The sequence below is a fragment of the Coprococcus aceti genome (assembly GCF_025567285.1).
Lineage (GTDB): Bacteria > Bacillota > Clostridia > Lachnospirales > Lachnospiraceae > Coprococcus > Coprococcus aceti.
The window spans coordinates 65,354-123,024 of the sequence record NZ_JAOQJT010000007.1 but is presented as its reverse complement, the minus strand read 5'-3'; the positions used below and the strand labels follow the sequence as shown (position 1 = coordinate 123,024).

Sequence of the window (57,671 nt, the reverse complement as noted above, 5' to 3'; positions counted from 1 at the left end):
CCCACCGTTCCAAGATTTATCCCGAACAGAGGAATCTCCACATGGCTGGCACTGGATGCCACATTGAGGAGTGTTCCATCCCCTCCAAGAACAAGTATACAGTCAAAGCTCTCAAGCTCATCCGTAACATGCTGCTTGTCACATGCACTGAAGCTGTAGCAGTCCATGGCTTTACACGCACCATTTTGCGATTCAATATACGCTGTGAGCTCCGACGTTATACGATTATCCTCATCCTTATCCGGGTTATATACTATATAAAAATTCTTCATATCGTATCCTCTATGACTTGTTCAGTTCGTTGTGGGACTCCTCCACCAGAGCCTTTATGTCGAATTCCTCATCCGTCTTCGACTCGTCCTTTGATATGTGGAGCAGATATTCTATGTTGCCCTCAGGTCCTTTTATAGGTGAATAGCTGAGGTGCAGTGTGCGGAATCCTATACTTCTGGCATAACCGACTATCATCTCCACAACCTCAATATGGGTTGAAAGCTCTCTGACAACGCCCTTCTTGCCAACCTTCTCTCTTCCCGCCTCGAACTGCGGCTTGATAAGGCACACGATCTCTCCACTATCCGTAAGCAGCTCCTTTACCGCTGGAAGCACCTTTGTAAGAGATATAAATGACACATCTATCGAAGCAAATTCAATCTTATCGTCAATATCCTCAGGTGTGACATATCGTATATTTGTTTTCTCCATACAGACAACTCTCTCGTCATTTCTGAGCTTCCATGCAAGCTGTCCATGACCCACGTCAACGGAATACACCTTCACCGCACCATTCTGCAGCATACAGTCGGTAAAACCACCAGTGGAAGCACCTACATCCATGCACACCTTACCCGCAAGTTCCACGCCGAAATGATCCATAGCCTTCTCAAGCTTCAGGCCTCCACGGCTCACGTATTTGAGGGTGTTGCCCCTGACCTCTATCTTAGCAGTCTCGTCAAATGTCGTGCCGGCCTTATCCTCTTTGTTATTGTCAACATACACTATTCCTGACATGATGATGGCTTTCGCCTTCTCTCGTGAATCTGCCAGTCCCTGTTCTACAAGGAGAACATCAAGTCTCTTCTTCATCTGTCTTCCTCTTATTCTGTACAATCTGTCGATATTATATGTTTTATCCTGTCATACAGCGAATCCGCGTCAAGCTTCAGCATCCTCCTGAGCTCCTCCACGCTTCCATGCTGTACAAATGTATCCTCAATGGCACACACTGTCACATCCACATCAAGATGTCTGTCCATGACATACTCCTCGACCAGAGATCCGTATCCGCCATGCTTTATCTCTTCTTCAATAACCACTATATGTTTATGATCCCTGCTGAGCTCATCTATCATATCAGTATCTATCGGCTTCAGGAATCTTGCATTGACAAATGTGACATTTGTTCCATCGGCCAGCAGTCTGTCATACACCTTCTCGGCCTCCTGGACCATGTTTCCAACAGCCACTATGGCAAGCTTCTGTCCCCTGTGGATCATCTCGCTCCTGCCATACTCAATATCCACATTGTATTCCTTAAGTCCGTAATAAGCCTCTCCTCTGGAATACTTGAGCGCAACCGGACCATCGTAAGCAACAGCCCACTCCATCGCTCTGGTGAGCTCATATCTGTTCTTCGGCGCAATGATGGTCATGTTCGGAATATGTGACAGAAACGCAGTGTCAAATATGCCCTGATGTGTATCGCCATCTGCACCGACAAGCCCTGACCTGTCAATGGCAAATATGACATGCAGCTTCTGCAGGCACACATCGTGTAAGATCTGATCATATGCCCTCTGCAAAAATGACGAGTATATCGCAACCACAGGCACCAGTCCCGACGTAGCAAGTCCCGCGGCAAACGTCACCGCATGTTCCTCCGCAATGCCCACGTCAAAAGCCCTGTCCGGGAACTCCGCGGCAAATGCCGCCACTCCTGTTCCCTTGCCCATGGCAGCCGTTATGGCTGTTATCCTTGGATCAGCCTTACCAAGCTCCACCAGCTTTCTGGCAAACACTCCTGTGTTTGTCATGACCTTCCTGTCCTTCATGACCTTTCCTGTCTGTATATCAAACGGATCAATGCCGTGGAAATAGCTCGGGTGTCTCTCGGCATGGGTATAACCCTTGCCCTTCACAGTCTTCACATGCACAAGGATCGGTCTGTTGAGCTTAAGCGCTTTGCGGAAAGTGGCCTCCATCACATCTATATCGTGTCCGTCTATAGGTCCTATATATGTGACACCCAGCTCCTCGAAGAACATACCCGGCACAAATATCTGCTTGATGGAATCCTTTGACTTCTTCAGCCCTCTGGCAAGATGCTCTCCAGCCACAGGAATCTTCATGAGGATCTTCTCCACGTTACCCTTAAAATCATTGTACTGCTGCCCAACACGTATCTTGCTGAGATATGTGGACATGCCGCCAACATTCCGATCGATGGACATATTGTTATCGTTCAGCACAACAAGGCAACCGGTCTTGATATCCGCCATATTATTCATGGCCTCATATACCATACCACCTGTGAAGGAGCCATCTCCGATCACTGCGGCAATCTTCTCATTTGTACCCTTGATACTTCTGGCGCACGCCATTCCGAGCGCAGCAGAAATGGATGTTGAGCTGTGTCCTGTATTGAACGCATCGCACGGGCTCTCACTGGTCTTCGGGAAACCGCTCATTCCTCCAAACTGTCTGAGAGTGCCCATCTCATTCTTCCTGCCCGTCAGTATCTTGTGGACATAGGACTGATGTCCCACATCCCATATAAGCTTATCCTCAGGGAAATCCAGAACCCTGTGAAGTGCCATTGTAAGTTCCACGCATCCAAGATTCGGAGCCAAATGTCCACCGGTCTCGCTCACATGCGACACCAGAAATTCTCTGATCTCATCCGCCAGCTCCGGCAGATCTTCCCTGTCTATATCCTTTATATCGTTTGGTTTATTTATTCTATCCAGTATATTCATATGCACACCACGAGAGGAGTCCTATTTATCCCTGTTTATCAGCCAGATGACCAATTCCTTCAGAAACTCATTGTCCCCGCCTATCTCTTCCAATTCTCTTACTGCTCTCTCCGACAGCTCAGTCACATAACGTCTGGATTCATCAATTCCATGTATCGTGACATATGTAACCTTGCCATTCTCCTCATCACTCAGCGTCGGCTTTCCAAGGAGCGCACTGTCTCCACAGACATCCAGAATATCGTCCTGGATCTGGAATGCCATGCCGACGTCCGATGCTATCTTGTGTACCGCCGCAACCTTAGCCTCGTCTGCCCCCGCAAGTATCGCGCCTATCATCATGGATGCCTCTATGAGGGCTCCGGTCTTGTTCTCATACACATATTCAAGCTGCTCCTTTGAGAGCTCCTTGCCGGTCATCTCCACATCGACGACCTGACCGCCTATCATGCCGTTTATACCCGGCTTCTGCGCAAGCACACACATCGCAGACGCCACAGCATGTATATCCTCACCCATGCCAAATGCCTTACATGCGGTCTCATATGCATAATTGAGCAGCGCATCCCCCGCAAGAATGGCCATCGCCTCGCCAAATACCACATGGGATGTCTTTCTTCCGCGCCTGTAATCGTCATTGTCCAGAGCCGGAAGATCGTCATGTATGAGTGAATATGTATGTATCATCTCTATCGCAGCCATGAACGGCTTTATAACCTCTGATTTGCCACCGAACAGCCTGTATGTCTCCTCCATGAGCATTGGACGAAGCCTCTTTCCACCCGCCTCTACCGAGTACGCCATGGCCTCACACACTGTCCTGTTAAATCCGTCTGCAGGTGGCAGATAGCTCTCAACTATATCGTTGATCCTTACCGCCTTCTCCGCTATAAGTTTATCTATCATGCTTCCTCCTGACCCGAAAGTGTTATCATCTCTTTCTCAACATCGCACAGGTAATTCCTGCATCTGTTTATGAGCTGGACGCCCTCAGAATAAAGCTCCATGGACTCCTTGAGCCCCGTATCAGTATTCTCAAGCGCAGCCGCTATCTCATCAAGTCTGGCAAGAGCCTCCTCTATGGACACATCCTGAAGAGTGTCCGCTGTATCCATATTCTGTGTATCTTCTGCCATATCTATTCCTCCTGCCCGGTCACGTCAGCCACGACCGCCTGTATTCTTCCATCATGAAGAGTTATCTCTATATCATCCCCAGGTGTGATCCCTACCACAGATCTGACAGGCTCACCATCCGATGAAATATATCCAAATCCATTTATGAGCTTAGCTGTAGGCGAAAGGCCATGTATTCTCTCCGTCATGACCGCAAGGGCATTCCTTGTCATGTCGTACTTTCTGACCATCGCGCTCTTCATCCTATCATGAAGTCTGTCGCAGCGCATAGATCTGTCCTCTATCTTATCCGCCATCAGCTCATTTATCTGTTTCTCTATTCTGTCAAGCTGCTGCCTCTGACTGTCCATTCTTCCGGATGGACTTAAGAGTCTGAGCTGCCTGTCATATCCATCCAGACTCCTCGCAAGTCTGTCTATCCTGCCGGATATCAGCATGGTGAGCTGTTCAAGTCTCCTGTCAAATCCGGCAACTGTCTCTGCCACCACCGGAAGCGCATGCATGACAGCCGTGGACGGATTGGATTCTCTCCTGTCCGCAACCATGTCCGCAACTGTGGTGTCTATCTCATGCCCCGTAGCCGATATGATAGGTGTCTCCGCATTGAATATGGCCCATGCCACCTGCTCCTCATTGAACGCCCACAGATCCTCCTTGGAACCTCCGCCTCTTCCGACGATGATGAGGTCGAGCCCCATGGAATCAAGTATCTCGATTCCTCTGGATATATCCGCCGCCGCATACTGTCCCTGCACGGTCGCAGGATAACAATAGAGCTGGGCATACGGATCCCTCCGTTTTGCCACTGCACGGATATCGCTTATCGCAGCCTTTGCCCCCGCCGTCACTATACCAATACGCCTCGGATAGGCGGGAATAGGCTTCTTGTATTCCTGCGAAAACAGCCCCATGCCGTCCAGTCTGGCTATGAGTCTCTCCAGCTTGGCATTCACCTCGCCGTCACCCACACGCACCAGCCTGTCTACATAGAGCTGATACTTTCCGTCTCTCACGAAGACATCAATATGACCAAATGCATGAACCTTGTCTCCGTTCTTCGGAGCAAACTTGAGTCCATATACCTGTTTTCCCGCAAACATAACAGCCGCCAGAACTCCGCTGGGATCCTTGAGACTGAAATACATATGACCTCTCTTGTCTGTTCCGAGTCCTGTGATCTCTCCCTCAACTCCCAGACTGCCAAGCCACGGCTCGCCGCTGACCAACTCCTGTATCCTCTCATTGAGTTCCTTGACTGTATATATGTTATTCTGCTGTGGCATCTGCGCCACTCTCCTTCTTGTCCTTATCACCGGATACAAGCTTTGCAAGAAGTGCATTCACGAACTTGCTCGCCGATGCATCACAATACTTCTTTGCCAGCTCAACCGCCTCATTGATGGCGACCTTCTCCGGTATGCTCTCATCGTACTTCACTTCATAGACACCAAGCCTTAATATAGCCAGCTCCTCCTTGCCTATACGAGGAAGCTTCCAGCCTTCTGATATCTGTGAAATGATCTCATCTATCTCTGCTTTCTTAGAGATGATATTCTTAACCTTGGTGGTTATATAATCTCTGTCCTCATTGCTGACTATTCCGTACAGAAGCGGATCGTCCTCCTCATCTCCCGGCATCTCAGGGTCAAATGCAAAATCAAGCTGATCCTGCATGCCCTCAGCGTCATTGAACTCCAGTGTAAATACTATCTTGAATATCCTGTCTCTTATATCTCTTCTAGTCATATCTTCCTCTCCACTATATAAAGCTTTATCTGTATCCTATCTGCCATCTCCAACACGTACACCGGCTATCCTTATGTTGACTTCCTCAACGCTCAGTCCTGTCATGGTCTCTATAGCCTGCTTGACCTTATCCTGAACCTGACCTGATACTGATGGTATGCTGTACTCGTACAGAACCTCTATCGCAATATCAACCTTTACCTTGCCAGGAAGAAGCTCTACCTTAACGCCCTTTGCAGGGTTCTTCTTTCCGAACTTTGAGGCAAGCTCATTTGGAAGGTTGCCTGTAAGTCTGTATACACCTTCAACCTCTCCGGCTGCAAGCCCTGCTATGATAGCCACTACGTCATCCGCTATCTGAACTTTGCCCAGAGAATTGCTCTCTTCTATATTGTAAGAATTATCCTGAACCGCGCTGCCTTCAATCACGATATCATCATTCAACTTATCACTCATGGTCATACCTCCCGTTTCGTATGGGTTATTTGAATCTTATTATAATCTGAAGGCAGCTATTTTGCAAGTATATGCGATTCACGGCTTATCCTTCCGCTGTCTATTTGCCACCCATGACAGATATTGCAACACTGCTTATATCATACCCTGTTTTTCGGATAACTATGTCCTCTATCTGTGCTCTCTCGGTATCCGACAGCGATTCCACATTCAGCGACACGTCAACAGCCTCATCACTTATCGTCACTATGGCATCGCTATACCCCTTTGCCGCCAGAACTGTCTCGACATCTGTCTCCTTCTCTATGGTATCGTTCAGCTTCACATATGTATCTGTCGCCTCCTTCTTTGCCGAATCGCTGAGTGCCTCATCACCTATCACATCCATCAGAGCTTCCTTGCTCCTTGATCTGCTCTGCTCACGGTTCAACTTTGCCGCGGCCATATTGCTTGTCACCTGTGCACTGGTGAGTACAGCGTCACCGATCTCATCCTCCTGGCCATTGAGCTCCACATCCTCGGTCTGGCCATTCTCATCCTTCACCGCCTGTGAGTTCTCATTTTCCGCCATGGACGAGAGATCCTCATAGTTGATCACCTCCACCTGTTTTTTGTCAGTTTTTTCCTTCTTCTTGTCCTTTCCTGCATCCGCAAAGCTCATGTAACCGGCCACCCCTATCATAACTGCAAGTGCGATGACCGCCAGTCTGTTCTTTCCACTGAATTTCTTCATAGTCCCTCCACATTAATTTGCTTCTAATATCACAATCTTATGCGTCGGCACGTCAAATAATGCCTGCACTGCATTCGTTATCTTCAGCGTTGTATCGCCATTTTCCGCCCCCTTGCAAATGATAACCACACCCTCGGTCTCCGGCTCCCTGTACCTGACCACATACGGCGAGCTCCCACTGCCCTCACTCACCATGACCGTCTCCTCCGACACGCTTCTCTGGCTGCTGTCGCCGTTCTCACTGGAACTGCTTCCGGAGTCCTTGAGTGCTATGTTCTCACCGCTGTCCTTGACCGTTATCATCACTCTCACATCCGATATTCCGTCCACCTGCTCAAGCACTGATGTGAGTCTCTCCTCCATATACTCCACATAATCCGTGGTATCCCCTGACATATTCCGGTCATTTCCGCCGGTCACATCCGCGTCTGTCTCATCGGACTGTCCGGTCCATCCGCTCTTTAGGTCATTTTTATCAGTCTTGCTGTTATTTGCCGGCCACACAACTATCATCAGACAAATCCCTGACAGCAAAATGAGCAGCAACTTGTATAATCTGTTGTTGCTGCTCTTCAATATATTCATGATCCCCGATATTCCCTTTTTCTTAGAATCCTCCACTACAGTCCCTCCTGCATATGATCTGTATTGCCCCTCCTGATGGTAATCCTGTTCTCATCAACACCATATTCCTCTGACACTGCGGATCTCAGTCCGTCTGTGTCTACTTTATCAGACTGTATGTATATCTCCATGCTGTCTATCCCAAGCTCCTCCCCGGTGACTATACGCACCACCGCATCGGCATTACAATTGTCAGATATAAACCGCTCCACTACCTCCTCCATGGCCCTGACATACATCTCATCATCGCCCTCGGCCACGTCCATTCCAAGCGATTCACTGTATGTATTGAACTCTATCCTGTCCGCATACCCAAGCCAGCCTATGACAGGATTTATCACGACCATCATCATGACAAATCCCACAGCCGACTGGACATATCTGCGCATCTTCGGATCCGGGGCAATATACAGCACGACAGAAAAAAGTATACTGCACACAACTATATTTTTCAGCCACTCAGCAAGCATGCACATCCTCCATCCGTTCTATGATATGTTCACCGACATCAGGGCTATGCTTATGATGAACATCATCACGCTTATTCCGCACGCCCTCAGCATCAGCTCCACTGTCTCCGCCATGATGCCTGCTGCCTCGGCATATCTTTTGTCTCCGACCGGCTGCACCACCGCGGCGATGAACCTTAATATGAACATGATGACGATTATCTTGATCATTGGCACTGCGGCCAGTATGACTATCATGATCGTACACGCCATCCCCATACAGTTTCTGATAAACTCTCCTGTGCTCACCATCACACTGATGACAGCGCTCACCGTGGACATACCTGCACCTTTTCCCAATGTCCTGAGTATGCCATTTCTTGAAAGCCTGTCCATGGACGGTGCTATCATGCTCTTGACCACATTTATCCCGGTTACCACCGCAAACATTGTCCGCATTCCCCACACCGCCAGGCTCTTCATAAGCCCCGCCATCCGGGAGAAATAATCCTCGCTTCCAAGATTATTTATGAGTGCTATGAGCCCGCCGCATTTGATGAGGGGGAGTATGAACTTTATTATCACATTCTGGCAAATGTATATCACCAGGATTATGACCGACTGTGAATATCCGGCACTCTCCGGGCCGCTCACATATAACACAGACGAGGCATACATGGGATAGAACGCTTTCATGAACTCCGTGACATCTCCTATGGTGTCCTGCACGATGGACTGCACTAGGACGAAATCCCCCAGCAGCAGCGATAACAACACCATGTATGTAACCATGAAACCATGGGCGGATACATACTCGCCCATATTTCCCGCAAGCTGGGCAAATGTACTTCCGAGCACGATCACCGCTATGATCTGCAGCGCCAGCCCCCTGCTTGTCCTGACCTCGTATATGACACTGTCGGAAAACACTTTTAGTGCCATGTCTATGGTGGAATCCACGTCACCACTCTTTAGGGACTCGTATATGTCGTAGAAGGTCACGTCGGATTTGTCTTTTGTGATCTCATTGAGGCTTCCGATGACGGAGTCGTCCTCCAATATATCTGAGTTAATATCAGAGTCACTTTCCGTGGTATTTTCCTTTTCATTCTCAGCATAAAATTCTGGACAATATTTGATATCTGTATCATATGATTCAACTTTACTCTCATTACACACATTTGCCGCATCAGGCACTGACACCCCCATAAAGAGCATCAGCACCACCACTATCAAATTACCCCTCAACTATGGTCACCACCAGATCTATAACTCCCATGAGTATGGGCATACTGAGCAAAATAAGAGTTATCTTTCCCGCCATCTCCACCTGGGATGCCATGGCATTGCAGCCGGCATCTTTGCAGATATCTGATGAAAATCGGCATATATACGCTATACCTATCATTTTCAGGATCACGTCTATATATGAAATATTCACCGACACGTACGCAGTCAGCCTGTCTATGTACGAAGCTATAAGTCTGAACCTGCTCACCACAAAATACATGAGCATCACACACCCGGCTATGGACAACACGATCCCGTACCCGGAATCCAGTTCTTTTATCTTCACCGCTATCAGAACCACGATCACCGCAGCCAGAGAAACCGCCATGAGATTCATCATTTACCCCCACATCTACTCTCACTTATTGTCCTATATTTACAATATCCATGATCTCGTTGAACAGGTCACTTATGTACGGGATAACCCAGGAAAGCACAATGATGAGTCCCGCCAGATTGAGCAGATAGGCGTGCTCCTCCTTGCCTGAATGTTTTAGTATCTGGTTGAGCAGTGCCACCAGAATTCCCACTGCACCTATTTTTAGAAGTATCTGGATCGTCATCGTCTCTCCCTCTTAACCTACATGAGCAATATAACTATGAATACGCCTCCAAGCAGCCCAAGTGAATTGGCAAGCCTCTTTATCCCGGAACTTCTGGCGCGTTCCCGCTGGTATCTGTCCGTAATTATATCTTCCACAAGATTTATCCTTGAGAGCTGTGCCTCAACGTCCATATCTCCCATTATCTTTCCAAGCCTGTCCACATCCGCCAGCACCTCCAAGCTCAGGGCACTGTCCCGCCTCAGCATCGCCAGTGAGTCTGTCCACAATTCTGCAAATGGCCTGTCCCTGTTCTTCTCAGACATCTCCGCCAGACCGTTCACCCATTTACCAACATTTCCCTTGAGACGCTTTGCACTGTCGGCGAGTATCTCCGGGAGCTCCGATCCGGCATACATGATCTGCCCCTTGAACAGTTGTATAAAGAGCAGCATTTCCTCCATCTCCTTCACCATGCATCCATGCAACTGCCCTATGGCATGTCCCACCATAAATGAGGCATATACGATCAGACAGCCTCCTATCGCCTTAACCATGTCCTGCCTCCCATCTAATCGTACCAGCACAGCCGGTTGCCCTGGCCGTCAAATATATCAGAGATCTGTCCCGCCTTGTCGCCTCCAAGCACGACATACCTCTCAAAAACCCTGTTCTCCACAAGACGCCTTATCCCTGCCCTGTCTCTCACATCATCCATGGAATAGCCATGTGCAGTAGCAAGCAGACGGCATCCGCAGTTTATCACGCCGAAAATGGCATCGACATCCTGCTGCCCTCCTATCTCATCGACCGCTATGAGATCAGGCGCCATGGTTCGAACCAGCATCATCATTCCTGAAGCTTTTGGACAGCAGTCAAGAACATCAGTCCTCATTCCGACATCATTCTGCGGAACGCCCTTGTAGCACGCCGCTATCTCCGATCTCTCATCAACCACACCAACTGTCATTCCTCCGTCAGACACTACTCTTATGATATCCCTGAGCAGTGTGGTCTTGCCGTGACACGGAGCGGACACTATGAGCGTGTTCATCAGCTTGCCGTCACTGTATATGTATGGCAGGACATCACCGCTGCATCCCTTGATCTCATGTGCCACCCTGATATTAAGAAATGATATGTGTCTGATGCATTTGATCCTTGTTCCATCGAGTATGATCTTGCCCGCAACTCCTACCCTGTGTCCACCGCACACGGTGATAAAGCCCTGACGTATCTCATCCTCATAGGCATACAGGGAATGATTGCAGATACATTCCAGAGTGTCGTTCACATCCCTGGCAGTCACTATGTACGCATCCTTCATATTACAGGTTCTTGATCCGCAGGAATCAACATATATCTCCGAGTCCTCGTATCTAAGTATAAAGGGACTATTCACCCTCAGACGTATCTCCCACAGTCTCCCATAATCAAGCCTCAGCTTCTCAACCATGCACCTGATCCTGATGGGAAGCAGATGCAATATATCTTCTCCACACATATGTATCGTCCTTCTTCTATATAACACTGTCTGTACAGCTACATAAAAAGTATATTCAGAGGGTGGGGAGGTTAGAACCTTGGGTTGCTTACAGCACAAAAAAGTCCCGGCGATTCAAATATCCTGAATCACCGGGACTCTTATTCTTCTTATATGTTATCGTAGGTAGTTATATCCTAATGCTGGTAACAATTATTATACTCTTGAAAGATACTCGCCAGTACGTGTATCGATCTTGATCGTGTCACCCTCGTTAACGAAGAGAGGTACTGATACCTGTGCGCCTGTCTCAACTGTACATGGCTTTGTTGCACCTGTAGCTGTATCACCCTTAACACCTGGCTCGCACTCTGTGATAACAAGCTCAACGAAGAGAGGTGGCTCTACAGCAAATACGTTGCCATTGTGTGAACAGATCTTACACATCTCGTTCTCCTTAACGAACTTAAGTGAATCACCTATAGCTGCTGAGCTGATAGGAATCTGATCATATGTCTCTGGATCCATGAAGTAATAAAGATCTCCGTCATTGTACAGATACTGCATGTCCTTTCTCTCGATGTGAGCCTTCTCACACTTCTCTGTTGGACGGAATGACTTCTCTACAACACCGCCACTCTTGATGTTCTTAAGCTTTGTTCTAACGAAAGCTGCACCCTTTCCTGGCTTAACGTGCTGGAACTCTATAATCTGATAAATATTTCCTTCGAATTCGATTGTAACGCCGTTTCTAAAATCGCCTGCTGAGATCATCTCTGCCATAACTATCTTATCCTCCTTAAAGATATAAACTTCTTGTCACATTTTATAATATATGAAATAAATTTTCAACTATTTTTTACCATACCATCAACCTTTATCAGGTAAGTCTACGTTTCTGCGCTTTCTACTGTCGTATATACACAGCAATACAAACGTACATACTCCTACGGCACTCACGATGGCTCCCGGTATAAGACCTGCGGTATAATACCTGAGTTCTATATCGTGATAGCCGCCACTACTAAATCTCTATCAACTTCTTCTCTGATCCTGTAAGATTCCTATAACCATCCTCCGTCACAACAACCAGATCCTCAATCCTGACACCAAACTGTCCAGGAATATAGATTCCCGGTTCGACCGTTATGACCATGCCAGGTTTCAATATGTCATCACACTTAGGTGAAAATCTCGGATTCTCGTGTATAAACAATCCCACCGAATGTCCAAGTCCATGTCCAAAGCAATCTCCATATCCGGCATCGGCTATTATACGTCTAGCAACAGCATCAACATCGTTACATCTGACTCCTGGTTTTATCATATTCATAGACTCCGTCTGAGCCTTGAGTACCGTATCATACACATATTTCATTGAATCAGATGCCTTTCCTATTGCTACGGTTCTGGTCATATCTGAACAATATCCCTCATATATACAGCCAAAATCCATAGTGAGAAAGTCCCCCTTATTCAGAGTCTTATCCGTAGGAATAGCATGCGGCATAGATGAATTCATTCCAGATGCAGCTATGGTGTCAAAACTCAAGCCCTCCGCACCATTTTTCTTCATATGATACTCCAGTTCAAGCGCAACATCCTTCTCTGTAATGCCAGGTCTGAGATATTCCAGTATATGTGAAAATGCCTTGTCTCCTATTGACTCCGCTATATGGATATTCTCGATCTCCTCATCAGTTTTTATCTCTCTTAAGGAATCCAGCTTACCATCAAGGCTTATCCATTCCACACCGAATATTCCTGTCGAATATTCCGAATACTCTCTATAGCTGATGCTAAGATTCTCAAATCCAACTCTAAGATTCCCAGAATTTTTTCTCTGTCCATCAAGAATAGATGAAATACACGCAACATATCCTTTTCCAGCAATATCCGCACATTCATATCCTTCGCACTCGCGCTGGACCTGCTCCGTATATCTTGAATCCGTTATGACTGTCTTACCTGATCCTGCCAGAACTATAACGCCCTCGCCGCGGTACGATGCTATATATCTCATGTTGTACCTGTCAGTGATCAATATCGCATCAAGATTCATCTCATCTATTATCCTTCTGACCTTTTCATAAGCAATTGCTGTGTCCATAACCATCATCTCCCACCTTCTATATAAGAACTTATTTCCTGTACTATCTCATCTATTTCAATTCCTGTAACCGGAACTATGATATCAGCGGCAGCTTCATACACCGGTCCTCGCTGTCCCATAAGTTTCCTCACTCTCTGATCTACATTTTCTCCCTGCAGAAGAGGTCTGGTCGTATCTCCCGCAAGTCGCCTTACTACCTCCTCAGGCTTAACATCCAGATATATGATCCTGCCCATTCGCCTGAGTTCATCCACATTCGCCTGTCTCATAGGAAGTCCACCTCCAGTGGATATAACCGTATGTGACAGCCGGCTGTTCAATTCCTTAAGAGTATCTGTCTCAAGCTGTCTGAAATACTCTTCCCCCTTGTCGGCAAATATCTGCTTTATGCTGCAACCAGCCTTGTCCTCTATATAAGAATCCACATCCAGCAGATCAAAGTTCAGCTTTCTCGCAAGAGCTTCTCCGACAGTTGTCTTACCACATCCCATAAATCCTATGAGGATCACATTTTCTCTGATTGACTGCAGCAACCTGTCGTACACAATATCAGCAACATCCTCCGATATGGATATATCATTCCAGAGCTCATATGCAATTATTCCCTGATAAAGGAGCATACGCAAACCATTGTACGCCAATGCTCCAGCCTGTCTGCAAAGCTTCATAAACTTTGTCTCAAACGGATTATATATGAGATCGATTCCCACACTGACTCTGTCGTAAAAATGTGGATCATCGATGACTACAGCCTCATTGTTCGGTGCCAGACCTATCGATGTGGACTGGAATACCACGAACTTATCATCTACATTCTCCTGCAGTAACTGTCCATAATCACCAAGTCTCATGGCAGTCATTGTCTCTCTGCCAAAATGACCATTCATGTCCTCTGCTATCGTCTGTGCCTTCTCGATCGTTCTGTTAAGAATATATACCTTATCCGCACCCTTATTCATGCACATATATGCCACAGCTCTCGCTGCACCGCCTGCGCCAAGTATGATTACCCTCTTACTGTCCAGTTCCACTCCGTAGGACTCCAGTTCTCTGGACAGCCCCATCATATCTGTGTTATATCCCTTATAACCGTTTGCAGTCCTGACAAGAGTGTTGACCGCACCTATTGCCGCTGCCCCCTCATCTATATCCACAAGTGAAGCCATTATCTCATTCTTGTGAGGCACAGTGGCATTCATTCCCAGTATATTCAGTTCAAATGCACCCTTTACAGCATCCGCCAGTCCCTCCTTATGGGTGTGGAACGGTACATACACCTCATTTATCCCCAATATATCGCTGAGTGTGTTGTGTATAAGCGGTGACAAGGTGTGCTGAACCGGATCACCAAGCAAACCCAATAATCTTGTCTTTCCATTTATCTCCATATGTATCTCCATCCTTCAGTCTGTTATTTTAAACAGAGTTAGTATAACACAAAAAGAAACCGGAGTATATAACCACCCCGGTTTCTATGTTTATTGCTATTATTTATACTATATACGCATTATGCAAATACATTCTTCTTCTCGGCGATGAAATCTCCAAGTGCCGGAACGTCTATAGTATTGTCTGTCAGGTCAAACAATGGATCTGCGGCCTTAACCTTGATCATTGTATATACAGGAACTGTCTTGCCCTGGTAATATACCTCCACAACGATGTATGTGTAATTTCCACCATATGGTGCATAACACGAATCATCAGGTGTAAGAGCTGAATCATCACCATTTCTCACAATATCCTTTATGTCGCCTGATATAGATGTTAACTTTGCTGTACCAATCTTTGTGTATGACTTGATCATTCTATCAGTATCCTCTGTGTAGCTTGGTCTGATCGAGTAATCGGAATCATCATAATCCAGATCATAGTAAATGTTAACCTTTGTTACCTTTGTCTTCTCTGGAATACCAATCTTGTAATCAAAGTCAGGATCGTCAGTCTTTGAATCAACTTCCTTAACATATACTGTCTTTCCTGACGAAGCAAGTGCCTCTGCATCCTTTGGAAGCTCATCCTCTGCAGCCCATGTCTGCTTTGGATCGTAACACTTAATAGTTGGCATCTCTGGTACTGCTGATGCACTGTTTACAATAACATTGATGAACAGCTTTCTCTCATCATTGTTTCTTGTACGTCTACCTGTAACTGATGAATGTCCGGCACCACAATATGTGATCGCACCACTGCCATAAGCTGTAGTGTAGATGAAGTAAGCCTCCATTGCATCTCCAGGATCCGCTGCATACTTTGATGAACGCATCTTACTGTTCGATGAGTTATTTGAACCTGCAAGAGTATACCATACTGTTATGTTGTCACTCTCAAGATCAAGTGCAAATGCCTGCTGATGTGTACCCGATATGTTCAGTGATGAACTTATGTTGTATGGATACAATGTTACAAGACCTGAGTTAAGCTGTGTAGCCTTAACTGTCTCAGCACAAGCTGACTGATCCTGATTTGCTGCCTGTGACCAGGCTGTTGCTGCCTTATATGACTCCTGTGCATATACATATGGAAGTGTAGTTGTTGCACCGGCCATATTACCATTGTAGTAAAGTGCTGTCATTGCAAGTGCACTTACATATACCTTCTTATCTTTTCCAAGATATGGCTGCCAGTATGCATCCTTCTCAACAAATACATCCATAATGTTAGAATTCATACTGTTCAGTAATCCTTCGCCCGCTGTAGGATTATTTGCATATGGTGTCAGGTAATACAAGCTGCTATCCGGTGATGTATATGTCACATCATCGACTGTTCCATCTGCTGTGTATGTAACATCCAATGTACTTGTATTAACAGAAGCCTTGCTGTAAGAAACACTCTTAACGTTATACTTACCAAGCTTAAGCGGATTGTCATACTTGACAACATTGTCTGTTACATCAACATGGAATCTGTTCATTCCTACTACTGATATAAGTGACTTTGTAAGATTAACTGCACCTGCATTTGCATATGGTGACATTGAATCGTGGAAGAAGAACAAATCTCCTCCTGCTGATACATAGTCAAGTATGTACTGACATGTTTCCTTCTTGAAGTCAACCTTAAATCCACCAAATGAATCCGATGGTCCAAGAACAAGTATTGAGTACATGTTCTTCATAAAGCTCTTACCATATGAACGTCTGAGGTAAGTATTGTACTTATCCTTTGCCTCAAGTTCTGCGTTCTTTGCTGTCACATAATCTGAATAATACTTAGCAAAATCAGCTCCGAAATCATCTGACATCTTTCCTGCTTTGAAGTCACCCTCACAGTGATTCATTGTGTTGTACTTTGGCCAGAATATCAGATAATAATCGCCTGTATCCTGCATATACTGAAGGACTTTCTTTGTCTCTGCATTGCTTGTCCTGAAATTATTGATAAATGTACTGTAATTTGTAGTTCCTGTATATTTACCATCAATATAGTCTATTGCATTCTTGAGATAGTTATCAAGAATCTTCTTTGGCGTTGCAACCTTTGCTGACGCTGCTGAATATTCTGTAAGTGCAACAGCGGCAAGGCTCTCGTACTCTTCCTGACTATGTCCATCAACCTTCTCACCCTTGGCAAGCTTCTCAGCCTCTTCTACCATAGTATCAAGGCAATCATACTGAGCATCTACTCCATCTCCTGTCTTGAATGAAGCTCTATCACTTGAAGCAACCACAAGATCAAGATTTATGTCATAATCCTCTGAAAGCTCATCTGCAAGATTCGAATAATAATCATCCGCATCTGTGTTTGTATCAAACTCATATACGCCGAATCTGTTTTCATGTCTTCCAAGAACTGCATACTGAGTAGTTGAAGCGTTATCAAGCTCTGCCATGTTTGCAAATACATTGTACTTTGCAATCTTGTGAGCTGTCTGTGACTCAATATCAAAGTAAAGTGTATCAGTTGCTCCCCATGAGGTTGCCGTCTGTCCCTCTGCCATTGTCTGAACCTGAAGAACATTTATCTCACTCTTTGATACATTATTGTTTACTATCTTGCTGAGACCTGTAGAAGAAGCAACTATATTGCCATCCTCATCTGTTATCTCAAGATACCATGCTGCTGATCCAAAGAATTCTGAGTCAAGCGCTACTGTCAGTGATTTCTCCTGACCATTTGTGATCTTGTCCTCAAGACAATAATCACCGCCGCCCTTCTCGAACTTTGTATTCTTATCAACATCTACAAACAACTTGTAGTTATATACTGACTTGTCACCATCAACCTGGAATGTAAACTGTAGTCTGTTGGACTTGATATAAGTCTGCTGTATTCCCTGCTGATATGTAACTGGTTTTGTAGTGATAGTAAGTCTTGTTCTATGTGCACTTCCTGTCACCAGTCTGTTAAGAGATGCTGAAGTTGCATCATCATAGACTACCTTGTAATTATAATATACAGTATCTGTTCCCGGACGCTTATACCATGACTGATCCTGTACGTCTGAGTCCATATAATCAGTTTCCTTGAACTTACCTCCAGCAAGTGACTGAACACGCTTTGTCCATAAACTGTTACCGTATATTCCATCCTTATCACTTATATACTGTGTTGCATCCTTATCGAATCCCCACAGAATATTTGATCCATTTGCTCCTGTATGTCTTGCATAGAGAGTATCTACCAACTGATACATTCTTGATGATGGATCGAGATAATAATTCTTTCTCTCAAGCTTTCCATCTTTATACCAATATCCCTGAAGGAGCTCAGCCTGTGAAAGCTTATCACCATTTGCATTTGTACCCTGCATATTCTCATATACGCTGGTAAGCTCATCACTTATGATCATCGGTCTGCCTGATGCCATGTATGTGAGAAGCTCCTGATACTTTGTGTTTGTCAGGTCGTTACCATTCTCTGCAAGATATGTTGTTGTGTAATACTTGTCACCAACCTTTGGTGATGCAAGCATATTTGTTGATCCTGATATAGGTGCTGTATCTGGGCTATATGTAGATGCATTCATCAACTGACTGAGTGTACCTGTGTGGTAATACATGATGAATGTTGGGAATATCTGATATGTGTAACCCGGCGTAGCATTACCGATATCATTCTGTCCTTTGTACATCTCCGCTGGATTTCTATCCATAGCACTTATATCGCCACCGATATATACCAGATCGTATGTCGCTGCTATATCTTCCTTCATACCAATGAGCTGCTCGGTCGAAACCTGAGTGAGCTGAATATCTCCAATGGATATTCCATCGATAGCATACGCTATCTTCGCCTTGGTAAGATCAAAATCATAATACTCTGTTCTGGCCGCAAGCTCCTGTTTAGACTTACCACTTACTACATCAGATGGAACTGTATAATAGTTTCCTGTTATTTTAGTTGTTCCATCACTTCTTGTTGTATAAGCTGTACTTACGGTATCCTGAAGTGCTGCCACCTCAAGATCAATCGGATAATCCGGCTGAATCTCAAGTACCTTGAACTTGTTATCAGAACCATCGCGATACACACTGGCATTGATAACATCAGCCACTGCCTTTGCCGATGGTGAATCAACTACCGGAATGGTTGGATCTGAATCATCGCCACTGCCATCTCCTGAGCCCTTTCCGTCACCGGCCTTAGAAGAAACTATAAAATACTGTCCACTCTCGACTGCACTGCACAGATCCTTGAATACCGCTGTGCCTATCTCCTTGTTATATGTACCCTTGTCAATAAATACAAAGTCATACTCTGAGAGATCAAGCTTATCATAAGTACCATTCATGAATACTGCCTGGGTTTCGAGATATTTGTCATGCAGACCAGTAACATACGAAACAACCTTTGCCGCATCTGAGAAATCCAGATTAGTATATACAAGATCACTCTTATACTCATAATTGAGATCTGCATTACCAACATTCTCCTGGAAATCCTGATATGTAACTACAACATTCTCATCTTCTGTTCCTGCTGCGTCTATTCTGTATGTGTATCCTGATACATTGTCCTCGTCAACTGTCTTAATATTGAAATCATACTGATAATCAGTATCACTTCCGTCAACAAGACCGGAATTATCAGCTACTCCAACCACAAGATCATCATAAGAGAACTGGTCATCACTGACATCTCCTCCAACTACAACCTTGTAGCTATATTCAGGGCTGAGTCTGTCAAAGCTGTATGTGTATACAGTCTCCATAACTGTGTTGCCATCAGCATCCTTTATCTCCTGACCATTCTCGTCAAGTTTCGGAACCTCTTTCATCTCAAGAGGAGCCTTCATAAGAATATCTACTGATGTTCCTGCCAGATTAAGCTGTGTTCCATTTTCTACTACAAGATATGCATACATATCTGCTGCTGGATCCACTGCATCACCTGCATCATCAGTACATCTCACTGTACCGGAAACTGACTTTGTCTTGACATCCTTATAGTATGATGTTGCAAAGTTGACATTCTTAAATGCCTTACCGCCATTGGTCATCGCCTCTACAAGATCGGCACTGTCAATGAGATAAACATCAGCACCACTTGGCACATATCTTGAAAGACCTGTACCACTGCTTGAAGTACCATTCGCATACATATGTCCTGTCAGATCGCTGTTTGGAGCCTTCTGTACAGATTCCCATGTATTTGTCTTCGCATTGAATGTGTAATCAGCAGAAGCCATGTCTCCACGTGTAGCACTGCTATTCTTCTCTGTGATTTCACTGAACATTGCACTGCCGGCTCCGTCCTCTGAAATCACAAGTATCTTGGCATTATCAAAGTTCCACGACTTTCTGTCTCCTGTAAGACCTGATCTTGAACCAGCCTTATCATATGTGGAATCCTTGATATTATCCGGTATGTTACCATCAAGGAAATCAAGTATTGATACACCCTCATACCACTTATAGTATGTTCCATAGTTAAGGTAATCGCTACCACCCTCGCTGGCTTTTCTCTCTGCCTGAAGAATAAAGTCAGAGATCGTCTTTGTTGTCTTGTTTATATCAGGAGTCGTCTTGTTATCATCTGCCTCCTGATAAAGTGTCTTAAAGAAATCCGGCTCTGTAACAAGGACATTATCATATCTTGCCACAGCACCCTTAGTGATCAGCTTGTATGCAAGTGCACCCATTCTGTAATCATCATTATTTCCTGTTATAAGCTCTGGCTCTGATGTACACAGAGTTCCTGTACACAATGCTATAGGATGTGAGTTTGCTGTAGCATACGCATCCAACCAGTTATACAGATCCTCGCTTATATCATTTGCTTTGCTGGCATAATCGCTGGCACCATTCGCCCAAATATATATGAAATCCGCCTGATTGAGGATTCCCTGGGCTGTTGTATCCATGCTGTTCAGCTCGCTGACTGTACAAGTTGTAAGAGTCACCGCACCGGCAGCCATGTTATCGCTTATCGTCTTATATCCATTGAACACTGCAAGTCTAAAATACTCACCTGCATACACATATCTCCAGAGATATGTTGTTGAATCGTATCCTGTCAGCTTCTTCGCATCACCTGAAAACTTGCTATCAGTGACGGTTTCCTTCAGCTTCTCATCCATATCTGCATTACCACTATATGAATCAGGTACTATCTGGACGATTCTGAATTTGTCCTCTCCTGTCTGTTTCTTGCCAGCATCGTTGGAGTTCTTGACTGCCAGATCGATATTGGACAATCCTGTCAGACTTGTAGATTTGCTTCCGCTGCCGTTCGCATCACTCAGGGAAGCCTGAGAATCGGAGTTAGCCAGTGTATAATTCACAAATATAGAGCTGACTACAAGTGCGAATATAATAGCTATAGATGATAAGACTATTTTTTTATTCTTAAACACTGTATTTTCCTCCTCTATTAATCCCACTCATGCTTCTTGAGCACGAATGAATTTCTGAGTCCAACTACACTTGTTACTTTATATGTCTCTTTTGTTTTTGTGTCTTCAAATCCAATAATCACTGCAACACTATTGTCTGCAGGATTGACCTGAAGCTGAAAGCTTTTCACGTTGTTAGCAAGCACTGTACCTTTCTTGGAGCTTGCATCCACATACTTTGTACACGATGAAAGCACCGCCTGTGCCTGATTTACCTTTGCTGAATCGCTGCTCTTGAGATCCTGCTTTGCCTGATTAAGCGTTTCATCACTCATCTCCTGTCTGAAAACATACAATTTCTTGTCTGTCTTGCTGTAGGTAATCGTACAGAATGCAGTCTTATCTAGCTCAGATGAATACTGAACCCACAGATAATCAGCATCTATAAATGTGTGCACATCCTCTGAAGCACCAGCGCCGCCAAAAGGCTTAACATCCGCTATATCATAGCTATTGCTTTTTTTCTTTATCACACCGCTATCTGACACTATATCCTGGATTACATCAGCAACGCCTCCCTGCTTACGGAGTGTGCTTCCCGATCCTGCGGATTTCACATACGTATCCTCAGGAACAATAAAGCTTCCTGTAACCTGAGTGAATGATGTTCCAGTCTGTACGTAAGCAGTTCCATCAATCTTGATATCACTTGCCCCCATCAGTATGTCTGCTATCGCATCATATGTCTCAGTCGCCTGAGACTGAAGCTTCTGTCTGGACGACTGCTTCTTATGTGACGCAACAGTTGTAGATATAAGGGACATGACAGCAACCATGAATATTCCCAAGATTGCCATATACAGTATAAGCTCTATGAATGTGAAGCCCTTGTCTTTATTTCTACATATCATTCTTCACACCCCCTAATTCTTTCCATATGTATGACCGCCTGTATACTGGTTCAGGTTGACCCTTCCAACAGTATTGTTGCTGTTATACTTGCAGAAACGATACTCTCCATATCCAGTCAGCACCTGACTGTCAGATTTCCTGATAATAATAACCTGCTCTGAAAGAGGAGTAGTCACTGAATCTGCATCGTAATCGTCAGCATAATATATCGTAACTCTCTCCAGCACCTTGTCAGGTGCAGATGAATTAGCAGTAAATGACTCCGCCCTTCCATCAGCGCATATACCATAGAAAATATCGTAATTAGCACCATTCTGGACTATCCTTACCGCCTCTCCACTTTTTTGCGTCCTAGTTCTCATCTCAAGCGCCGACAATTCACTGTCAAACTTCTGCAGTGAAGCAGTTGCCTGAGACGCTCTTATTGATGATATAGTGAGAAAGCCCACGCCTGACATTACTGCAATTATAGCAATAACAATTATCATCTCTATAAGCGTGTATCCATTATTTGATTTTATACCATTCTTCATCAGCTACACCCCCTATTCAACATTCTTCTTCCAGTTCTGGAATACAAGAATATCTTCGTATGAGATGTCTGATATTGATGCTCCTGTTACCTCTGTGTTACCTTCGCTCTTGGATGATGTATAGTTCTTCAGCACCTTTGTTGTAAGCGTATTGAGCTTTTCGTCTGTGCTCTCTGAACACTGTTCAAGAAGATTTGCAACAAATGCAGCGTCTGCTGATATTGACATATTATGGTCAATTATAAGCTTTGATCCAGTGATTATCATACCTCGGAAGCTCTTAACATTCTCATCAAATCTTACATTACCACCGGCAATTATAATTCCCTGGAATGATCCATCTCCATTGTTTGGCTGGAGCTTAACATCACCAGAATTGATAACTATGGTTTTAGCCTCATTATCTGTTGCATTTCCAATTGTCTTCTCAATTGAAAGGTTTTTGCTGAACACATACGCCAAATCAACGTAGTGGTTTAAAGGAGTGATACTGTAATCATATGAATATGTATCTCTATCCTTATCATATGAGCTTAAATATCCTACCGATGAGGAAGTGTAATTAGCTATTTCCCACGCATTCTGTGTACGCTTTGTTTTATCATCCACATTGTTAAGAACCGACAGATGATCCTTCATATTAATATACATATATGAAAGGAATGTGCTTGTCTGTTCTTCGTCACTTGCAGTTCCTGAACCAGCAAGCTTAAGTGCATCCGCCTTGAGATCATTAAATGCCTTTTTATTGTTGTCTGTGCCCTTGTTTCCAAGAATATTAGTAAACACCTTGCCTGTTGAAACATTATCAAGAGCTGTAGCCACATCCATTGTGGTAGTTGTGGATGCTCTCAGGAACAGCGAATCATCGTTATTCTGATCTGTGACAGCACCACTTGCATTTATCTTGCCCTCTGCCGGAAGAACCAGCTTAACCTGGAACTGCTCGTACTTCTGTACATTATAAAGCTTGCTGCTTATCTCATCGCCATAATCCTGGAGAAGCTTATAATATTTCTCAGCAAATTTCTCTGCATTGCTTACATTGGATGAATCCTTTCCATCCTCAATATACAGATAATAATAATCATGTCCTGAAACAGTCTGCTTAATAGCTGTTACGCCCTTTTCTCCTTCTGTAGCAAGATCCTTGAGGAAATCATCATACAGATCAAGTATGTTCGCATCTGCCTCAAATGTCTTTGGGAACTGAAGTGTAACTGTAGTGATTCCTGTGTCAGGGTCAACCTTCTCAGTGTTGTTCACTACAGACCACTGGGTAAGGAACATAAGCTGATTTGTCTTCACATCAAGAGACTGTCCTGTAGAATAATCCTTCAGTGTTGTGAATGCGTAATCTGCATTCTCATCAACTGTTATATTCTCATCGTCCTCAGGAACACTTGAAGCAGCAATCTTTGAGAATTCGATATATGACTTACCTGCTATATACAGTGAATTAAGATCCTGTAAGTCAAGTGTTGAATTCTTACCATTTACAATAATTGCACTATCACTAAAGTGTGATCTGAGCTTATATCCTGTTGCAAGATATCCTTTTTGTCTGAGATAATTCAGACTTCTTGTATCCTGTGCATTGTAGCTATATCCAAAATAACTTCCCTGAGTAAATTTCAAGCTTGCTTTCTCTGCATTAAGCTCTGTATCATCAAAGATATACGCATCTGCAGAAGCTTTCAGTGAGCCTCCGTCTTTTCCTCCAATGACGATATTATCTGCCCAAAGCTCTGATAAAGTCTGTGTACGACCTGACAGATTTATCTCAGCTCCGTTATATGCGGCAAGAGAACCTGAACACACAACCACATCTGAGTTGAGTGTAAGTGTGGAATTCTTACCATTTACAAATATTCCTGAGTATGCACTGCTTTCCTTTGTACCCCACATTGTGGTAGGCTTACTCTCATATTTGTTCGTAACCTTTGTCTCGGCTACATCATTATAATCCTTATTGTAATAATCGCTTGCTGCGTAGATGTTACCCTTAACCTGTGCGTCGGTTGTCCGGTTGTCGTTGTCCTCTCCTACCTCGACACCCATATCCGCAAGTATCGCATATTCATACAATGTATTGTTTGATACACTGCTTGTATCAAATGAAACATTGTACTCAGGCTCCGTGAGAACAATGTCCGTAGTGATAGACTGCTCATAGGTTCCTGCTGTTGATCCTTGCAGATTCACACTTCTCTTAACACACACATTCTTGAATGTGACAGACTGAACCTTGTCATTTTCGTAACCCGACTGCTTCTCCGTCTTAATTCCTCCATTATTCTTATAATACTGAGTTGTTGTCTTGTTATTAACATCAGTATATATAAGCTTCATGTTCGATGTATCAAGTCTGACACCATCCGGATTGTCCACCGCATCATACTCATTAGATATGAAAGACTGAAGTGTATCTGTCACGTTCTTAAGGCTCTTATAGTTTGTATCTGCAACAAAGCCTGTCATGAAAAGCTTTTTGAAAAGCTCATTTGCCGATTTATTGTCAAGGGTAGTAAACGCCTGAGCCTTAGTATCATACACAACAACCAATTCAGCCGTAGTTGTGTACGCCGAATAAAGGTGCTCATTGGTCGCTGCGCCTACCCCCGCATACATCTCATCAAGTGCAGTTTCTACCTCATAAAAGTTATTCAGGGAATTCAGCTTATAAAACTTGAGCTTGTATGTCATCATAGCTCCCATAAGTATCGCTGAAGCAAGAATGCACATAAATGTGGTTGCGACTATTACAAGGACGAAACTTGAACCGTGATCATCGTTATGCCTAAGCTTTCGCTTTAATCTCTCAATCATCTGTTACTTCCCCCTTGTTCCAGTAACCGTCGTCTTGTTTCCTTTACTATCTGTCAAAGTAACTGTTATATCGTACATATATACACTGTCACTCTGATCCTCTGTCAAACGAGCTACAGGATAGTCAGAATTAACATTGTCAAAATCAAAGTTGGCATATACATTAAGATCTGACGACTTTGCTCCCGCTGCCAGCTTAAGTCTCACCTTGACATCTGACATCTTGGTGTTCTTTCCTGCATTCGTATATGTAAGATCATCAACGTTCGCCACATTGAACTGCTCACGTATGATCTTCTTGTATGTATCGCTGAGCTCTGCTGTCGTCTCGAATACATACACATCCGCCTTCTCAGATATTCCTGAATTATCCACCGTTATGGTATCTGTCGTACAGTATGAACCATTGTATATCGCCGGAACATAGAGAAGATACACAGGTGGCAGACCATTCGTAAACTCCTGCTTGTATACTATTCCATCACCATATAAGGTGGTAGGCTTGTATACATTTTTGCCTGAGCTCTCATACTGTGATCTGATAACTGAGACCGTTGTATAATCTGTGTATTCCACATAACACTCAACTGTATATGTGGATCCCAGCTTTGATATCTTGATCTTGGTATTCTTCTGGAAATGATCCTCATCGAATGTTCCACCACCGGAAAGATAATGGTTGTACTGCACATCATACTTTCTCAGCACGTCAAGCTTCGCATCCAGGAAATACTGATATGCGAGATTATCAAGATTGCTGCCTGTTGCGGCTACATTATAGGTGGCACCTATAATGATAGCCGACTGTTTGCTGTCCAGATTTCTGATAGTTCCCGATTCCGTAGCATTAGTCTGTATGGCGCCACTTTCATCGCTCTTGAATGTCGCACCACCATCAAGACCTGCAAGCACATATCCATTCTTAAGAACCTGATATGCCGCATCATTCACATCCACCTGACAGGTGTAGGTCTCATAAGATTTTCCTATGGATACATCGTTGCAGGTATAGGTTGTGTCCGAATATTCCGCCGTTTTAGAATTCGGCAATGTAATAGACTTTCCCGATGGTGTTCCCTTTGTAAAGGAATATGTCTTTGTTCCATTGCCATCAGGAATATTCACATTTCCTGACAGATCAGCGGTCTTAAAGATCTCCATGATCTCCTCAGCCTTCTCGACTGCATACTGCTTCTTCGTCGATGTAGTACCCGTCTTCGTGGCTGTGATCAATGCATTGGTTATCGGATAGATCAGAATGGCAAATATGGCAGCAGCGATTATAATCTCTACTAAACTAAATCCTTTATTGTTTGATTTAACCATTTATTTGTTCACTCCATTTAAGTGTATGCATCTACTGGGCTGTTGTTGTGGTCGTAGTCGTAGTAGACTTTACTGTTGGGTTTCCAAAGATGTTGTTTGTACCTGTCTGTACATTCACATCTGCGTGATCTGTAGTTCTGTCATCACCGTTTACTGCATATGAGGTTATAGTCATATCTCCCTCATACTTTCCTGTCTGTTCGTTGAATGCTATAGTGACATCGTCAAGAGTCATTCTGTAATCACCATTCTTGATGTAGTCGATGACATCCTTGATATCCTTGTAGTCTCCCTCGTATGTGACAGGGAATGATGCTGAATAGCAGTTGTAACCTGATGCTGTAGCTGCTGAATCATCTATAGTCACGTCAGATGCTGCTGCATCTGTTGAAGCACTTGAATTATCAGCAACGGTAACGTCGCCCACAGCGCCTGCGCCAAGTGTATAGAAAAGTGTCTCCTCACCCATTGTTACACTAGGAAAGTTGAACTTATACTTATCCTTTACACCCTGTAAATACATGATTGTGTTATCCTGATACAGCTCTGATGGAAATTCTGCAAGAACAGCCTCATAGTCTGCCTTGTACTTCTCAGTGTCAGCTATGTACTGCTGTCTGTTCGCATCCTTCTCAAGCAGGCTGTTATAATATGTCTGTCTCTCGTTGTACTGACTTTCAATACTCTTCTTGTCATCAAAATTGCTCATGGCAAGGAATCTTATAGGAAGCACTAAGATAGCAATTCCCAATATGAATAATAATAGATTTCTCTGGCCCTTTGTGATTGAATCCATGATAGTCCCTCCTTAATTAACTGATACTTCATCTGTTGAAGTCTCGGTGTCATCTGCATTTACATCCTTGTAGATACATGTAACTGTAAAGTCGTATGTCGTATCCCCGCTCTGCTTATCCACATTCTCAGTGACAGACTGAACGAATGAATTGTCTATGCACTCTATATCCTTGAGGTTTATTGCAAATGCAGCTATATCCTCGTACGACTTCGTGTTACCTGTGAAACTAACCTCTGTTGAAGATGAATCAAACGCTGTAAGACTGATTCCCTTTGGCATCTTGTCCTCAAGCTCCGCAATAAGTGTTCCAACATTCTCATTGAGGTTCTCTGTGTAGCTGTACATATTCTGAGCATCCATGTATACAGACTCTGCATCCTCATAGTCCTGTACGATCTGCTCTATATCCTTGATAGAATCAATATCTCTGTTCACCTGGTCAAGCTTTGACTGAGCCTTGTTCTTAGCTATGAACGAGTACGCTGTAACACCACCTGCAACTATGACTGCTATGATGATAAATGCTATAACCAGTGGTGTTGTGTCAACACTGCTTGCACCGCCCTTGCTGCCAGTCTCACCAAGCTCGAAGCCCATAGGGTCAAAGGCAGCTCCGATAGGAACCATGAGATATACAGGATTATAAATCTTAAGATCAATCTTTGGGTCAAATTTGATGTTATACAATGTATCCATTACTCTGGTTGATACATTGAGCTGAACCTTGAACAAGCCGTCGATTCCCTTGATAAGGGCTCCATCACCTGTGAGGAATACATCATCAATAGGCTTATCAGGATTCTTTGATGTGAAGAAGTCCATAACTCGACCGATGTTGTTGATGAGATATCTGAACGCTCCTGTTATTGCGTTGTCGTCGAAATCTACCGTGAGAAGTCTTTCATTCTGAAGTAATGTCATGGCTGTTGTTGCATCCACGCCCTTCGCATCCATAACTTCATTCACAACAACATTTGTTCCGTATGGAACTGTTCTCTGAAGGAGAAGTGTATCTCCTTTTACGATGTTGAGCACTGTTGATTCACTGCCCAACTGGATTACCATAGTTGTCATTGCCTCTGTTGTCTGAGTCTTGATCAACTGAAGCATTGCATTACCAATATAATCAAGTGCTACTACTTTCAGTCCAGCCATAGCTGCGAGATCATAGTATGATCTTACCATGTTCTCTGGTGCAGCGACTGCAAGAACTCTGAGCTGCTTGTTATTCTCTTCATCAGTAACTGTCTCAAGAACTGTATGAGACACTACGTAATCCTCTATATTAACAGGGAAATACTCTGATGAGTTCGCATTAATAATTCCTTTAATTTTGTTCTCCTTAACGAAAGGTACAAGAACCTCTCTGTTAACGATCTTTGTAGAGGTAAGAACGAATATCGCGTTCTTGTTTGTTATTCCATTTGCTGAGAGCTGAGACTTGATTGCCTCTGCTATTCTCTCTTTGTCTCTGATCACGCCATCCTCATAGGCATCTTCCGGTGTCTCGAAGATGATAGCGTTGTGTATCGTTGACTGCTTCTTGTTTGAAGGTGTAACTTCAACGATAGTAATACTTTCATTTGTAATGTCGATTGTTAAGACTTTATTATTACTCGCCATTTTTATAGCCTCCCTCGCTAATCAGTAGTTTTGTATGGAAAATTCCACATTGCTTTGAGTACCAGCTTACCGCTGTTCACCCCATTCATATAATTGTTCCGGATAAGTGCTTTCCGGATAAAGGTCAACATTCTGTCACCCTTTTAATAGCTCATCTCATCCACATAATGACCCTTTTATATAGAAGAAACTCACTGAAAAATAAGTACCAGCTCTACCTAGGTAAGCCAGTTGCCGCCATAAGTCATGCTATGTGACATGTCACATATACAAAAAACCGCTGACTGCAAAGAAAGAGTGAGTATAAAGGATCAGACTATATAACACTCTATATAACATTCTTTCCTTCATATTCAGCTCTGTGTAAAGATATAGCAACCGGGGAAAATCCCCAGCTACTATAAATATAAATAGTAGATAATGTGTCAGCACCTGACGATGATCACACTCACTGCCTGTACGAGGTTGCAACAGGTATAATCACCGTCTGTGCTACACTTATGTAACATCAATCATGTTCTCATGAACAATCCGTAAGTTTACACAAGTCTGTCAGAATCTTACTTGTATTCTGCACATACATCTGGATAAAGCTCTGAACCATTAACTGTTACAGTGAAAGTAGACTTATCTGAGCTAAGTGTAAACATAAATGGCTGATCCTTATCATACTTTGGCTTGTATGCAGCTGAACCAAGCTGTGATACAACCTCGCTTGTAAATGCAGCGCCAGTTCCATTTACTGCAACAGGCTTTGTTGTTGATAATGTATAATCACCAGCTTCTGCTGCATCGTAAGCTGCCTCTACTGAAAGTGCGTTTGTAACTGCTGTTGCGATTGTCTGTGCATTTGATACATCTGTTGATCTTCTTGACTTAGCGATGTACTTGATAAGTGCCGGTGCAAGAGCTCCAGCAAGGATTGCCATGATAGCAATAACGATAATTAACTCTACTAATGAGAAACCTTTGTTGTTTTTCTTCATAATATTACTCTCCTTTTTAGTTGTTTATTGTGTGTTGTTATGTGCTTTGCACTATATCAAACCGGCATCCTCGTTCTACCGGGTTTAACCTTTTTAGTTATCATGCAGGTCATACATGATATATCAAATAGCTACCAGACGTATGTTACTTGTAAGCATCACACACATCCGGATACAGCTCTGAGCTGTCCACCTTTACGGTGAATGTAGCCTTATCACTATTGACTGTGATAGTGAACTGCTTGTCCTTGTCATACTTTGGCTTGAATGTACTTGTCCCAAGCTGACTTGTGACTTCTGATGTGAACGCATTCGATGTGCCAAGCTGTGTGCCATCGGTATTCACCGGGTAATCACCAGGTGTGGCATCATCATATGCCTTCTCTACCGATAAGGCATTGGCGACTGCCGTCGCTATAGTCTGGGCGTTCGACACATCGGTCGATCTTCTTGACTTTGCTATGTACTTTATGAGCGCCGGTGCAAGTGCTCCGGCGAGAATAGCCATGATAGCTATGACTATGATAAGCTCCACCAGTGAAAAGCCTTTATTTCTATTCATCTAATTTCCTCTTTTGTTTATACATTATCCATAGCATCGTACATACTCATGATAGGTCCATATACCGCTGCAACTATCATGCCAACAACACCTGCAAGAAGAACCATAATCATAGGTTCCATAGCTGCTGTAAGCGCATTTGTTGCCGCCTCAACTTCTTCGTCATAGTAGTCAGCAACCTTGCTGAGCATCTCCTCTATATCTCCTGTCTCCTCACCAATCTTTGTCATGGCTGAGAGCATCGGTGGAAGCATCGTCATATCCTTAAGTGGTTTTGAAAGCGGTACACCCTTGGACACCTGAACCTTAGCATCCATCAGGCCGTCTCTGATAATCTTGTTATCCATCATCTTTGCAACCTGCTCAACAGCATCTATCATCGATATACCTGACGCCATCAATGTACTCATGGTTCTTGCAAATCTTGCACAGGCTGTCTTAACATTCAGATTTCCGAATATTGGAGCCTTAAGTCCTATGTTCGCAAAGAGCTGTTCGCCAAACGGTGTCTTCTTGAAGAACTTAACACCGAACACTATAGCTGCCACTATGATTATGAGCAGCCACCACTTATACATAACGAAATCTGCCGCCGCCATCATCATACGAGTTGCGAGTGGAAGCTGAGTTCCCATCTCTTCAAACATACTTGAGAAGTTTGGTATAACCGCTACCAACACTACTATGATAACTATAACCATAACACAGAGAACTACTATAGGATATGTCATGGCACCCTTGATCTTGGATGACAATGCATTGTCCTTCTCGAAATGCTCTACCAGTCTGTCCAAGCAAATCTCAAGATTACCAGACATCTCACCAGCCGACACCATGTTGATCATGATAGGCGGGAATACATCCGGGTTAACTCTGAGCGCATCCGCCAGAGTTCCACCTTTCTCTACATATGTACGCGCATCTGCTATGGCCTTTCTCAGTGTCTTGTTCTCAATCTGATCCCCCATCAGCTCCAGTGCGGATATGATGGTAACACCGGCCTTGATGACCGCCGAGAACTGTTTACAGAATACACCCAGGTCTCTTGACTTGACCTTCTTCTTAAATCCTATACCCCCGAGCGGGCTGCTCTGCTCCGTCAGACTCATGATCGAGTAGCCTTCTGACTTCAGCTTCTTCTCAGCACCGTCTCTGTTAGGGGCCTCGATGGTACCTTTTTTATTCTTACCATCTCTGTCAACAACCTTGTAATTAAATACTGCCATTGTCTCTCCTCCGACCCAATCTTAATATTCTTACGTTTTCATGTATCTGCACTTTAAAAGCGCAATAATGCAACATAAATTATATGTAAAATATCTTACTATACCACACAGATTTAATCAACATTTAATTATTTGCACGTTATTTTTTAGACAATGTGCACAATGCGGCTTGGTTATTATACCACATTTTTCCATATGGCAATCGATTATTCCATATATCTTACTGTCCGTTGATCTTCTTTCTCAGGTACTGCTGATCCTGTGCGTATGTCATGGCAACCTCTCTTGTGACGGTCCCTGAAGCATACAGCTCATACAATGCATCGTCCATAGTGATCATACCTAAGGCTCTGCTTGTCTGGATAGTTGACTGGATCTGATGAGTCTTGGCTTCTCGTATCAGACTTCGTATAGCAGGTGATGCAAGCATTACCTCGAAGGCTGCAACTCGTCCGTTGCCGCTCGCTATAGGAAGAAGCGACTGTGAGATAACTCCCTCAAGAACCATCGCGAGCTGAACTCTTACCTGCTGCTGCTGGTTTGTAGGGAAGATATCTATGATACGATCGATGGTACTTGCCGCACCGATTGTATGTAGTGTGGAGAATACCAAGTGTCCTGTCTCGGCAGCGGTTATGGCTGTGGAGATAGTCTCAAGATCTCGCATCTCTCCTACGAGGATGATATCAGGATCCTCACGGAGTGCTGCACGAAGTGCATTTGCATAGCTGAGTGTATCCATACCAACCTCTCGCTGGTTAACTATTGCCTTATTGTGATGGTGAATGTACTCTATAGGATCCTCAAGTGTGATGATGTGATCCGTAAGGTTCTCATTCGCCTTGTTTATAATAGATGCAAGTGTGGTTGACTTACCAGAACCTGTAGGTCCTGTTACGAGAACCAGACCTCTCTTTCTCTTGTAGAGCTCAACAACCTCCCTTGGAATACCAAGCTGGTCAGGTCTTGGGATCTGTGTCTCAACTCGTCTGTACGCTGCTGCCATGTTTCCCTTGTCCATGAATACATTGACACGGAAACGTCCGGTCTCAGGTGAATCGAATGAGAAATCGACCTCTCCTCTGTCCTGAAGTATGGCCTTATGCCTGTCCTTCATAGTAGATCCAATTGCCTCTGCCGCATCAGCAGGTGACAGTGCCGGAACCTCAACCTCGGTGAGCTTACCGTTGATTCTGAGCTTAGGTGGTATACCTACAGCTATATGAACATCTGACGCCTTTGCTTCTACAGAGAAGGCAAGTAATTCCTTCATGTCTAACATAACTTGTCCCTTCCTTTCCCTTTTGCATTAATAATTACAATTTATATATAATCTCATTATATATCTCTTATATCTTACAGCTCTCCCATGTCCACTCCCTCGGCCACGGTCACTGTACTGTGAACAATCTTGTTCATCTCTGCTATGGATGTGATACCATCAAGAACGTGCTTGGCAGCTCCCATCTTCAGTGTGAGCATTCCTTCCTTGAGGGCCTGCTTCTCAATGACATCCGCTGTAGCTCCGGAAGCGATAACAGCCTGAAGCTCTCTTGATACAGGCATCATCTCGTATACACCGATTCGTCCTGAATAGCCTGTGTCGTTACACAGTGGGCATCCCTGTGGCTCGTAGATGATGACATCCTCCTCGTCAGCCGGAACACCGAGCTGAACTCTCTCATCATCCTCCACAAGTCTTGGCTGCTTACATGTGGTACAAAGTCTTCGCACAAGTCTCTGTGCAATAACTCCAACAACAGCATCACCGGCGATGTATGACTCAATACCCATATCGATAAGACGGGTGATGGTCGAAGCCGCTGAGTTAGTATGCAGTGTCGATACAACCAAATGTCCTGTGATAGCGGCCTGTACGGCGATTCCTGCTGTCTCACCGTCTCGGATCTCTCCTATCATGATGATATCCGGATCCTGACGAAGGATAGATCTGAGGGCTGCCGCGAAAGTCATGTCCGCTTTGTTATTAACCTGCACCTGATTGATACCGTTGATGTTCGCCTCGACAGGGTCCTCAACGGTGATGATATTAACATCCTCTGTGTTAAGCTCACTGAGTGATGTGTACAGTGTAGTTGATTTTCCTGATCCTGTAGGTCCCGTTACAAGGATGATACCATGTGGGTTGCTGAGGATATTATCGAAAACCTTCTCCTGCTCTGCATCGAAACCAAGGGCACTCTTCGGTTTTGTCAGACCGTCCTTGGATGTAAGTCTCATAACCGTCTTCTCTCCGAAAACTGTTGGAAGGATAGAAACACGGACATCAAACTCTCTTCTGTCAACCATGATGGTGATACGACCATCCTGTGGTTTTCTCTTCTCTGCTATATCCATACCGCCTATGATCTTGATACGGGCTGTGATACCTGCCAGTATGCTGAGGTCGTATGACATAACCTGCTTAAGTGCACCATCTATTCTGTATCTGACTCTGACGCTGTTCTCCAGAGCCTCTATATGTATATCTGACGCTCTCTGTCTTACTCCGCCTTCGATGATCTGCTTAACCAGAAGTACGATAGGGGAATTATCGATTTCTTCGTTGCCCTCTTCCTCGTCGCCTCCGCCGAGCACATTCTGCTGCTCCTGTCTGTAGGCCTCAGCAGCCTCCATAGCCTGAGCGCTTCCGTAATACTTGTCTATGGCATTCCTGATTCCCTCCTCAGATGCGAGCATCGGCTCTACCTGAAGATTTGTCACAAGACCAATATCGTCCATGGCCATGATATCCATTGGATCTGCCATGGCTACCTTGAGGATGTTCGGGTTATCAGGATCTATCTCTATAGGTATGGCCTGATACTTGGTGACCATGTTCTCAGGCACCATGTGTATAACCTTCTCCTCGATCTTAGCTCCCTTGAGCTCTATGTAGTCAATTCCCAACTGGGTTGTAAGTACCGTAATCAGCATGTCGTTACTTATAAATCCCAGATCAACCAGGGCGTTACCAAGCTTTCTGCCGGTCTCCTTCTGCTTTGCAAGTCCTTCCTGAAGCTGTTCCTCCGTGATAGCCCCCGCTGCTACAAGGACATCTCCAATTCTGATCTTCTTACGTCCCACGCTTAATCGCATTCTCTAAATACCCTCCTCACGTCTCTCGCAATTCTACGCACAGGCAGAATTATCCAAATACCTAAAGCGTATTATATCACAGTATTTTCACATTTTAAACATTTTGTACATATTTAGATACATTTTTTTGCACTTTTATCGGATTTTTGCTTTTTTACAGGGTGGATAGGCACTATTTCTGCACAATAAACATATTATATAAGCAAGCTGACTGTACTAATTGTAAAATAGCCCGTCCAGCAAATGTACAGCCGGTACAATCAATTTACGGGAGCAGTTCATATATGGAAGCGTTTAAAAACCCACTAACTCCCGAAGAAGAGAAAAAATATATTGCGCTGTGCCTGTCCGGCGACAAGGCTGCCCGCAGCATTCTGATAGAGTACAATCTCCGTCTGGTCGCCCACATATCCAGAAAGTACAATTCCGCCGTGAGGGATCCCGAGGATCTTCTGTCCATAGGCACGATAGGTCTCATCAAAGCCATAGACAGCTACAAGCCCGACAAAGGCTGTAAGCTGTCAGGTTATGCCGCCAAATGTATCGAAAACGAGCTTCTCATGACTCTCCGCCACGAGAAGAAGAAGGCGCGTGAGGTCTCGATCTACGATCCCATCGGCACTGATAAAGAGGGTAACGAGATCGTCATCCTTGACATCATAGGTTCGGAGAACGTCAACGTTCTGGACAAAATGATACAGGACGACCACCTGTGCCTGCTTCCCTCCTGCATATCATCGCTCCTCTCATCCAGGGAGAGGGAGATCATATGTATGCGCTACGGTCTTGACGGGCAGTCACCTCTCACCCAAAAGGAGGTAGCCAGGATGCTCGGAATCTCCAGGTCATATGTATCGCGCATAGAGAAAAAGGCTCTTGGCAAATTAAGAGGATGCCTGGATTGACATCCAGACATCCTTATGATCACTCTTTTCTTCTCAGTATAATACCGGTCTCAAGCTCCTTATCAAGCTTCACCCTCAATTTCTGCTTTGGATGTGGCGCAGAGTCCATGCTGTTTTCTTTCTCGTCGTATATCGCCTGAACCTCGCACTCTATATTTGTTCCATCAAAGCCCATGGCTTCAAGCTTCTCTCCCACCAGGAACTTATTCTTCTGCTCAAAGCATACACAGCCATCCGGGGTAACCTCTCTCACAGTTCCAATATACGTATAGTTTTTTACATATGTGTTGCTATCATATATCTGTGATTCTGAGTCTGTCTTCCCGAAATAAAATCCCGTTGTGAACTGCCTGTATGTGCATTTGGCTATCTCTCTCTTGTAGTATTCCATGTTTGCTCTGTACTTCTCTTCTGACTCCATATAATCATCTATGGCTTTTCTGTAGGTTCTGGCAACGGTCGCCACATACAGAGCCGTCTTCATACGTCCCTCTATCTTGAAGCTGTCTATTCCGGCTTCCATCATCTCCGGGATGTACTCTATCATGCACAGATCCTTGGAGTTAAATATATATGTTCCTCTGTCGTCCTCGTTGACAGTCATATACTCTCCCGGTCTGGTCTCCTCGACGATGGAATACTTCCATCTGCACGGATGGGTGCACGCACCATGATTCGCATCCCTGCCTGTGAAGTAGTTGCTGAGAAGGCATCTTCCTGAATATGATATGCACATAGCGCCATGGATAAATGACTCTATCTCCATATCGTCCGGTATGTTTGCTCTTATCTGTGATATCTCCGCAAGGGACAGTTCTCTGGCAGACACAACCCGCTTTATGCCGTGGTCATACCAGAACTTGTATGTCATGTAGTTCGTGTTGTTAGCCTGTGTGCTTATGTGTAATTCCATATCCGGCATAGTCTCCCGAGCTATGGTAAACACACCCGGATCGGATACAAGAACAGCGTCCACACCTGTATCTTTCAGCTCGCCAAAATAAGCTCTTATTCCATCCAGATCATAGTTGTGTGCAAATATATTGGCTGTCACATACACCTTAGCATTATGTGCATGGGCATATTCCACGCCCTGTTTCATCTCTTCTATGGAAAAGTTGTCTGCTTTCGCTCTGAGGCCAAATGCCTGTCCGCCTATATACACTGCGTCAGCTCCATAGTCCACGGCCACCTTGAGCGTGTCCAGTCCGCCCGCCGGGACAAGAAGCTCTGGTTTCTTATCTCTCATATCGTTTCCTCCAACCATTTTTCGTTTATTTCCTGATACTAAGGCTCATTCCATCCCCTATATTGAGTATGGCCGTCTCCAAATGTTCATTGTGGGTGAGCTCGTACAGGTATTCTCTCATCCTTGAATGTATCGTTCTGTTTCTTCTGGTAACTGCAAATCTGCTCTCAAGGACATCTCCGTCCTGAAGCACGTTGTCGCAGAGCAATACCCCCTTCGGAGCTAGCAGCCGTATAGCCTCCGTGAAAAAATTGCCATACTGACCCTTAGCTGCATCCATGAACACCATATCATAGTTTTCTGTCATACCCGGTAATATCTCCAGTGCATCGCCCTCAAGCAGGGTGATCTTGTCTGAAGCCCCGGCTCTGACTATATTCTTCTTCGCCTCTTCTATTCTCGGCTGATAATTCTCTATAGTTGTTATATGTGCGTCATCATCCAGAAATCTACTCATAAAAATGGCAGAAAAGCCAACGGCTGAACCTATCTCAAGAATCTTCTTCGGCCTGTTCATAAGAATCAACATCTTGATGAACTCTCCGGCCTCTCGTCTTATGATAGGTACCCTGTTCTCTTCTGCCTCTCTTCTGATCGAGGTCACAACCTCATCGTAGTCTGTATTGAAGGAATTGATAAATGACGCAAGTCTTTCATCACATACCATAATTATCCTCTCTGTCTATTCCTCGGCACTGTCCTCACCGGAGGAATCATCACTGCTGTCTCCGTTGCTATCCCCCGAGGAACTCTTGCCATTTCCCGTTATGATCTCTATTATCTCCTGATTTGTATCGCTCGGTGCTATCTGATATGTACCAGGCTGGATATCATCTGCATATCCGCCTATTCTGACCTTCAGTATAAAAGCGTATTTGTCCTTGATGACCTCCGCCGTCTTAAGGGAATCCGCCACATCAAGAAGCGGCTCGTCCTGAGTTATCTGTATAGTTGCCTTACGGTTGCTGCCCGGATCCGCAGCCCTTGTGGCAAACACCTGATACGCAAAATCATACGAGTATGAGAAAGCCTTTACCAATATAAATAAAATACATACATTGATGAATAGTCCAAAAAGGAATCTCAGAATCTTCTTCATACTTCTAGCACTATCTAAAGCCATAATCGTTATTCTCCTTGTTCACAAATACATCTCAGCCAGCGCGAATCACCGGGCGTCCTCATCTATGATATCGAAATCAAGATCGTCCGCTATCTGTTCATATACAAGCTTCATCATTCTCACCAGCTTCTGCTCCGCCCTGATAAAGTCATTGACTATAGTATCATGGACTATGGAGTCATATTCCATGAATAGATTATTAACTTCATCATATGGATTGTCAAGCATTTCGTTATTCTGTATTTCATAATTTTTCTTACGAAATTCCATGAGCTGCTGAAGTTTTTCTGGTTTCTGTCTAAGTTTATCCTTGCAATACTGATAATTCTTGTAGACATCAGAATCCTTGATGCACGCATTCAATTGTCTGCTAAGTTCCAATGTATCTGTCATTTTCTCACCCTTCTACACCTCTGTGATTATAGGAAGGATCATAGGGCTTCTCTTTGTCCTCTTCCAGAGGAACTCTCCCATGTCATCCTTTATCACGGATTTGATCTTACCCCAGTCTGTCACGCCGCGGCTCAGGCATCTGTCGAGAGCCTCCTGACATGTGATCCTGCAGTCTTCCATAAGTGTCTCAGACTCCCTGACGTACACGAAGCCTCTTGACACTATATCCGGTCCTGCAACAAGCTGGTTGCTGTATCTGTCCAGGGTCACAACTATGATTATGAGACCATTCTGTGACAGAAGCTGTCTGTCTCTGAGGACAATATTTCCAACATCTCCAACTCCAAGTCCATCCACAAATACTCCCTGTGCAGGAACCTTGCCGACAACGTCGAACTTCTCCTCGCCGATCTCAAGAACATCGCCTGTGGTCATGATCTTGACATTCTCCTTAGGGATTCCCATCTCAACTGCAAGCTCTGCATGTCTCTTGAGGTGTCTGTACTCACCGTGGACAGGTATTGCATATTTCGGTCTTGTGAGCGCATATATAAGCTTGAGCTCCTCACGGCAGGCATGGCCGGATACATGTGTATCCTCAAATATAACGTGTGCACCCTTCGCCTCGAGCTCATTTATAACCTTGAATACCGCCTTTTCATTTCCCGGTATAGGATGTGAGCTGAAAATGACCACATCACCAGGCTTTATGGCTACTTTATTGTGTATGGATGCAGCTATACGTGACAGCGCAGCCATGTTCTCTCCCTGACTTCCCGTGGTGATGAGAACAACCTTCTCATCCGGGTAGTTCTTCATCTCGCTTATATCTATGAGTGTGTTATCCGGTATGTTGATATATCCAAGCTCGGACGCCGTGGTGATGATGTTCACCATGCTTCGTCCCTCTATGACAGCCTTTCTGCCATACTTGTAAGCTGAATTGATGATCTGCTGTACTCTGTCAACGTTGGATGCAAATGTCGCTATGATGATCCTGTGATCCTTGTTGTCGTTGAACAGGTTGTCAAATGTTCTTCCCACTGTCTTCTCTGACTGTGTGAAGCCCTCCTTCTCAGCATTTGTCGAGTCAGCCATGAGTGCAAGCACACCCTTCTTGCCGAGCTCAGCAAATCTCTGAAGATCTATGGTTCCACCAAATACCGGTGTGTAGTCTATCTTGAAATCTCCGGTGTGGACAATAAGTCCGGCCGGTGTGTATATGGCAAGGGCCGCCGAATCTGCTATGGAGTGGTTTGTTCTGATAAATTCCACTCTAAATGCCCCAAGATTTATATTCTGACCATACTTTACAACCTTTCTTCTGGTGTTGTTCATAAGGTTGTGTTCCTTCAGTTTGTTCTCTATAAGACCCATGGTCAGCTTGGTCGCATAGATCGGCATGTTTAATTCTTTCTCAATGTACGGTATGGCTCCTATGTGATCCTCATGTCCATGGGTAACCACGAGTCCCCTGACCTTGTCCGCGTTTTCCTTGAGATAGGTGACATCAGGAATTACCAGATCGATTCCTAACATGTCGTCCTCAGGGAATGCCAGTCCGCAGTCAATGACTATGATAGAGTCCTCATACTCTATCGCAGTGATATTCATTCCAATCTGTTCCAGACCGCCCAAAGGAATGATCTTCACTGTCTCTTTATTATTCTTATTCAATTTTCTTATACCTCCAAATTTACGTCCTCAAGCAGTTCGTCAAATATCCTGATGACCGCCTCTAATTCATTTTCATCTTCCACAATATCGTATGCTGCCATCTCTTCCGTATCAGCTCCGTTGTTCTCGCGAAGGATAAGGAATGATTCATCATCCGCCTTGTCTATAACGAACAGATAATTCACGCCGCCAAGTGTGGTCTGCTCCACAACCGAGAATTCCACTTCTGTTCCATCTTCTGCTTCAAATATGATACTGTTGTCCGTCTTCCTGTTCTCTGCCATATAAACCTCTTAATACTTCTTCAGGCGTACACAAAACAAAGGCAGAAGGTCTGTGTCTATCACAGACTGCTGCACTTCGCATCAAGATAGTTCTGCAGTATGACCGCAGCCGCCATCTTGTCTATGTACGTCTTCCTGTTCTCTCTTCTCACTCCGCTGTCCATAAGGATCCGCTCTGCCTCCACAGTGGTAAGGCGCTCATCCCACAGAACAACCTCAAGTCCTGTTCTGCGCTCAAGATCCTCCTTGAATGCCTGGGTGGCCTCGCATCTGTCTCCCTCTGAATTGTTCATGTTCTTCGGGTAGCCAAGCACTATCAGCTCTATGCGGTCGCGCTCTCCTGCCGCTCCATACTCTTCAAGTATGGCCTCTATGCGGGCAAGTGTCTGTCTCAGCTTGTTCGCCGACTTTCTCTCTATCGTCTCCAGCGGCTGGGCAGTCATCTTGAGCGGATCGCTCACGGCAACTCCCACCGTCTTGGTTCCATAGTCAAGTCCCAATATTCTCATACTATTCTTTTCCTTTACACGAGGTTATTCTTGATGTAGTCCTCAAGTAAAACCTCAATGATCTCGTCTCTCTCCACCTTCATGATCAGGCTTCGCGCGTTCTTGTAGCTTGTGATATATGTCGGGTCACCGCTCATTATGTACCCAACAACCTGGCTTACCGGATTATATCCTTTCTCGGTAAGTGCATCGTATACTTCTCCAATTATCTCGCGTACGTCCACTGTCGCGTCCTTGATTGGAACAATATTCTGTGTACTTTCGTTATTCATCAAATCACGTCCTCATCTTGTTATTATCTCATGAGCCAATTAACATTCCTATTCTAATATAAAAAACTACAAAAGTAAAGGAAGGTTTCCCCCATTTTGGGTATATGTCACATACACAAAGCTGTTCACAAAACTCTCCGGCATGGATATGTCGCCCACATCTATGAGTATATCCATGTATCTCTCCGTATGTCCTCTGAGATATGTCTTATTGTCCTTCTTTACAACCTCTTCCACCAGGACTTCAAGCTCACAGCCCTCAAACTGGGCTTCATATGCGGTCTTGTTGTCATGGGCAAGCTTAAGCAGCACATCGCTTCGCTCATTCTTTATCTCAGGGGCAACCTGCTCTTTCATGGCGGCAGCGACTGTTCCCTTTCTCGGAGAATACTTGAATATATGCATCTCATACAGATTGAGCTCCGTCAGATATCTGACAGTCTCTGCAAATTCTTCCTCAGTCTCTCCCGGGAAGCCCACTATCACATCCGTGGTGAGCGCAGGGGACTTATACGCCTTTCTCAGCATGTCACATTTTTCAAAGTATTGCTCGCAAGTGTACTTTCTGTTCATTCTCTTGAGCACTGAATCACAGCCGCTCTGCAGGCTCAGATGGAAGTGTGGACATACTTTCGAATTGGATGAAATCCTCTCCACAAACTCCTCTGTTATTATCCCCGGCTCAAGTGAACCAAGCCTTATTCTCTTGATTCCTTTGATTTTTGAGATAGCCTCTATAAGCTCTATAAGTGCTCCCTCATTATTCTTATCTTTGCCATATGACGATATGTGTATACCGGTAAGCACAACTTCTTTTATTCCTGCCTCCGCAAGCTCTGATACTTCTGCAAGGATCGCCTCCTGGCTTCTGCTTCTTATCCTTCCTCTTACATACGGGATTATGCAGTATGAGCAGAACTGATTGCAGCCGTCCTGGATCTTGACATATGCCCTTGTGTGTCCCACAGGGACATGGCCGCCCATCTCCTCGTACTCAGTCTCTCTGGATATATCCACGAAGTATTCCATGGCTTCATGATCTTTACCCGGGGCATTTTTTTCATTGTTTCTCACATTAATATAATCATTAACTATTTCTGTGATACTTTTCTTCTTATTGTTGCTTATTACTATATCTATAGCTTCATCCTGCTCGAGAATCTCTCTGGCTGACTGCACATAGCATCCTGCGGCTATCACTATTCCATCAGGATTCATCTTTCTGGCTCTGTGAAGCATCTGCCTTGATTTTTTGTCCGCAATATTGGTCACAGAACAGGTATTTACTATATATATATCTGCTTTTTCGTCAAATTCCACTATATTTGCACCGGCAGCCTTCAGCATGTCGAGCATGCTGTCAGTCTCCGCCTGATTGACTTTGCAGCCAAGTGTTGTGGCAGCCACAGACATTCCTTTTAGCATGTATTTTACACTCCTTATATTGACTTTTGTATTCTATAAAAATATAATAATGACAGTACATAAAAAACTTACAAGGGTTAGGAGGACTATTTATGACAGCAGTTAAGATTTCTTTAAACTCAATCGATAAGGTCAAGAGCTTTTGCAATGACATTGCGAAATTTGACGCAGAATTCGACCTCGTATCAGGACGTTACGTAATTGATGCAAAGTCAATCATGGGTATTTTCAGTCTTGATATCTCAAAGCCTATCGAACTTAACATTCATGCAGAGAGCGGTATCGATGAGATCATGGCTACTCTGAAGCCATACCTTGCAGAATAGCATTTATTCTGCCCCGTATGTTATATGGATCTGATAATCAAAGAGATGCTTATTATGAAGCATCTCTTTTTTGTTGTCTTTTATCACTGTTTTATATTGTATTACTGCTTTGCGCGACACATAACGACCTCTGCCGTATCTACAGCCTTGCGGTACAATGGCTCGATGATTCCTGTGAGCTTTGCCTCCGACTTCTCTATCGCAGAGAGAACCGGATGTGTAACCGGATGCTTTGCAACAAATGTCGTACAGCAATCCTCGTATGGCAGTATAGATGTCTCGTATGTTCCGATCTTCTCTGATATGTCTACTATCTCCTGCTTATCCATACCTATACATGGTCTGAACACCGGCATGGTGCTGACCTGGTTGATAACGTTCAGGCTGAACACAGTCTGGCTTGAAACCTGGCCTATGCTCTCTCCTGTTATCGTACACTGACAGTCATTCTTCTCAGCCAGCTCCTCCGCTATCTTGATCATGTATCTCTTCATGATGATCGTGAGCTCCTCATGAGGACAGTTGTCGTATATTGCCATCTGTACATCGGCAAAGTTGACAACATGGAGTCTGATGGCTCCTGAGTAGTCGGCCACAAGACATGCCAGATCTATAACCTTCTGCTTTGCTCTCTCGCTTGTGAACGGAGGTGCATGGAAGTATACCGCCTCCACAACAACTCCTCTCTTGGCTATCATATATGCCGCAACAGGGCTGTCTATACCGCCTGACAGAAGTGCCATTCCTCTGCCGTTCGTTCCAACCGGCAGTCCTCCCGGGCCAGGTATGGTGATCGAATAGATATACGCTACCTTTCTGATCTCCACATTGATTATCTCCTGAGGTGAGTGCACATCCACTGCAAGATCAGGGAACGCCTCAAGGAGGAAATGTCCAAGCTCGGCGCTTACCTCCATTGAAGTCATAGGATATGTCTTGTCATTTCTTCTGGTGAACACCTTGAATGTGAAGTTCTTTCTGTCGTATGCCTTTTCAACATAATCTATTACCTTCTGCTTGAGGTTCTCAAACTCTGTGTTCTCCTCAACCACAACAGGACATATTCCAACGATACCAAATACCTTTCCAAGGGCATTTACCACATCCTCATAGTCGTAATCCGACTTGCACTCAACGAATATTCTTCCCTGCTCCTTTCGGATATAGAAATCTCCGTAAGGCTTCAGCTTTCTGTTGATGTTCTTGCAGAGTATATCTTCAAATATATACCTGTTCTTTCCCTTTGTGCCTATCTCGGCATACTTTATCATAAATGCCTTGTACTGCATATTTCCTCCTATTTCTTCCTCACATATCTTCTGAGTATCGGTAAAAGTTCCTTGCAGCACTCGACTGCATAATCTATCTGTTCCATTGTATTCTCTGGTGAAAAACTGAATCTCAGTGTGGACTCAAGCTTCTCAGGTGGCAGACCTATGGCCTTCAGCGTGCTGCTTGTGGAATGTTTATTCGACGAACATGCTGAACCGGATGAGACATATATGCCCTTCTCTTCCAGAGCATGAAGCATGACCTCACTTCGCACTCCCTTGAAGGTTATGCTGGCTATATGGGGCGCATCCCCGGAATTACTGTACACATCGTCTATCTGTGTGAGTTCATCTATAAGATGTTCCTTGAGTTCTCTCATGTGCGCTACATTTGCATCGAGATCTCTGTAGGTCATCTCGGCAGCCAGTGCCATTCCTGCTATTCCCGGTACATTCTCTGTTCCTGACCGCATTCCGCCCTGCTGGCCTCCACCGTATATCACAGGCTTGACCTTGACTCTGTCCTTTATGAACAGTGCTCCAACGCCCTTTGGTCCGTGGAATTTATGGCTGCTTATGGACATCATGTCTATTCCCATACGCTTCGGGTATATCACATATTTGCCAAATGCCTGTATGGCATCCACATGGAAGAGTACACTCGGATTCTTCTCCTTTATACGTCTGGCAATGTCCTCCACCGGCATGACAGCTCCTATCTCATTGTTGACGTACATGACTGACACTATGATCGTGTCGTCGTCGACCTCATCTACCAACCGGTCAACATCTACCACGCCATCACTTCCGGTCGGGATCCTGACAACATCAAAGCCTATATCCTCAAGGAATGTCAGCGGACTGCCGACTGACGCATGCTCGACTACAGTTGTGATGATCTTGTTGCCCGCTCTCCTGTTGGCAAGTGCGCCTCCTATCAGAGCCATGTTGTTGGATTCTGTTCCTCCCGATGTGAACACGATCTCCTTCGCCTGAACCTTGAGCAGCCTGGCTATCTTATCCTTGGCATCGCTCACGTATCTGGCCGCATCCACACCCTTCTGGTACAGTGATGACGGATTGCCATAGTCCTGTTCCATTAACTTTACCACAAGATCTCTCACCTCTGGATAAACCGGGGTGGTCGCTGAATTGTCAAAATATGCTTCCATGTTGTCTTCCACCATTCCGAAACCGATATACGTCCGGCTTCAAGCTTCTTTCTTTCACTAATCTCTACAATATTGTTCTAATTGTCCCTGTCGGCACTGAACATGATGATCGACATAACCGCCAGTCCGGCCGTCTCAGTGCGCAGTATCCTGTGTCCAAGAGTTATACATTCCGCCCCGGCCGCCATTGCCTGTTCCACTTCTTCCCTGGCAAAGCCACCCTCCGGGCCTATGAATACCCCCAGACTTCTGCGGGCAGAGGACGGTGCTGTCACATCAGCGATGATCTGTCTGGACTTTGCAAGTCCCTCCGCCTCCTCATATGGAATTATATTCATATCAAGAGTCTTCGCCATCTCTATCGCCTGTGCAAATGTTACCGGCTCCGTGATCTCAGGGACGATTCCCCTTCCGGACTGTTTTGCAGCAGCTTCCGCTATGATCCGGCATCTCTCGGTCTTCTTTGCAGCCTTCTTCGCATCAAGCTTCACTATGGTGCGCGCAGTGAATACCGGAACTATCCGGCAAACACCGAGCTCCACCATCTTCTGTACTATAAGATCCATCTTATCCGACTTTGGATATCCCTGAAACAGGGTAACCTCCACCGGAAGCTCTGCAAAGTTATCATTCACATCCTCGACGCGGCACAGAACCTCGTCTCTGCCAAGCTCCGATATACTGCACGTATAATCTCTTCCTCTGCCGTTACTGACAGTTATCTCATGACCCACTTTAAGGCGGAGAACGTTCTTTATATGGTTAACGTCTCCGCCTGTTATGCTTATATCTGTTCCTATATCTCTGCCATCTACGTCTACAAAGAATCTGTTCATATTTGATTATTTCCTCTCACACGCTGGTTCATACATGCTTTTTTGCGACAAAGCTTACCCAGTCATTCATGTAGACAGTATCTACGATATCGAAGTTATTGTCAAGAAGAGCCTGTCTGACCTCATCCTCTTTTATGTTTATAATGCCCGATGATATAAAAATACCATCATCCTTCATAAACTTCTGAACTACAGCCGACATTGGAATTATAACGTCTGCAAGGATGTTTGCAACTACTATATCATAATTTGCGCCTATTGACTCTACCAGTTTCTGGTCCTCAAGGACATTTCCGCACTTGAATTCCACAGCCTCGGCAGGAATATGGTTCACATCTCTGTTCTCTCCCGCCACATCAACAGCGATCGGATCTATGTCTATACCGAGAACATGCTTTGCACCCAGCTTATTGCAAACAAATGACAGGATACCGCTTCCGCTTCCGGCATCGAGTATCTCATCTCCATCCTTCATGTACTTCTTGAGCTGGCCTATGCACAGTCTCGTCGTCTCATGGGAACCTGTTCCAAATGCTGTTCCGGGATCTATCTCAATAACTATATCCTCGTCCGTTGCATCCTCCGGCACTTCCTCCCAGGTTGGCTTGATGATGATATTGTCATACAGTCTGAATGGCTTGAAGTAGGCCTTCCAGTTGTCTCTCCAGTCCTCTTCCTTCGTCTCACTCTCGGTTATCTCGCCTGTTCCGACAGGAAGAAACTCTGACAGTCTCCTGATCTCTGCAGCCACCTTATCCTTTATCTCCTGCACGTCAAATGTATCGTCAAGGAAACAGGACACCTTTGCAGTTCCATCATTTTCCGGCATATCATCCGGCAGGAGATCGACAAACATCGTCTCCATCTCCTCCTCAGTGAGGGGAATATTATCTTCTATCTGAACACCCAAAACGCCTTCCTCTTCGAGGAAGGCGCTTATGAGGTCTTCAGCTTCACATGTTGTATCTATTGTGAGCTTCGTCCATTTCATATATTTTATACCTACTTTTTCTTTCTTCTCTTGTGATCGCCAAATGTAAATGGTCCTGCTGAATCTGTTGCAGGTCTTGTCTCTACAAGTGTTGCCTGCTCATACTGGTTTAGGATCTTCTTCTGCTCCTCTGTGAGCTTCTCCGGCACCTGTACAACAAGTGTTACATAGTGATCGCCTCGCTGAGTTGGGTTCTTGAGGTTAGGTACTCCTTTGCCCTTCAGCTTTATACGTGTATCTGTCTGTGTTCCTGGTGGTATGGTGTAATCAACCTCTCCTTCGATGGTGTTGATCTTGATAACTCCACCAAGTGCTGCCTGTGTAAATGTGATAGGCTCTGATGAATACAGATTGTACTCCTGTCTCTGGAAGTTTGGATGACGATCAACAAGTATGGTAACTGTAAGATCCCCTCTCTCACCACCGTTGATACCAGGCTCACCCTTTCCTTTGATTCGGATGTTAGTACCATTGTCTACTCCTGGTGGAATAGCTATCTGTATCTTCTTTCTGCTCTTTACATATCCTGTTCCTGCACAGTTGCTGCACTTGTATCTGATGATCTTACCAGATCCACTACAATCAGGACATGTCTGAACATTACGTACAACTCCAAAAAGTGACTGCTGTGTTGTCACTATCTGGCCCTTACCGCCGCACTTGCCGCAGACCTCAGGCTGGTGTCCCGGCTGTGAACCGGTTCCCTTACATACATCACACTCATCCTTCAGTGGGAGCTCAAGCTCCTTCTGGGTTCCGAATATAGCCTCCTCAAAGGCTACTCTGATGGTTGTCTTGATGTTTGCGCCCTTCATAGGACCATTTGTATTTCTCTGACGGCTTGCGCCACCGAACATATCTCCAAATATATCTCCAAAGATATCTCCCATGTCCGCGAAGTCAAATCCACCAAATCCGCCGGCACCGCCGCCGTTCTGGTCGAATGCTGCATGGCCAAACTGATCATACTTTGCACGTTTCTCAGGGTCACTGAGGACTGAATAAGCTTCAGCTGCTTCTTTGAATTTCTCTGCAGCCTCTTCATCACCAGGGTTCATATCCGGGTGGTATTTTTTTGCTACCACTCGGTATGCCCTTTTGATCTCGGCTTCAGAGGCTCCCTTGGTTACACCAAGGACTTCATAATAATCGGTCTTTGTCTCTGCCATAGCCTTTACCTTTCATCCTCTATATATTAAACCTCTGTGAAATCTCCATCTACAACATCGCCATCTGAGTAATCAGGTGTGCCTGCGCCTGTTCCTGCGTTTGCTCCAGGACCGTTCTGCTCATAGAGCTTTGAGAACAGGTTCTGTGCGCTCTCCATCAGCTTATCCTTTGCAGCCTTGATCTTATCTACATCTGCATCGCTCATATTCTCTGCATCTGTGCTGTCTATTGCTGCTCTTAAGGAGTCAAGATCTGCCTTTACGCCAGCCTTGTCAGAATCTGAAAGCTTATCTCCTACCTCGCCGAGTGCCTTCTCTGTCTGGAATGCAAGTGCATCTGCCTCATTTCTTGCCTCGATGCCTTCCTTACGCTTCTTATCCTGAGCCTCGTACTCTGCTGCTTCCTTAACTGCTCTATCGATATCATCATCTGAAAGTGATGTTCCTGATGTGATAGTAATGTGCTGCTCTCTTCCTGTTCCGAGATCCTTTGCTGATACATTTACGATACCATTTGCATCGATATCGAATGTAACCTCGATCTGTGGAACTCCACGTCTTGCTGGAGCGATACCATCAAGTCTGAATCTGCCAAGACTCTTGTTGTCCTTTGCGAACTGTCTCTCACCCTGTACTACGTTGATATCAACGGCATCCTGATTATCCTGTGCTGTTGAGAAGATCTGGCTCTTCTTTGTAGGGATTGTTGTATTTCTCTCGATAAGGTGAGTAGCTATACCACCCATTGTCTCGATTGAAAGTGTAAGTGGTGTAACATCCAGAAGAAGGATCTCGCCTGCACCGGCATCTCCGGCAAGCTTACCACCCTGGATACAAGCACCGATAGCAACACACTCATCAGGGTTGATTCCCTTGAATGGCTCCTTACCTGTAAGTCTCTTAACCTCTTCCTGTACTGCGATGATACGGGTTGAACCACCGACAAGAAGTACCTTGTCAAGGTCTGCTGCTGTAAGTCCTGCATCAGCAAGTGCTGTGTTAACAGGGCCCTTTGTTCTGTCTACAAGATCTGCTGTAAGCTCATCGAACTTAGCTCTTGTAAGGTTCATATCGAAATGCTTTGGTCCATCCTGGTTTGCTGTGATGAAAGGAAGGTTGATGTTGGTTGTTGTAGCTGATGACAGCTCCTTCTTTGCCTTCTCTGCTGCTTCCTTTAATCTCTGCATAGCCATCTTATCGCCTGAAAGGTCGATGCCCTCTGCCTTCTTGAATTCATCAAGCATATACTGTGTAATTGCGTTATCGAAGTCATCACCACCGAGCTTGTTATCGCCGGCTGTTGCAAGAACCTCGATGACACCCTCACCGATCTCAATGATAGATACATCGAATGTACCACCACCTAAATCGTAAACCATGATTCTCTGCTCCTGCTCGTTGTCAAGACCATATGAAAGAGCTGCTGCTGTAGGCTCGTTGATGATACGCTTTACATCAAGACCTGCGATCTTACCGGCATCCTTTGTTGCCTGTCTCTGTCCATCTGAGAAGTAAGCAGGAACTGTGATAACTGCCTCTGTAACCTTCTCTCCTAAGTATCCCTCTGCATCTGACTTCAGCTTCTGAAGGATCATTGCTGAAATCTCCTGTGGTGAATACTTCTTGCCATCTATCTCTACTCTGTAATCTGATCCCATGTGACGCTTGATAGATGAAATTGTCTTATCTGCGTTTGTAACTGCCTGACGCTTTGCAGGCTCACCTACTACTCTCTCTCCTGTCTTCAGGAAACCTACTACTGAAGGTGTTGTTCTCATACCCTCTGAGTTAGCTATAACTACAGGCTTACCACCTTCCATAACTGCTACACATGAATTTGTTGTACCTAAGTCAATACCTATAATCTTACCCATTGTCTTTTCCTCCTAGAAAAAAATTTCATGATTGATTAAATTTCAATAATTATTGAGCAGACGCATGAGAAGCGCTCCGCGCGGCGTCTGCGTGACATGTCGTCAAGCTATGCTTGATGACCTACGCGCACTTCAGTGCGCTTCCATTCTTCATAAGAAATCTCCCACTCCGTGGGTCCTTCTTATGAAGTTTAATTTGCTACCTTTACCATGCTGAATCTCAGCACCTGATCCTTGTACATGTAACCCTTCTGCATCTCTTCAACGATTACATTCTCTTCGTAGTTGTCATCCTCTACATGCATCACTGCATTGTGGAATGTAGGATCAAACTGTTCCCCGGCGCAATCCATAGGCTTTACACCTATGCTTTCCAATGACGTCATAAGCTGCTTATATATATTTGCAACTCCCGACTCGAATGGTCTGTCCTTATCCTCATCAGGAATGGCTGCCATTGCTCTCTCAAAATTGTCTACCACAGGAAGAAGCTTCTCAAGAACTCCCTTTGCACCTATGTCGTACAATTTGCCTGACTCTTTTTCATTTCTCTGGCGGATGTTCTCACACTCCGCAAGAAGTCTTGTGTACTTTGTCTCTGCATCCTTACAGCGTTCCTTGAGCTTCTCGTTCTCCTCACGGAGAGCCTTGCCTCCACGTCTGTTCTCCTTTGCAACATGCTGTGGCTTTGCAGCCTCTGCCTGCTCCTCCGGAACGTCAACGGTCTCATCGACCTTGACTTCTGACTCAACGCCATCCTTTATCTCTGCTGAAGCATCTCCAACTATGGTCTCGGCTGCTGTCTGCTCTGTCTTAACCTTCTTGTCGGATGCAGTACTGTTATTGCTATCAGCCATTACATATCCTCCTATTCATCGTTATAATCTTATCTGTCTATCCATTGTTGTTAAATATGTCATCAAGCTCTCCGGTGAGTTCCTTGAGCATGCTCACAACTTTCTTGTAATCCATCCTCTTCGGTCCGATTATTCCTATCGTTCCTTTTGCGCCCTCCGGCATCTTGTATGTTGCTGTTACAAGGGAGCAGTCCTTCAGGTTTTCATCGCTGTTCTCCTGTCCTATCAGGATCTGTATGTCGCTGTCCTGCTGGATCACATCCTCCACATGTTTTGCAAATTCTTCTTTGTCCTCTATGTCTTCCAGTGTTCCGAGCAGCTTCTCTGCGGATGACGTGTTCGCCAACTCAGGGTACTTGAGTACATTCGTTGCTCCACTGGTATAAACCTTGAGATCATCGGCCTCATGGATCGCCTCCATGATTCCCTGGAATATCGTCTCAAGGATCTCTGCATATTCACCTGCCTGAACCTTCATGGTCTGTATAAGTTCAAGATTGATATCCTGAAGTGCCGCGCCCTGAAGGAAGGTATTTAGCAGAATATTAAATTTTAAAATATCTTCATTCTTCAGGCTGTACGTCGTCTTGATCAGCTTATTCTTGACTATATTGCCATCAACCATGATGACCGCCAGCAATGTGGTCTCATCAACCTGTGACAACTGGATGAACTTTACTGTGTTGTTGTACTGTGGCATCGTAACCAGTGTTGCGTACTGAGTGTTAGTCGCAAGCACCTTTGCCACCTGCTTGAGAAGCTTCTCAAGCTTATCAACTCTCTGCAGCAGATTCTCTCTCTCTGTCTGATTCTCTGCTTTCTCTTCATTCCTGTCTGCCATGATGCTGTCAACATAAAACCTGTAACCTGCATCCGTCGGAACTCTTCCTGCCGATGCATGTGGCTGGCATATAAAACCCATGTCCTCAAGATCTGACATCTCATTTCTTATGGTAGCCGGGCTGACATTCATGTCGGCCAGCTTGGAAATGGTTCTCGATCCAACGGGCTCTCCAGTCTCCAGGTAATTCGAAACGATCGCTTTTAGAATTCTGACTTTTCTCTCGTCAAGTTCCATACTCTCATTCCTTTTTGCTTTTAGTCTTATTAGCACTCAACATATCCGAGTGCTAACCACTAAACATAATCTAACACTGCCGCCCCCTTTTGTCAACAAAATAACGAATGTTTTTGTGTTTTTTTTATGTTTTGAAGGACGGTCGTGCCAGTATTATTCTATTAAGAAGTCCGCCAGGATCGTGTTGCTTACGTCGATGCCTTTTTTTGTGAGGCGGATCAGGCCGTGGTCATCTTCGAGGTGGCCGGTGGACTTGTATTTATCTATGACGGAGCCGTATATGTCGTAGATGGAGTGTCCAAAGTAGTCGTTGAATTTTTCTGCACTCACACCGGATATCATACGCAGGCCGAGGAACATATATTCCTCCATCAGCCTGTCTGCGTCAAGTTCTTCTTCCACATTGCGCATGTGTTCTATTATATCTCTTGCCTTACCCGAATTTGCGACGGGATCTCCGAATGTCATGAGCTCCCTGTGTCTTGCCATGCCGTCTATGTAGTCTTCCAGACTGGATGTGTTGGTGTAGCGTCTGCCGTACAGGAAGGACGCTGCTCCGATTCCGATTCCTATGTATTCCCCGAGGGTCCAGTAGACTATGTTATGTCTGCACTCGTAGCCAGCTTTGGCGTAATTGGATATCTCGTATCTGTGGTAGCCGCCGGTGCCTAAGAGCTTATTTGTTATGTCGTACATCTGCCTGTCCACGTCCTCATCCGGGATCTGTGACAGCAGGTTCTCATCTGCTGCCAGAGGAGTTTCGTCCTCCACTATGAGGCTGTAGGACGATATGTGCTCCGGCTTACACCTTAATACCTTGTCAAGGGTGTCCAGATATGACCTCATGGTCTGTCCCGGTATGTCTGACATCAGGTCTATATTTATATTGCGAAATCCGGCCTCCCTAGCCATGTCAAATGCGGCGAGGAACTGGTCATAATTGTGTATCCTGCCCAGAGCTTCCAGCTCATTTTTCTGTGCGGACTGAAGGCCTATGCTCATCCTGTTTATGCCATTTGCTATATATTCTGCTGCCTTACGGCTGGTCAGGGTGCCCGGATTTACCTCTATGCTTATCTCCGCATCCTCTGCGACATCGAACAGCTTCCTCACCGTCGTCATTACAAGTGTGATCTCGTCCGGCTCCAGTATGGATGGGGTTCCGCCTCCTATGTATATTGTCCTGACCTTGTGGGTCTCCGCCAAATACGAGTAGCTTTTCAGCTCCTCGCACAGGGCTTCGACGTATTTCTCACGGTACACTCCATATCCCGACATGCAGGCTGCCCCCACCGGAAATGACAGGAAGTCGCAGTATGCACATTTCTTCACACAGAATGGGATATGTATGTATATGCTGAGCGGCTTCTTCTCATATGACTCTAAAACTTCGTCATTATTTGCATCGCCGAAATCCCGATCTGAATTTTCGGTATTTATTATATCTATCATTAGTATCCTTCCTTTTTATTTCAAATATCGTCACCGCATGAAAAAAGCCGCTACTAAGAATGCTCCTGTCAGAATGCTCTCATTAACGGCTTTTCTACGATTCTATTATTTCTTATTTGATATAACCGTGTCACTGTGTTCCCGGTCTTTTCTATTCCTCATCAAGCTTCAGGACAGACATAAATGCCTTCTGTGGTATCTCCACATTGCCCACCTGTCTCATTCGCTTCTTTCCTTCCTTCTGCTTTTCAAGGAGCTTTCTCTTTCTGGATATATCTCCGCCGTAGCACTTGGCAAGGACATCCTTTCTCATGGCCTTGACTGTCTCGCGGGCTATTACCTTGCCGCCTATGGCCGCCTGGATCGGGATCTCGAACAGATGTCTCGGGATCTCGTCCTTGAGCTTCTCGCACATCTTTCTGCCCCTTTCATACGCTGTATCCTTGTGTATGATAAATGAGAGTGCATCGACCTCTTCCTTATTGATAAGGATGTCCAGCTTCACAAGCTCTGAGCGGACATAGCCCTTCATCTCATAGTCAAATGAAGCATAGCCCCTTGAACGCGACTTAAGTGCATCAAAGAAATCGTATATGATCTCGTTCAGTGGGAGGTCGTACTTGAGAAGCGCTCTTGTCTCCTCCATGTACTCCATGCTCTTGTACACGCCTCGTCTCTCCTGGCAGAGCTGCATGATGGCACCCACATACTCTGTTGTGACCATGATCTCCGCATCGACAAATGGCTCCTCCATGTACTCTATGGTGGATGGATCCGGCAGATTCGACGGATTGGTGAGCTCTATCACATTCCCATCTGTGGTATGTACCTTATATACAACGCCTGGCGCTGTGGTTACCAGATCAAGATTGAACTCCCTCTCCAGTCGCTCCTGAACTATCTCAAGGTGAAGCAGTCCAAGGAAACCACATCGGAAACCAAAGCCCAGTGCTATGGATGTCTCCGGCTCAAAGCTGAGCGCCGCATCATTTAACTGAAGTTTCTCAAGGGCATCCCTGAGATCCGGATACTTTGCTCCATCCGCAGGATAGAGTCCGCAGTATACCATAGGCTGTGCCTTCTTGTATCCAGGAAGCGCCTCGTCACATGGCCTGTCCGCCTGTGTGACTGTATCTCCCACTGTAGTATCCTGTACATTCTTAAGGCTGGCTGTTATGTAACCAACCATACCGGCTGACAGCTCATCACATGGGACAAATCTTCCCGCTCCGAATATTCCGACCTCAACCACCTCAGCCTCAGCTCCGGTGGCCATCATCCTTATGGTGGTTCCCTTCTTCACGCAGCCGTCAAATAATCGGCAGAATATGATAACTCCCTTGTAGGAGTCATACAGACTGTCGAATATAAGTGCCTTGAGTGGAGCCTCAGGGTCACCATGCGGTGCCGGCACCTTCTTCACGATCTGTTCAAGCACTTCTTCTATATTAATCCCATTCTTTGCCGATATCCTTGGGGCATCCTGTGCCTCTATTCCAATTACATCCTCGATCTCGTTCACGACCCTCTCCGGATCTGCTGACGGGAGGTCTATCTTGTTGATGACTGGCATGACATCAAGGTCATGATCCAGCGCCAGGTATACATTCGCCAGGGTCTGCGCCTCTATGCCCTGTGCGGCATCAACCACAAGTATGGCTCCCTCACAGGCTGCCAGACTTCGAGATACCTCATAATTGAAATCCACATGTCCCGGAGTGTCTATGAGATTGAATATGTACTCCTGTCCATCATTGGCATTGTACACGATCCTGACACACTGTGCCTTGATGGTGATTCCACGCTCCCTCTCAAGATCCATATTGTCAAGAACCTGATTCTGCATCTCCCTGCTGGTCAGAGTTCCGGTCTTCTCTATGATCCTGTCGGCAAGTGTTGATTTACCGTGATCTATATGCGCTATTATACAGAAATTTCTTATCTTTGACTGGTCTAAATGCTCCATGTTTTCACATCCTTATCTATGTCCCGCGCCTTGTATGTGCAGGCTCTTTTATTCTTATACTTGTCTTACTCGCATTTGACGTTAATATAACATGTATGAGCATATAACTGCAAGTGCCAATATGCCACTTAATCCTCACTTCAGAAGCACCTTTGCAAGCATTGCGGCAAATGGTTCGATGGCGTTGTATTCCTCCTCCACCGTGTTAGTCTGTGCGCCTATCTCTGCCAGCATGGCGTGCGGCATGAGATCCATGTTGTACCGGCTCGTACTTATGTATATCTTGCGCATCATGTCGCCGTAATTTGCCCTGCCCGCCAGATAGGTCTGAAGTGCAAATGCCATGTTGTCGACCTTGTTGTCATTGCTCCAATAGTCCACATCGTTGCCATCCTCGTCACGGCACATACCATTTAACAGCATGATCTGTGCTGTGGGCTTTCCATCCACATCTGTAACCAGATGTGTGTCATCCGGCACACCATCCCTGTGGAGATCTATGATGACCTCTATCTCAGGATTGTCCTTAAGTATCTGTGACACACCTTCCCTCGAATAATCATAGGAAGCGTTCCTGTCAAGAACCCCTGTCATCATGTCATATGCCGTGGTGTCGTGGTACACCGGTATGCCATATGTATCCGTGAGTATCTCCGCCAGGCGGTTGCCAAGTCCTATCACCGTGTCGTCAACCTCGCCCGGTCTTGAGTCCGCAAATGCCTCAGAGCCGTGGGTGTGATATATCAGAACCTTGTATCCGCCCGTGTCCATATCCAGCGACAGATCTTTGCCGAGCAGATTTTCCGCATCCAGCTCGTCTTTTTTTACGCACTTAGGGTATGTGGCGTTATAACAATATGAAAGGAGTGTATCTGCGTCCATACCTATATAAGAGCTCATTATATCCGCCATGGCCGACACAGTTCTGGCATCAGCGGATCTCTGCGCAGCTTCTGTGGTCTCAGTGCTGGCAGGCGCAGAAGTCTCTGAAGTCTCCGCCTGCGATGATGCCTCACCTTCGGAATCCGCATCCTCCGTCTGGTATGTCCTGCCCTCCTCGCACACCTCCCTGACCTGAGATTCCCAGTAATCCATGTAACAGTACACATCCGGCTCAGCCGCACCGGGGCTGTATATACTCTCGCCTGTTTCACCCGAAGAACTGCCATATATCCCGCTATACACCAGCTTCCACACATCATCAGTTATCCCGGTCTTTATCAATATCCCCGCGCACACCAGAATCACCCACGCAAGTATATACACAGTCTTCGTATGAAGCTTTCTGTCCGACATACATTTCCACCCCTTTTGAATATGCTATGGCCTCTGTTATCCATTATTCAAATATATGAGTGTACGTGCCAAATGATTCCCTGTATTTTTCTCTACATCGCTATGGCATTTATCGCCTCAGATATCGTAAAGCTGATGCGGCGCACTAGCTCGTCTATATTTTTCGGGGTCACGAACATATCCGCCATATCCTCGTCCAGAAGATTGCACGCTATCTGGTATCTCTGCTTCTCCGTGAACTCCCTCATGATCCTGCGCCCGTAGGTCTCGTTAAATGCATCAGCCACCTCATCCAGCGAATCGTCTATGATGGATGGAACGGAG

Annotated in this window: 54 protein-coding genes (2 of these 54 running past the window's edge); 2 read left to right on the top strand and 52 right to left on the bottom strand. The window is 45.1% G+C overall.

The genetic code is table 11. The features are described from left to right. From OCV54_RS10665 to OCV54_RS10515, 31 genes are all read right to left on the bottom strand, one after another. Positions 1-272: the start of an NAD(+)/NADH kinase gene (locus OCV54_RS10665; protein WP_055144060.1), read on the bottom strand. Its footprint begins 583 nt before the window's first position; the window shows 272 of its 855 coding nt (coding positions 1-272); its start codon is at positions 270-272; the stop codon falls past the left edge of the window. A 10-nt stretch (positions 273-282) separates the two neighbouring features. Then, positions 283-1,086: a TlyA family RNA methyltransferase gene (locus OCV54_RS10660; protein WP_022216691.1), complete on the bottom strand. Its 804-nt coding sequence runs from the start codon at positions 1,084-1,086 to the stop codon at positions 283-285. Positions 1,087-1,097: 11 nt separating this feature from the next. Further along, positions 1,098-2,975 (bottom strand): 1-deoxy-D-xylulose-5-phosphate synthase, encoded by a 1,878-nt coding sequence (gene dxs / locus OCV54_RS10655; protein ID WP_070099129.1) that lies wholly within the window; start codon positions 2,973-2,975, stop codon positions 1,098-1,100. Between the two features lie 21 nt (positions 2,976-2,996). After that, on the bottom strand, positions 2,997-3,881 hold the full coding sequence (locus tag OCV54_RS10650) for a polyprenyl synthetase family protein (RefSeq protein WP_022216694.1): 885 nt from the start codon (positions 3,879-3,881) through the stop codon (positions 2,997-2,999). Next, positions 3,878-4,111 carry an exodeoxyribonuclease VII small subunit gene (gene xseB, locus OCV54_RS10645; protein WP_015533558.1) on the bottom strand — a complete coding sequence of 78 codons (234 nt, stop codon included), beginning with the start codon at positions 4,109-4,111 and terminating at the stop codon, positions 3,878-3,880. Before xseB ends, OCV54_RS10650 begins: the two co-directional genes overlap by 4 nt. Before the next feature lie 2 nt (positions 4,112-4,113). Then, on the bottom strand, positions 4,114-5,394 hold the full coding sequence (gene xseA / locus OCV54_RS10640) for an exodeoxyribonuclease VII large subunit (protein ID WP_022216695.1): 1,281 nt from the start codon (positions 5,392-5,394) through the stop codon (positions 4,114-4,116). Then, positions 5,378-5,857, bottom strand: a complete 480-nt coding sequence (nusB, locus tag OCV54_RS10635) for a transcription antitermination factor NusB (protein WP_015533559.1) — start codon at positions 5,855-5,857, stop codon at positions 5,378-5,380. Before nusB ends, xseA begins: the two co-directional genes overlap by 17 nt. Before the next feature lie 36 nt (positions 5,858-5,893). Then, positions 5,894-6,313 carry an Asp23/Gls24 family envelope stress response protein gene (locus tag OCV54_RS10630; RefSeq protein ID WP_015533560.1) on the bottom strand — a complete coding sequence of 140 codons (420 nt, stop codon included), beginning with the start codon at positions 6,311-6,313 and terminating at the stop codon, positions 5,894-5,896. 100 nt (positions 6,314-6,413) lie between these two features. After that, positions 6,414-7,046 (bottom strand): SpoIIIAH-like family protein, encoded by a 633-nt coding sequence (locus OCV54_RS10625; RefSeq protein ID WP_015533561.1) that lies wholly within the window; start codon positions 7,044-7,046, stop codon positions 6,414-6,416. Positions 7,047-7,058: 12 nt separating this feature from the next. After that, positions 7,059-7,667 carry a stage III sporulation protein AG gene (locus OCV54_RS10620; protein ID WP_022216696.1) on the bottom strand — a complete coding sequence of 203 codons (609 nt, stop codon included), beginning with the start codon at positions 7,665-7,667 and terminating at the stop codon, positions 7,059-7,061. Beyond that, on the bottom strand, positions 7,667-8,140 hold the full coding sequence (locus OCV54_RS10615; RefSeq protein ID WP_015533562.1) for a stage III sporulation protein AF: 474 nt from the start codon (positions 8,138-8,140) through the stop codon (positions 7,667-7,669). The genes OCV54_RS10620 and OCV54_RS10615 overlap by 1 nt, the downstream gene beginning before the upstream one ends. Positions 8,141-8,158: 18 nt before the next feature. Then, positions 8,159-9,367 carry a stage III sporulation protein AE gene (locus tag OCV54_RS10610; protein ID WP_147343965.1) on the bottom strand — a complete coding sequence of 403 codons (1,209 nt, stop codon included), beginning with the start codon at positions 9,365-9,367 and terminating at the stop codon, positions 8,159-8,161. Next, a complete protein-coding gene (gene spoIIIAD / locus OCV54_RS10605; protein WP_207642927.1) occupies positions 9,357-9,737 on the bottom strand; it encodes a stage III sporulation protein AD in 381 nt (126 codons plus the stop codon). The genes OCV54_RS10610 and spoIIIAD overlap by 11 nt, the downstream gene beginning before the upstream one ends. A gap of 34 nt (positions 9,738-9,771) precedes the next feature. Then, entirely contained in the window at positions 9,772-9,972 is a 201-nt protein-coding gene (gene spoIIIAC / locus OCV54_RS10600; RefSeq protein WP_015533564.1) for a stage III sporulation protein AC, read from the bottom strand. 17 nt (positions 9,973-9,989) lie between these two features. Beyond that, a complete protein-coding gene (locus OCV54_RS10595; RefSeq protein ID WP_015533565.1) occupies positions 9,990-10,508 on the bottom strand; it encodes a stage III sporulation protein AB in 519 nt (172 codons plus the stop codon). A 14-nt stretch (positions 10,509-10,522) separates the two neighbouring features. After that, entirely contained in the window at positions 10,523-11,455 is a 933-nt protein-coding gene (gene spoIIIAA, locus OCV54_RS10590) for a stage III sporulation protein AA (RefSeq protein ID WP_015533566.1), read from the bottom strand. A gap of 195 nt (positions 11,456-11,650) precedes the next feature. Next, on the bottom strand, positions 11,651-12,208 hold the full coding sequence (efp, locus tag OCV54_RS10585; protein ID WP_055144922.1) for an elongation factor P: 558 nt from the start codon (positions 12,206-12,208) through the stop codon (positions 11,651-11,653). Between the two features lie 250 nt (positions 12,209-12,458). Further along, a complete protein-coding gene (locus OCV54_RS10580) occupies positions 12,459-13,550 on the bottom strand; it encodes a M24 family metallopeptidase (protein WP_015533568.1) in 1,092 nt (363 codons plus the stop codon). Then, on the bottom strand, positions 13,550-14,935 hold the full coding sequence (locus tag OCV54_RS10575; RefSeq protein ID WP_015533569.1) for a shikimate kinase: 1,386 nt from the start codon (positions 14,933-14,935) through the stop codon (positions 13,550-13,552). The genes OCV54_RS10580 and OCV54_RS10575 overlap by 1 nt, the downstream gene beginning before the upstream one ends. 119 nt (positions 14,936-15,054) lie before the next feature. After that, positions 15,055-21,348 carry a DUF5057 domain-containing protein gene (locus OCV54_RS10570; RefSeq protein WP_055223934.1) on the bottom strand — a complete coding sequence of 2,098 codons (6,294 nt, stop codon included), beginning with the start codon at positions 21,346-21,348 and terminating at the stop codon, positions 15,055-15,057. Positions 21,349-21,365: 17 nt separating this feature from the next. Next, entirely contained in the window at positions 21,366-22,238 is an 873-nt protein-coding gene (locus OCV54_RS10565) for a prepilin-type N-terminal cleavage/methylation domain-containing protein (RefSeq protein ID WP_022216704.1), read from the bottom strand. 12 nt (positions 22,239-22,250) lie between these two features. After that, complete coding sequence (locus OCV54_RS10560; protein ID WP_022216705.1) at positions 22,251-22,772, bottom strand: prepilin-type N-terminal cleavage/methylation domain-containing protein; 522 nt, start codon at positions 22,770-22,772, stop codon at positions 22,251-22,253. A 12-nt stretch (positions 22,773-22,784) separates the two neighbouring features. Next, entirely contained in the window at positions 22,785-25,601 is a 2,817-nt protein-coding gene (locus OCV54_RS10555; RefSeq protein ID WP_055223932.1) for a hypothetical protein, read from the bottom strand. A gap of 3 nt (positions 25,602-25,604) precedes the next feature. Next, positions 25,605-26,927 carry a prepilin-type N-terminal cleavage/methylation domain-containing protein gene (locus tag OCV54_RS10550; protein WP_055223930.1) on the bottom strand — a complete coding sequence of 441 codons (1,323 nt, stop codon included), beginning with the start codon at positions 26,925-26,927 and terminating at the stop codon, positions 25,605-25,607. A gap of 31 nt (positions 26,928-26,958) precedes the next feature. Then, entirely contained in the window at positions 26,959-27,723 is a 765-nt protein-coding gene (locus OCV54_RS10545; protein ID WP_055144044.1) for an acylphosphatase, read from the bottom strand. 12 nt (positions 27,724-27,735) lie between these two features. Continuing rightward, positions 27,736-29,349 carry a type IV pilus assembly protein PilM gene (gene pilM / locus OCV54_RS10540; RefSeq protein WP_055144042.1) on the bottom strand — a complete coding sequence of 538 codons (1,614 nt, stop codon included), beginning with the start codon at positions 29,347-29,349 and terminating at the stop codon, positions 27,736-27,738. A 560-nt stretch (positions 29,350-29,909) separates the two neighbouring features. Further along, entirely contained in the window at positions 29,910-30,335 is a 426-nt protein-coding gene (locus OCV54_RS10535; protein ID WP_055223928.1) for a type II secretion system protein, read from the bottom strand. 145 nt (positions 30,336-30,480) lie between these two features. After that, positions 30,481-30,897 (bottom strand): type II secretion system protein, encoded by a 417-nt coding sequence (locus OCV54_RS10530; RefSeq protein WP_055144040.1) that lies wholly within the window; start codon positions 30,895-30,897, stop codon positions 30,481-30,483. Between the two features lie 17 nt (positions 30,898-30,914). Next, the gene (locus tag OCV54_RS10525) at positions 30,915-32,123 is read right to left on the bottom strand and encodes a type II secretion system F family protein (RefSeq protein ID WP_055144038.1); all 1,209 of its coding nucleotides are present in this window, start codon (positions 32,121-32,123) and stop codon (positions 30,915-30,917) included. A gap of 220 nt (positions 32,124-32,343) precedes the next feature. Continuing rightward, complete coding sequence (locus OCV54_RS10520; RefSeq protein WP_022217246.1) at positions 32,344-33,405, bottom strand: type IV pilus twitching motility protein PilT; 1,062 nt, start codon at positions 33,403-33,405, stop codon at positions 32,344-32,346. Between the two features lie 74 nt (positions 33,406-33,479). Next, positions 33,480-35,222 (bottom strand): GspE/PulE family protein, encoded by a 1,743-nt coding sequence (locus tag OCV54_RS10515; RefSeq protein WP_015533121.1) that lies wholly within the window; start codon positions 35,220-35,222, stop codon positions 33,480-33,482. A 284-nt stretch (positions 35,223-35,506) separates the two neighbouring features. On the opposite strand from OCV54_RS10515, the gene sigK reads away from it, so the two are divergent. Next, positions 35,507-36,127: an RNA polymerase sporulation sigma factor SigK gene (gene sigK, locus OCV54_RS10510; protein ID WP_015533122.1), complete on the top strand. Its 621-nt coding sequence runs from the start codon at positions 35,507-35,509 to the stop codon at positions 36,125-36,127. Between the two features lie 19 nt (positions 36,128-36,146). Here sigK and OCV54_RS10505 read toward each other — a convergent pair whose 3' ends face one another. The 9 genes from OCV54_RS10505 to mtaB all read right to left on the bottom strand — a co-directional run bounded on the left by OCV54_RS10505 (position 36,147) and on the right by mtaB (position 43,059). Next, positions 36,147-37,376, bottom strand: a complete 1,230-nt coding sequence (locus OCV54_RS10505; protein WP_055144916.1) for a peptidase U32 family protein — start codon at positions 37,374-37,376, stop codon at positions 36,147-36,149. A gap of 25 nt (positions 37,377-37,401) precedes the next feature. Further along, the gene (locus tag OCV54_RS10500; RefSeq protein ID WP_015533124.1) at positions 37,402-38,043 is read right to left on the bottom strand and encodes an O-methyltransferase; all 642 of its coding nucleotides are present in this window, start codon (positions 38,041-38,043) and stop codon (positions 37,402-37,404) included. 15 nt (positions 38,044-38,058) lie between these two features. Continuing rightward, a complete protein-coding gene (locus OCV54_RS10495) occupies positions 38,059-38,499 on the bottom strand; it encodes an endolytic transglycosylase MltG (RefSeq protein ID WP_156327922.1) in 441 nt (146 codons plus the stop codon). Positions 38,500-38,544: 45 nt separating this feature from the next. Continuing rightward, positions 38,545-38,892: a YlbF/YmcA family competence regulator gene (locus OCV54_RS10490; protein ID WP_015533125.1), complete on the bottom strand. Its 348-nt coding sequence runs from the start codon at positions 38,890-38,892 to the stop codon at positions 38,545-38,547. Positions 38,893-38,904: 12 nt separating this feature from the next. Next, complete coding sequence (locus tag OCV54_RS10485) at positions 38,905-40,569, bottom strand: ribonuclease J (protein ID WP_022217240.1); 1,665 nt, start codon at positions 40,567-40,569, stop codon at positions 38,905-38,907. 5 nt (positions 40,570-40,574) lie between these two features. Continuing rightward, a complete protein-coding gene (locus tag OCV54_RS10480) occupies positions 40,575-40,853 on the bottom strand; it encodes a DUF1292 domain-containing protein (protein WP_055223926.1) in 279 nt (92 codons plus the stop codon). 59 nt (positions 40,854-40,912) lie between these two features. Continuing rightward, complete coding sequence (gene ruvX, locus OCV54_RS10475) at positions 40,913-41,362, bottom strand: Holliday junction resolvase RuvX (protein WP_015533127.1); 450 nt, start codon at positions 41,360-41,362, stop codon at positions 40,913-40,915. A 14-nt stretch (positions 41,363-41,376) separates the two neighbouring features. Then, positions 41,377-41,634 carry an IreB family regulatory phosphoprotein gene (locus OCV54_RS10470; RefSeq protein ID WP_022217238.1) on the bottom strand — a complete coding sequence of 86 codons (258 nt, stop codon included), beginning with the start codon at positions 41,632-41,634 and terminating at the stop codon, positions 41,377-41,379. Positions 41,635-41,700: 66 nt separating this feature from the next. Further along, positions 41,701-43,059, bottom strand: a complete 1,359-nt coding sequence (gene mtaB / locus OCV54_RS10465) for a tRNA (N(6)-L-threonylcarbamoyladenosine(37)-C(2))-methylthiotransferase MtaB (RefSeq protein WP_015533129.1) — start codon at positions 43,057-43,059, stop codon at positions 41,701-41,703. Positions 43,060-43,151: 92 nt separating this feature from the next. Between mtaB and OCV54_RS10460 the strand changes: the two genes are divergently transcribed. Further along, complete coding sequence (locus tag OCV54_RS10460) at positions 43,152-43,385, top strand: HPr family phosphocarrier protein (protein ID WP_015533130.1); 234 nt, start codon at positions 43,152-43,154, stop codon at positions 43,383-43,385. A gap of 101 nt (positions 43,386-43,486) precedes the next feature. Here the strand turns inward: OCV54_RS10460 and thiI are convergent, their stop codons facing one another. From thiI to gpr, 12 genes are all read right to left on the bottom strand, one after another. Beyond that, the gene (gene thiI / locus OCV54_RS10455; protein ID WP_022217236.1) at positions 43,487-44,674 is read right to left on the bottom strand and encodes a tRNA uracil 4-sulfurtransferase ThiI; all 1,188 of its coding nucleotides are present in this window, start codon (positions 44,672-44,674) and stop codon (positions 43,487-43,489) included. An 8-nt stretch (positions 44,675-44,682) separates the two neighbouring features. Further along, positions 44,683-45,828, bottom strand: a complete 1,146-nt coding sequence (locus tag OCV54_RS10450) for a cysteine desulfurase family protein (RefSeq protein WP_055223924.1) — start codon at positions 45,826-45,828, stop codon at positions 44,683-44,685. A gap of 77 nt (positions 45,829-45,905) precedes the next feature. Then, positions 45,906-46,664 carry a 16S rRNA (uracil(1498)-N(3))-methyltransferase gene (locus OCV54_RS10445; protein ID WP_022217234.1) on the bottom strand — a complete coding sequence of 253 codons (759 nt, stop codon included), beginning with the start codon at positions 46,662-46,664 and terminating at the stop codon, positions 45,906-45,908. Positions 46,665-46,692: 28 nt separating this feature from the next. After that, positions 46,693-47,655: a 50S ribosomal protein L11 methyltransferase gene (prmA, locus tag OCV54_RS10440; protein WP_015533134.1), complete on the bottom strand. Its 963-nt coding sequence runs from the start codon at positions 47,653-47,655 to the stop codon at positions 46,693-46,695. An 11-nt stretch (positions 47,656-47,666) separates the two neighbouring features. Next, positions 47,667-48,824 carry a molecular chaperone DnaJ gene (gene dnaJ / locus OCV54_RS10435; RefSeq protein WP_055144029.1) on the bottom strand — a complete coding sequence of 386 codons (1,158 nt, stop codon included), beginning with the start codon at positions 48,822-48,824 and terminating at the stop codon, positions 47,667-47,669. A 26-nt stretch (positions 48,825-48,850) separates the two neighbouring features. Next, the gene (dnaK, locus tag OCV54_RS10430) at positions 48,851-50,698 is read right to left on the bottom strand and encodes a molecular chaperone DnaK (protein ID WP_015533135.1); all 1,848 of its coding nucleotides are present in this window, start codon (positions 50,696-50,698) and stop codon (positions 48,851-48,853) included. A gap of 191 nt (positions 50,699-50,889) precedes the next feature. After that, a complete protein-coding gene (gene grpE / locus OCV54_RS10425) occupies positions 50,890-51,555 on the bottom strand; it encodes a nucleotide exchange factor GrpE (RefSeq protein WP_015533136.1) in 666 nt (221 codons plus the stop codon). Positions 51,556-51,592: 37 nt separating this feature from the next. Then, on the bottom strand, positions 51,593-52,633 hold the full coding sequence (gene hrcA / locus OCV54_RS10420; protein WP_015533137.1) for a heat-inducible transcriptional repressor HrcA: 1,041 nt from the start codon (positions 52,631-52,633) through the stop codon (positions 51,593-51,595). A 153-nt stretch (positions 52,634-52,786) separates the two neighbouring features. Then, positions 52,787-54,085 (bottom strand): radical SAM family heme chaperone HemW, encoded by a 1,299-nt coding sequence (gene hemW / locus OCV54_RS10415; RefSeq protein WP_055223922.1) that lies wholly within the window; start codon positions 54,083-54,085, stop codon positions 52,787-52,789. Between the two features lie 151 nt (positions 54,086-54,236). Next, the gene (lepA, locus tag OCV54_RS10410) at positions 54,237-56,051 is read right to left on the bottom strand and encodes a translation elongation factor 4 (RefSeq protein ID WP_022217229.1); all 1,815 of its coding nucleotides are present in this window, start codon (positions 56,049-56,051) and stop codon (positions 54,237-54,239) included. 135 nt (positions 56,052-56,186) lie between these two features. Then, on the bottom strand, positions 56,187-57,347 hold the full coding sequence (locus OCV54_RS10405) for a stage II sporulation protein P (protein WP_055144023.1): 1,161 nt from the start codon (positions 57,345-57,347) through the stop codon (positions 56,187-56,189). A gap of 92 nt (positions 57,348-57,439) precedes the next feature. Then, positions 57,440-57,671 carry the end of a GPR endopeptidase gene (gene gpr / locus OCV54_RS10400; RefSeq protein ID WP_015533141.1) on the bottom strand. It continues 671 nt past the right edge of the window, so the window shows 232 of its 903 coding nt (coding positions 672-903); its start codon lies off the right edge, out of view; its stop codon occupies positions 57,440-57,442.

Excerpts from the sequence above, each read along its gene's own strand:
- OCV54_RS10660 (WP_022216691.1), bottom strand. The coding sequence starts at position 1,086 with ATGAAGAAGAGACTTGATGTTCTCCTTGTAGAACAGGGACTGGCAGAT.
- dxs (WP_070099129.1), bottom strand. The coding sequence starts at position 2,975 with ATGAATATACTGGATAGAATAAATAAACCAAACGATATAAAGGATATA.
- OCV54_RS10650 (WP_022216694.1), bottom strand. The coding sequence starts at position 3,881 with ATGATAGATAAACTTATAGCGGAGAAGGCGGTAAGGATCAACGATATA.
- xseB (WP_015533558.1), bottom strand. The coding sequence starts at position 4,111 with ATGGCAGAAGATACACAGAATATGGATACAGCGGACACTCTTCAGGAT.
- xseA (WP_022216695.1), bottom strand. The coding sequence starts at position 5,394 with ATGCCACAGCAGAATAACATATATACAGTCAAGGAACTCAATGAGAGG.
- nusB (WP_015533559.1), bottom strand. The coding sequence starts at position 5,857 with ATGACTAGAAGAGATATAAGAGACAGGATATTCAAGATAGTATTTACA.
- OCV54_RS10630 (WP_015533560.1), bottom strand. The coding sequence starts at position 6,313 with ATGAGTGATAAGTTGAATGATGATATCGTGATTGAAGGCAGCGCGGTT.
- OCV54_RS10625 (WP_015533561.1), bottom strand. The coding sequence starts at position 7,046 with ATGAAGAAATTCAGTGGAAAGAACAGACTGGCGGTCATCGCACTTGCA.
- OCV54_RS10615 (WP_015533562.1), bottom strand. The coding sequence starts at position 8,140 with ATGCTTGCTGAGTGGCTGAAAAATATAGTTGTGTGCAGTATACTTTTT.
- spoIIIAD (WP_207642927.1), bottom strand. The coding sequence starts at position 9,737 with ATGGCGGTTTCTCTGGCTGCGGTGATCGTGGTTCTGATAGCGGTGAAG.
- spoIIIAC (WP_015533564.1), bottom strand. The coding sequence starts at position 9,972 with ATGACGATCCAGATACTTCTAAAAATAGGTGCAGTGGGAATTCTGGTG.
- OCV54_RS10595 (WP_015533565.1), bottom strand. The coding sequence starts at position 10,508 with ATGGTTAAGGCGATAGGAGGCTGTCTGATCGTATATGCCTCATTTATG.
- spoIIIAA (WP_015533566.1), bottom strand. The coding sequence starts at position 11,455 with ATGTGTGGAGAAGATATATTGCATCTGCTTCCCATCAGGATCAGGTGC.
- efp (WP_055144922.1), bottom strand. The coding sequence starts at position 12,208 with ATGATCTCAGCAGGCGATTTTAGAAACGGCGTTACAATCGAATTCGAA.
- OCV54_RS10580 (WP_015533568.1), bottom strand. The coding sequence starts at position 13,550 with ATGGTTATGGACACAGCAATTGCTTATGAAAAGGTCAGAAGGATAATA.
- OCV54_RS10575 (WP_015533569.1), bottom strand. The coding sequence starts at position 14,935 with ATGGAGATAAATGGAAAGACAAGATTATTGGGTTTGCTTGGTGATCCG.
- OCV54_RS10565 (WP_022216704.1), bottom strand. The coding sequence starts at position 22,238 with ATGATATGTAGAAATAAAGACAAGGGCTTCACATTCATAGAGCTTATA.
- OCV54_RS10560 (WP_022216705.1), bottom strand. The coding sequence starts at position 22,772 with ATGAAGAATGGTATAAAATCAAATAATGGATACACGCTTATAGAGATG.
- OCV54_RS10555 (WP_055223932.1), bottom strand. The coding sequence starts at position 25,601 with ATGATTGAGAGATTAAAGCGAAAGCTTAGGCATAACGATGATCACGGT.
- OCV54_RS10550 (WP_055223930.1), bottom strand. The coding sequence starts at position 26,927 with ATGGTTAAATCAAACAATAAAGGATTTAGTTTAGTAGAGATTATAATC.
- OCV54_RS10545 (WP_055144044.1), bottom strand. The coding sequence starts at position 27,723 with ATGGATTCAATCACAAAGGGCCAGAGAAATCTATTATTATTCATATTG.
- pilM (WP_055144042.1), bottom strand. The coding sequence starts at position 29,349 with ATGGCGAGTAATAATAAAGTCTTAACAATCGACATTACAAATGAAAGT.
- OCV54_RS10535 (WP_055223928.1), bottom strand. The coding sequence starts at position 30,335 with ATGAAGAAAAACAACAAAGGTTTCTCATTAGTAGAGTTAATTATCGTT.
- OCV54_RS10530 (WP_055144040.1), bottom strand. The coding sequence starts at position 30,897 with ATGAATAGAAATAAAGGCTTTTCACTGGTGGAGCTTATCATAGTCATA.
- OCV54_RS10525 (WP_055144038.1), bottom strand. The coding sequence starts at position 32,123 with ATGGCAGTATTTAATTACAAGGTTGTTGACAGAGATGGTAAGAATAAA.
- OCV54_RS10520 (WP_022217246.1), bottom strand. The coding sequence starts at position 33,405 with ATGTTAGACATGAAGGAATTACTTGCCTTCTCTGTAGAAGCAAAGGCG.
- OCV54_RS10515 (WP_015533121.1), bottom strand. The coding sequence starts at position 35,222 with ATGCGATTAAGCGTGGGACGTAAGAAGATCAGAATTGGAGATGTCCTT.
- sigK (WP_015533122.1), top strand. The coding sequence starts at position 35,507 with ATGGAAGCGTTTAAAAACCCACTAACTCCCGAAGAAGAGAAAAAATAT.
- OCV54_RS10505 (WP_055144916.1), bottom strand. The coding sequence starts at position 37,376 with ATGAGAGATAAGAAACCAGAGCTTCTTGTCCCGGCGGGCGGACTGGAC.
- OCV54_RS10500 (WP_015533124.1), bottom strand. The coding sequence starts at position 38,043 with ATGGTATGTGATGAAAGACTTGCGTCATTTATCAATTCCTTCAATACA.
- OCV54_RS10495 (WP_156327922.1), bottom strand. The coding sequence starts at position 38,499 with ATGGCTTTAGATAGTGCTAGAAGTATGAAGAAGATTCTGAGATTCCTT.
- OCV54_RS10490 (WP_015533125.1), bottom strand. The coding sequence starts at position 38,892 with ATGACAGATACATTGGAACTTAGCAGACAATTGAATGCGTGCATCAAG.
- OCV54_RS10480 (WP_055223926.1), bottom strand. The coding sequence starts at position 40,853 with ATGGCAGAGAACAGGAAGACGGACAACAGTATCATATTTGAAGCAGAA.
- ruvX (WP_015533127.1), bottom strand. The coding sequence starts at position 41,362 with ATGAGAATATTGGGACTTGACTATGGAACCAAGACGGTGGGAGTTGCC.
- OCV54_RS10470 (WP_022217238.1), bottom strand. The coding sequence starts at position 41,634 with ATGAATAACGAAAGTACACAGAATATTGTTCCAATCAAGGACGCGACA.
- mtaB (WP_015533129.1), bottom strand. The coding sequence starts at position 43,059 with ATGCTAAAAGGAATGTCTGTGGCTGCCACAACACTTGGCTGCAAAGTC.
- OCV54_RS10460 (WP_015533130.1), top strand. The coding sequence starts at position 43,152 with ATGACAGCAGTTAAGATTTCTTTAAACTCAATCGATAAGGTCAAGAGC.
- thiI (WP_022217236.1), bottom strand. The coding sequence starts at position 44,674 with ATGCAGTACAAGGCATTTATGATAAAGTATGCCGAGATAGGCACAAAG.
- OCV54_RS10450 (WP_055223924.1), bottom strand. The coding sequence starts at position 45,828 with ATGGAAGCATATTTTGACAATTCAGCGACCACCCCGGTTTATCCAGAG.
- OCV54_RS10445 (WP_022217234.1), bottom strand. The coding sequence starts at position 46,664 with ATGAACAGATTCTTTGTAGACGTAGATGGCAGAGATATAGGAACAGAT.
- prmA (WP_015533134.1), bottom strand. The coding sequence starts at position 47,655 with ATGAAATGGACGAAGCTCACAATAGATACAACATGTGAAGCTGAAGAC.
- dnaJ (WP_055144029.1), bottom strand. The coding sequence starts at position 48,824 with ATGGCAGAGACAAAGACCGATTATTATGAAGTCCTTGGTGTAACCAAG.
- dnaK (WP_015533135.1), bottom strand. The coding sequence starts at position 50,698 with ATGGGTAAGATTATAGGTATTGACTTAGGTACAACAAATTCATGTGTA.
- grpE (WP_015533136.1), bottom strand. The coding sequence starts at position 51,555 with ATGGCTGATAGCAATAACAGTACTGCATCCGACAAGAAGGTTAAGACA.
- hrcA (WP_015533137.1), bottom strand. The coding sequence starts at position 52,633 with ATGGAACTTGACGAGAGAAAAGTCAGAATTCTAAAAGCGATCGTTTCG.
- hemW (WP_055223922.1), bottom strand. The coding sequence starts at position 54,085 with ATGATAGATATAATAAATACCGAAAATTCAGATCGGGATTTCGGCGAT.
- lepA (WP_022217229.1), bottom strand. The coding sequence starts at position 56,051 with ATGGAGCATTTAGACCAGTCAAAGATAAGAAATTTCTGTATAATAGCG.
- OCV54_RS10405 (WP_055144023.1), bottom strand. The coding sequence starts at position 57,347 with ATGTCGGACAGAAAGCTTCATACGAAGACTGTGTATATACTTGCGTGG.